Origin of the sequence: Ancrocorticia populi, from assembly GCF_003123745.1 — a bacterium.
Lineage (GTDB): Bacteria > Actinomycetota > Actinomycetes > Actinomycetales > Actinomycetaceae > Ancrocorticia > Ancrocorticia populi.
On record NZ_QETB01000001.1, the window covers coordinates 1,034,326 to 1,080,388 of the forward strand.

At 59.9% G+C, this 46,063-nt stretch carries 41 protein-coding genes and 1 tRNA gene; 29 read left to right on the plus strand and 13 right to left on the minus strand.

The window, feature by feature from the left end:
- The 4 genes from DD236_RS04810 to thiL all read left to right on the plus strand — a co-directional run bounded on the left by DD236_RS04810 (position 1) and on the right by thiL (position 3,815).
- Entirely contained in the window at positions 1–882 is an 882-nt protein-coding gene (locus tag DD236_RS04810) for a lysophospholipid acyltransferase family protein (protein ID WP_109093191.1), read from the plus strand.
- Positions 879–1,976: a D-alanine--D-alanine ligase family protein gene (locus DD236_RS04815; RefSeq protein ID WP_109093192.1), complete on the plus strand. Its 1,098-nt coding sequence runs from the start codon at positions 879–881 to the stop codon at positions 1,974–1,976. Before DD236_RS04810 ends, DD236_RS04815 begins: the two co-directional genes overlap by 4 nt.
- Positions 1,977–2,195: 219 nt before the next feature.
- A complete protein-coding gene (locus DD236_RS04820; RefSeq protein WP_109093193.1) occupies positions 2,196–2,735 on the plus strand; it encodes an NADPH-dependent FMN reductase in 540 nt (179 codons plus the stop codon).
- Positions 2,736–2,792: 57 nt separating this feature from the next.
- Positions 2,793–3,815: a thiamine-phosphate kinase gene (gene thiL / locus DD236_RS04825; RefSeq protein WP_109093194.1), complete on the plus strand. Its 1,023-nt coding sequence runs from the start codon at positions 2,793–2,795 to the stop codon at positions 3,813–3,815.
- Between the two features lie 194 nt (positions 3,816–4,009).
- On the opposite strand, the gene rpmB is transcribed toward thiL, so the two are convergent.
- Positions 4,010–4,201 (minus strand): 50S ribosomal protein L28, encoded by a 192-nt coding sequence (gene rpmB, locus DD236_RS04830; RefSeq protein ID WP_109093195.1) that lies wholly within the window; start codon positions 4,199–4,201, stop codon positions 4,010–4,012.
- Positions 4,202–4,361: 160 nt separating this feature from the next.
- Between rpmB and DD236_RS04835 the strand changes: the two genes are divergently transcribed.
- From DD236_RS04835 to DD236_RS04865, 7 genes are all read left to right on the plus strand, one after another.
- Complete coding sequence (locus DD236_RS04835) at positions 4,362–6,449, plus strand: ATP-dependent DNA helicase RecG (RefSeq protein ID WP_243409910.1); 2,088 nt, start codon at positions 4,362–4,364, stop codon at positions 6,447–6,449.
- 4 nt (positions 6,450–6,453) lie between these two features.
- Positions 6,454–7,035: a 16S rRNA (guanine(966)-N(2))-methyltransferase RsmD gene (rsmD, locus tag DD236_RS04840; RefSeq protein WP_109093197.1), complete on the plus strand. Its 582-nt coding sequence runs from the start codon at positions 6,454–6,456 to the stop codon at positions 7,033–7,035.
- A 9-nt stretch (positions 7,036–7,044) separates the two neighbouring features.
- The gene (coaD, locus tag DD236_RS04845) at positions 7,045–7,521 is read left to right on the plus strand and encodes a pantetheine-phosphate adenylyltransferase (protein ID WP_109093198.1); all 477 of its coding nucleotides are present in this window, start codon (positions 7,045–7,047) and stop codon (positions 7,519–7,521) included.
- Positions 7,518–8,117, plus strand: coding sequence for an ATP synthase subunit B family protein (locus DD236_RS04850; RefSeq protein ID WP_109093199.1), 600 nt, complete (start codon positions 7,518–7,520; stop codon positions 8,115–8,117). Before coaD ends, DD236_RS04850 begins: the two co-directional genes overlap by 4 nt.
- The gene (locus DD236_RS04855) at positions 8,108–8,689 is read left to right on the plus strand and encodes a YceD family protein (protein ID WP_109093200.1); all 582 of its coding nucleotides are present in this window, start codon (positions 8,108–8,110) and stop codon (positions 8,687–8,689) included. Before DD236_RS04850 ends, DD236_RS04855 begins: the two co-directional genes overlap by 10 nt.
- Positions 8,686–9,441 (plus strand): ribonuclease III, encoded by a 756-nt coding sequence (gene rnc, locus DD236_RS04860; RefSeq protein ID WP_109093201.1) that lies wholly within the window; start codon positions 8,686–8,688, stop codon positions 9,439–9,441. The genes DD236_RS04855 and rnc overlap by 4 nt, the downstream gene beginning before the upstream one ends.
- 78 nt (positions 9,442–9,519) lie before the next feature.
- Positions 9,520–10,134: a response regulator gene (locus tag DD236_RS04865; RefSeq protein WP_109093297.1), complete on the plus strand. Its 615-nt coding sequence runs from the start codon at positions 9,520–9,522 to the stop codon at positions 10,132–10,134.
- Positions 10,135–10,170: 36 nt separating this feature from the next.
- On the opposite strand, the gene DD236_RS04870 is transcribed toward DD236_RS04865, so the two are convergent.
- Genes DD236_RS04870 through DD236_RS04890 form a run of 5 tightly spaced genes read right to left on the minus strand, consistent with a single transcriptional unit; the run spans position 10,171 to position 17,818 of the window.
- On the minus strand, positions 10,171–11,790 hold the full coding sequence (locus tag DD236_RS04870; RefSeq protein ID WP_109093202.1) for a GAF domain-containing sensor histidine kinase: 1,620 nt from the start codon (positions 11,788–11,790) through the stop codon (positions 10,171–10,173).
- Positions 11,783–13,528: a thiol reductant ABC exporter subunit CydC gene (gene cydC / locus DD236_RS04875; RefSeq protein WP_279322664.1), complete on the minus strand. Its 1,746-nt coding sequence runs from the start codon at positions 13,526–13,528 to the stop codon at positions 11,783–11,785. Before cydC ends, DD236_RS04870 begins: the two co-directional genes overlap by 8 nt.
- On the minus strand, positions 13,525–15,201 hold the full coding sequence (gene cydD / locus DD236_RS04880; RefSeq protein ID WP_109093203.1) for a thiol reductant ABC exporter subunit CydD: 1,677 nt from the start codon (positions 15,199–15,201) through the stop codon (positions 13,525–13,527). Before cydD ends, cydC begins: the two co-directional genes overlap by 4 nt.
- Positions 15,202–15,204: 3 nt before the next feature.
- Entirely contained in the window at positions 15,205–16,335 is a 1,131-nt protein-coding gene (gene cydB / locus DD236_RS04885; RefSeq protein ID WP_109093204.1) for a cytochrome d ubiquinol oxidase subunit II, read from the minus strand.
- Between the two features lie 13 nt (positions 16,336–16,348).
- Positions 16,349–17,818 (minus strand): cytochrome ubiquinol oxidase subunit I, encoded by a 1,470-nt coding sequence (locus DD236_RS04890; protein WP_243409911.1) that lies wholly within the window; start codon positions 17,816–17,818, stop codon positions 16,349–16,351.
- A gap of 458 nt (positions 17,819–18,276) precedes the next feature.
- Between DD236_RS04890 and DD236_RS04895 the strand changes: the two genes are divergently transcribed.
- From DD236_RS04895 to DD236_RS04920, 6 genes are all read left to right on the plus strand, one after another.
- The gene (locus tag DD236_RS04895) at positions 18,277–21,057 is read left to right on the plus strand and encodes an Rne/Rng family ribonuclease (RefSeq protein ID WP_109093206.1); all 2,781 of its coding nucleotides are present in this window, start codon (positions 18,277–18,279) and stop codon (positions 21,055–21,057) included.
- 163 nt (positions 21,058–21,220) lie between these two features.
- Positions 21,221–21,538, plus strand: coding sequence for a 50S ribosomal protein L21 (gene rplU, locus DD236_RS04900; RefSeq protein WP_109093207.1), 318 nt, complete (start codon positions 21,221–21,223; stop codon positions 21,536–21,538).
- A 43-nt stretch (positions 21,539–21,581) separates the two neighbouring features.
- Positions 21,582–21,839: a 50S ribosomal protein L27 gene (gene rpmA / locus DD236_RS04905; RefSeq protein ID WP_109093208.1), complete on the plus strand. Its 258-nt coding sequence runs from the start codon at positions 21,582–21,584 to the stop codon at positions 21,837–21,839.
- A gap of 288 nt (positions 21,840–22,127) precedes the next feature.
- On the plus strand, positions 22,128–23,657 hold the full coding sequence (gene obgE / locus DD236_RS04910) for a GTPase ObgE (RefSeq protein ID WP_109093209.1): 1,530 nt from the start codon (positions 22,128–22,130) through the stop codon (positions 23,655–23,657).
- 15 nt (positions 23,658–23,672) lie between these two features.
- Entirely contained in the window at positions 23,673–24,794 is a 1,122-nt protein-coding gene (proB, locus tag DD236_RS04915) for a glutamate 5-kinase (protein WP_243409912.1), read from the plus strand.
- 403 nt (positions 24,795–25,197) lie between these two features.
- Complete coding sequence (locus DD236_RS04920; protein WP_109093210.1) at positions 25,198–26,094, plus strand: LLM class oxidoreductase; 897 nt, start codon at positions 25,198–25,200, stop codon at positions 26,092–26,094.
- Positions 26,095–26,237: 143 nt separating this feature from the next.
- Here DD236_RS04920 and trxA read toward each other — a convergent pair whose 3' ends face one another.
- Positions 26,238–26,594, minus strand: a complete 357-nt coding sequence (gene trxA / locus DD236_RS04925) for a thioredoxin (RefSeq protein ID WP_109093211.1) — start codon at positions 26,592–26,594, stop codon at positions 26,238–26,240.
- 128 nt (positions 26,595–26,722) lie between these two features.
- Here trxA and DD236_RS04930 point away from each other — a divergent pair, with 128 nt between their 5' ends.
- The 9 genes from DD236_RS04930 to DD236_RS12355 all read left to right on the plus strand — a co-directional run bounded on the left by DD236_RS04930 (position 26,723) and on the right by DD236_RS12355 (position 32,822).
- A complete protein-coding gene (locus DD236_RS04930) occupies positions 26,723–27,988 on the plus strand; it encodes a glutamate-5-semialdehyde dehydrogenase (protein WP_109093212.1) in 1,266 nt (421 codons plus the stop codon).
- Complete coding sequence (nadD, locus tag DD236_RS04935; protein ID WP_109093213.1) at positions 27,975–28,646, plus strand: nicotinate-nucleotide adenylyltransferase; 672 nt, start codon at positions 27,975–27,977, stop codon at positions 28,644–28,646. The genes DD236_RS04930 and nadD overlap by 14 nt, the downstream gene beginning before the upstream one ends.
- Before the next feature lie 2 nt (positions 28,647–28,648).
- Positions 28,649–29,821 carry a hypothetical protein gene (locus DD236_RS04940; RefSeq protein WP_109093214.1) on the plus strand — a complete coding sequence of 391 codons (1,173 nt, stop codon included), beginning with the start codon at positions 28,649–28,651 and terminating at the stop codon, positions 29,819–29,821.
- A gap of 29 nt (positions 29,822–29,850) precedes the next feature.
- Complete coding sequence (rsfS, locus tag DD236_RS04945) at positions 29,851–30,324, plus strand: ribosome silencing factor (protein WP_109093215.1); 474 nt, start codon at positions 29,851–29,853, stop codon at positions 30,322–30,324.
- Positions 30,321–30,980: a histidine phosphatase family protein gene (locus DD236_RS04950; RefSeq protein WP_109093216.1), complete on the plus strand. Its 660-nt coding sequence runs from the start codon at positions 30,321–30,323 to the stop codon at positions 30,978–30,980. The genes rsfS and DD236_RS04950 overlap by 4 nt, the downstream gene beginning before the upstream one ends.
- Before the next feature lie 86 nt (positions 30,981–31,066).
- Positions 31,067–31,139, plus strand: a tRNA-Ala gene (locus DD236_RS04955).
- Positions 31,140–31,393: 254 nt separating this feature from the next.
- Entirely contained in the window at positions 31,394–32,098 is a 705-nt protein-coding gene (locus DD236_RS04960) for a CPBP family intramembrane glutamic endopeptidase (RefSeq protein ID WP_133246057.1), read from the plus strand.
- A gap of 174 nt (positions 32,099–32,272) precedes the next feature.
- The gene (locus DD236_RS12025) at positions 32,273–32,542 is read left to right on the plus strand and encodes a hypothetical protein (RefSeq protein ID WP_165819823.1); all 270 of its coding nucleotides are present in this window, start codon (positions 32,273–32,275) and stop codon (positions 32,540–32,542) included.
- A 151-nt stretch (positions 32,543–32,693) separates the two neighbouring features.
- Positions 32,694–32,822, plus strand: a complete 129-nt coding sequence (locus tag DD236_RS12355) for a hypothetical protein (RefSeq protein ID WP_279322669.1) — start codon at positions 32,694–32,696, stop codon at positions 32,820–32,822.
- Between the two features lie 89 nt (positions 32,823–32,911).
- On the opposite strand, the gene DD236_RS04975 is transcribed toward DD236_RS12355, so the two are convergent.
- The 4 genes from DD236_RS04975 to DD236_RS04990 form a co-directional block, all read right to left on the minus strand.
- Complete coding sequence (locus DD236_RS04975) at positions 32,912–33,208, minus strand: thioredoxin family protein (RefSeq protein WP_207785682.1); 297 nt, start codon at positions 33,206–33,208, stop codon at positions 32,912–32,914.
- A 173-nt stretch (positions 33,209–33,381) separates the two neighbouring features.
- Positions 33,382–36,162 (minus strand): hypothetical protein, encoded by a 2,781-nt coding sequence (locus tag DD236_RS04980; protein ID WP_109093219.1) that lies wholly within the window; start codon positions 36,160–36,162, stop codon positions 33,382–33,384.
- Positions 36,159–39,212 (minus strand): hypothetical protein, encoded by a 3,054-nt coding sequence (locus DD236_RS12155; protein WP_109093220.1) that lies wholly within the window; start codon positions 39,210–39,212, stop codon positions 36,159–36,161. The genes DD236_RS04980 and DD236_RS12155 overlap by 4 nt, the downstream gene beginning before the upstream one ends.
- Positions 39,213–39,274: 62 nt before the next feature.
- Positions 39,275–41,785 (minus strand): DUF6351 family protein, encoded by a 2,511-nt coding sequence (locus DD236_RS04990; RefSeq protein WP_109093221.1) that lies wholly within the window; start codon positions 41,783–41,785, stop codon positions 39,275–39,277.
- Between the two features lie 1,197 nt (positions 41,786–42,982).
- Between DD236_RS04990 and DD236_RS04995 the strand changes: the two genes are divergently transcribed.
- The 3 genes from DD236_RS04995 to tatC are packed head-to-tail and all read left to right on the plus strand — an operon-like array spanning position 42,983 to position 44,622.
- Complete coding sequence (locus tag DD236_RS04995) at positions 42,983–43,456, plus strand: twin-arginine translocase TatA/TatE family subunit (RefSeq protein ID WP_109093222.1); 474 nt, start codon at positions 42,983–42,985, stop codon at positions 43,454–43,456.
- Between the two features lie 13 nt (positions 43,457–43,469).
- Positions 43,470–43,766 carry a Sec-independent protein translocase subunit TatA gene (gene tatA / locus DD236_RS05000; protein ID WP_109093223.1) on the plus strand — a complete coding sequence of 99 codons (297 nt, stop codon included), beginning with the start codon at positions 43,470–43,472 and terminating at the stop codon, positions 43,764–43,766.
- A 7-nt stretch (positions 43,767–43,773) separates the two neighbouring features.
- A complete protein-coding gene (gene tatC / locus DD236_RS05005) occupies positions 43,774–44,622 on the plus strand; it encodes a twin-arginine translocase subunit TatC (RefSeq protein ID WP_243409913.1) in 849 nt (282 codons plus the stop codon).
- A 44-nt stretch (positions 44,623–44,666) separates the two neighbouring features.
- On the opposite strand, the gene DD236_RS05010 is transcribed toward tatC, so the two are convergent.
- Both DD236_RS05010 and DD236_RS05015 read right to left on the minus strand, forming a co-directional pair.
- Positions 44,667–45,164: an alpha/beta hydrolase gene (locus DD236_RS05010; RefSeq protein WP_133246058.1), complete on the minus strand. Its 498-nt coding sequence runs from the start codon at positions 45,162–45,164 to the stop codon at positions 44,667–44,669.
- A 285-nt stretch (positions 45,165–45,449) separates the two neighbouring features.
- Positions 45,450–46,063, minus strand: a 614-nt coding sequence (locus DD236_RS05015; RefSeq protein WP_133246059.1) for an IS3 family transposase, incomplete at its 5' end; no start/stop codon positions are given.

Here is a 46,063-nt window from a genome sequence, read left to right on the forward strand (position 1 = left end):
ATGGTGGCGGAGGGGGCTAAACAGCCGCCGCTCATGCGGGTACTGGCGCCACCGGTGCGGTGGGCCATGCACGCGATTCAGGATATGCAAGTGGAGGGCGCCGAGAATCTTCCGGCTGGGCGCCCCATCATTGCTGTGGGAAACCATACGTCGCACTTGGACGGGCCCGTGGCCGCTGTTGCCCTGTACGAGGCTGGGGTTATCCCACATACTGCGGCCAAAGCGGATCTTTTCACCATTCCGGTGCTTGGATGGGCTCTTAGGCAACTCGGGCAGGTGCCGGTGTATCGCCCGGGCGTTCTTAGCACTCCCGCTGATGGTAGTTCGCTCTCCACTCTGGGCGAGCTCTCGGATGTGATTGGCAGTGGCGGTAGCGTCCTCATGTTTCCCGAGGCAACCTTCACCCGGGACCCGGAGCAGTGGCCGATGCGCGCCAAGACGGGCGCTGTGCGCCTCGCTCTTGAGCACCCGGAGGCCGTAGTGGTTCCCTTTGCCCACTGGGGCAATGAGGAGCTCATCAATAAGTGGAGTGGCAAGATTGATTGGCGGGCGATTGGGTGCGGCCGCACGAGCGTGCGTGTGCGGTTCGGGCAGCCCGTGGATCTGAGTGGCTTCCGGGGGAGAGTGGTCACTCGCGACCTGCTGTCCGAGGCCACCGAATGCCTGATGGCTGCCATTACCAGCGAACTTACGGAGTTGCGGCCGGGGGTGCCGCGCGAACCGCGATGGGACCGGGAGAAGAACGGGGATCCCTACAACAAGATTGATGCCCGCAATCAGGCACGAGCCAAGAATCGCGGCACGCGCCTGCGCTCCTTTGGCGCAGCGGGACTTGGCTGCGTAGCATTAGCAGGGTATTACATGGGAAGGCGCAGAAAATGACAACACGGGTTAGAGTCGCACTCATCTACGGCGGCACTTCCGGGGAACACTCCGTTTCCTGCCTAACAGCGGCATCCGTGATGCGGGCGATGGACCCGAACAAGTACGAGGTTCTGCCAATCGGCATTCGCAAGGATGGTACGTGGGTTCCCGGGACAGTTAATCCGGAGGAACTAGAACAGGCCGGTCCGCACGGTGAAGTACCCGAGTCTACCGACCGTATGGTGATTGGAAGCGGCGAAGATGGCTGCGTGGTATACCGCGTGGGGACCGAGCGGGTTGATGCATACGCAGTGGACGTGGCATTTCCCCTTCTACATGGCCCTTTCGGGGAGGACGGTACCATTCAGGGGCTGCTCGAGATGGCTGGCCTTTCCTATGTGGGAGACGGCGTCTTTGCTTCAGCCGCTGGCATGGACAAGCACTATATGAAGGTTGTGCTTGAGGCTGCGAACCTTCCCGTTGTTCCCTATGTGTTGGCAACGTCCAAGCGTTGGCGTCACGAGCGTGATCTCATCCTGAGGGAAGCTCAGGATCTTCTCACGTGGCCAGTCTTTGTGAAGCCCGCTCGCGCGGGTTCCTCGCTTGGTATCAGCCGGGTGGAGCGCATCGAGGACCTTCCAGCCGCGGTTGAATCTGCCCAAAAAGTAGATCCCAAGGTTCTCATTGAGCAGGGTGTAGCCGGACGTGAAATCGAGTGTGCCGTGTTGGGTGGTCACGGGGATGATCCTGCTCGCGCTTCAGTGCTTGGCGAGATCGCGCTTGATACTCAGTGGTATGACTACGAGACGAAGTATGTGGAAACAGAGGGCTTCCACATGGAGATCCCCGCTAACGTTCCAGAAGGGGTAGCCGACGCCATGCGAGCAATGGCGATCGCGGTATTCGATGCCTTCGAATGTGAGGGTATGACCCGCGTTGACTTCTTCCTGACGGAGGACGGGCAGATCTTCGTGAATGAACACAACACGATCCCTGGCTTTACAGCTTTCTCGATGTACCCCGTGCTCTGGGAGAAGACCGGGCTGGCATATACCGCGCTGATCGATGAACTCATTGATCTCGCTCTCGAGCGGCCCGTCGGCCTACGCTAAGAAGCTCTTGGCGCGATCGGCTCCCTATTCCCTCCTTCGATGATTGTTTGTATCCCCACTTTTTCGGAATTCGTTTTGGCGTGGAACTATTGAACCTTAAACTAATGTATGTAACGGGGCCGGGAATTACTCTGGCCCCTTTGACTTTGAATAAGGTCGCCCGATGCCCGCGAGGGCATCGTGACCCTGTATCTCGTAAGAACAATCGAAAGGTTTGATATGAAGATCGGTTACATCATTGGAAGCCTGTCCGAACAGTCCCTGAACCGCGGACTATCCAAGGTTCTGGTTGAGGAGGCGCCAGAGGACGTGGAGTTTTTCGAGATCCCGATCAAGGATCTGCCACTCTACAATCGCGATTTCGATGCTAACTACCCGCAGATTGCCCTTGATCTGAAGGCTGAAATTGAGGGAGCCGATGGCATCATCTTCGTGACGCCCGAACACAACCGTACCTTCTCCGCTTCTCTACACAACGCCCTCGAGTGGGCCTCGCGGCCTTACGGCCAGCTCTCCCTTGCAGGTAAGCCCGTAGCGACGATCGGTGTTTCGCCTTCCGGTATCGGCACGGCCGTTGCCCAGCGCCAGCTTCGTTCCTCCCTGTTGTTCACTGGTGCGCTGGTGATGGGCCAGCCCGAGGCATACATCAGCGGCATACAGGCAGAGATCACCCCAGACGGTGGCATCAACGATGGCGGGCGCGAAGTCGTTTCCCAGTGGGTCAACGCCGCAGTCAAGTTCATTGAGGCTCACAAGTAGAGCCACGCGACACTTGATCGAATCGTCCTCGGGCAGGCCAGATGGCATGATGGAACCATGTACGTCAGGGATCTGACCGAGGACGATTTGCTGTCCGTCATCACCCCACACCTTCCGCACGCGGAAGGTGTGATTGTGCCGTCCGGGGATGATTGCGCTGTGATTCCCGCCCCCGATGGGCGCTATGCTGTCTCAACGGACATGCTCGTGGAGGGACACCACTTTCGTCGTGATTGGTCCAGCGGGACCGATGTTGGCTGGCGTGCAGCCATGCAAAACCTCGCAGATGCGGCGGCTATGGGTGCTATGCCGCGCACTGTCGTTGTTTCTATGGGACTACCTGGCAATCTTCCCGTTTCTTGGCTTGAGGGCTTCGCACGAGGGCTGGCCGAGGCCTGTGCCAGCACCGGGTGTGGCGTGGACGGTGGGGATCTCGTGGCTAGCGAGACGCTGACTGTGTCCGTCACCGTTATGGGGGATCTAGAGCGGCGCGAGCCTCGGCTGCGCTCCGCCGCCCGCCCTGGTCAGGCCCTCATCCACTGCGGAGTTCTTGGGCGAGGCTGTGCGGGCTTGAAGCTGCTCGAGCGTGGTTATACGCGAGAAACGGGCGTCCTCCCGCCTACCCAGACTGGCCTCATCGACGATTTCCTTCGCCCCAAGCCTCCGTTGGCGCAAGCACTCGATGCCTGCCGCGAGAACCGAATCGGCGCCATGATGGACGTGTCCGATGGCCTCATCCGGGATGCTCGGCGCATGGCAAAAGCCTCGAATGTCTGGATCGATATCCGGTCCAGCTACCTTGAACAGCACGTTGAGGTGCTGATCCCGGTTGCGCGCCGGCTGGGACTCTCCGATCCATGGGAGTGGGCGATGAAAGCGGTTTTGACCGGGGGCGAGGACCACGGATTCCTCGCCACCCTTGAGCGGCCAGCTGAGCGCGCCTGGGGGCCCCATACTCTGGCGCTGCCCGAGGGCTTCAGCCGCATTGGCGAGGTACGCGAGGCTCATGCCGGAGGGTTCATCACTGTGGATGGTCGCACCGTGGAGTACGGCGGCGGGTGGGACCATTTCCAGGGCTAGCCATCTACCGAGGGATCTGACGCGAACTCTATTTTTCGTTGGGCTCGGCTGCGAGGGAAGTCCCGTCGTGGTAATTAATACCGACGGCAACGTCAGCAACTCATCACCACTCAGGGATCTAACGCAATCGTGAGATGGCGCCAGACAACAAAAAGGCCGCACCCTCTCAGGTACGGCCTTTTCTCAATACTCGCTCAGATTGCCCGCTGAACCTTGCCTGCCTTGAGGCATGAGGTGCAGACATTCAAACGCTTGGGAGCGCCCTTGACGATGGCGCGAACGCGCTGAATGTTCGGGTTCCAACGGCGGCTGGTACGCACGTGGGAGTGCGAGACGCTCTTGCCGAAGCTGGGATGCTTGCCACAGACGTCGCATACAGAGGCCACGGTTTTCTCCTTCAATCGCTGACGGGACGCCAGCGGCGTCTCCTAAACGCCATTCTCACGAATGGCAACTGAACTAGTATATGCGCGCGGGCGGAGAAGTTCCAAGCTGAGTTCCCAGTGGTATAGCGCACCTGTAAGATTGGCGCGGAAGGGAGCCGCGGTGGCAGGTGCAGTAGCAAGTGACGATTGGACGGGTATGTCCCGGCCTCTCGAACGGGTACTTGGCAAGCGAAGCGCGAATGCGCTGGCGAAGATCGGGCTCAAGACCGTTCGTGATCTCGTTTATCACTTTCCTTTCCGGCTGGCCAAGCGCGGTGAACTGATGCCGATTTCGCAGGTAACTGAGGGCGAATCGGTCACAGTGATTGCGCGCGTGCTTTCCGTGAACCTCCGCCCGATGAACTCGCGGCGCGGTTTCATCCTCACCATCGAGGTTACGGACGGCGAAAACGATCTGTCTCTGACATTCTTCGCGAAGAGTCCTCGGCCCCTTCAATATCACGAGCGGCGGCTGGCACCGGGCACCGTTGCAACGTTCTCGGGCACCGTGGGCTCGTACCGCGGCCAACTCCAGCTCTCGCATCCCGAATACGATGAGCCAGATTCGGAGAAGATGGGCCGGCCAATCCCGATCTATCATGCCGCGGAAAAGCTGCCGTCTTGGAAGATCGAGAAAGCGGTAGAGACCGTTCTGCCCACGTTGAGCGAAGCAGATTTTCCGGATCCTCTGCCCGCCGCCTACCGCGAAGCAAACGGACTGCCCGGGCTCTTCGAGGCGATCCAGATCCTCCATCACCCTCAGGATGTGGATCCATGGGAGCGCGCCAGGCTCCGGATGAAACACCAAGAAGCACTGGTGCTTCAGACGGCCCTCGCCGAACGGGGTAGGCGGGCCCGGGAACATGCGGTCAAGCCCTACGCGGATCAAGGCGGCAAGCTCTTGGAAGCCTTCGATGCCCAGCTTCCCTACACACTCACGGACGGCCAGCGTGCGGTTGGCCGGGAGATCGCGGCGGACTTAGCGCGCCAGATACCAATGCAGCGCCTGCTTCAAGGTGATGTGGGCGCAGGAAAAACCGTAGTGGCGCTACGTGCGATGCTCCAAGTGATTGACTCTGGCGGTCAGGCGGCGCTGCTTGCGCCAACCGAAGTTCTCGCATGGCAGCATCTGCGCACCATCGAAGCGTTGTTGGGCCCACAGCACGTCATGGACGTGGGTCTGGAGATCTTGACGGGATCGCTCACGGCCGCGACCCGGCGCCGTACCTTGGCGCGGATCGCCTCGGGGCAGGCGGGGCTCATTGTGGGCACGCACGCGCTCTTGTCCGAAGACGTTCAGATCCCGTTCCTTGGGCTTGCCGTCATTGACGAGCAACACCGCTTTGGCGTGGATCAGCGTGATCGTTTGGCGTCCGGCGTTCATACCCTTGTCATGACGGCAACTCCGATCCCGCGCACCATCGCGATGAGTGTGTTTGGAGACCTGGACGTTTCGACGTTACGCGAGCTTCCTGCCGGGCGTGCTGGGATAACCACAACGATCGTCCCCGCGGCTAACCCCGTCTGGATGAATCGAGTTTGGCAGCGTGCCAGAGAAGAAGTGGACGGCGGCGGGCGTGCCTACGTGGTGTGCCCGCGCATTGACCCGGAGGAAGGCCAGGCCTCCGTCACGGAGACCGCCACGAACCTGCGCGCTGATTCTGCGCTAGCCGGCATTGGGATCGGCGTGATTCACGGTCAAATGGGCCAAGACGAGAAGGCCCAGGCGATGGAGGAGTTTGCGACTGGCCGAGTTCCCGTTCTAGTGTCCACCACCGTGATCGAGGTGGGCGTTGATGTTCGTCAGGCGACTCTCATGATCATCATGGATGCCGATCGGTTCGGGCTATCCCAGCTTCACCAGCTCCGCGGGCGAATTGGCCGGGGCAGTGCTCCCGGGCTCTGCCTAGCTGTCACGGGCGTGCCTGATGGCACACTTGCCAGAGCCCGCCTTGATGCATTCGCCTCCACCACGGATGGCTTCGCTCTGGCCGAAGAAGATCTCCGCCTTCGCAGCGAGGGTGATGTGTTGGGGGCTAGCCAATCCGGCGGCGTCTCCCATCTCCAATTCCTCTCGGTCCTCAAAGATATGGACATCATCGAAGTGGCACGAACTGCCGCGCGCCACCTTGTTCTGGAGCCGCTTCCACCAGCACTGGCCGATGAAGTGGCGCTCCTCGAGCGTGCGGACTACTTAGAGAAGGGATAGGACGATGACTCGAGTGGTAGCGGGCCGTGCGAAAGGACGGATCCTCAAGGTGCCAGCGTCAGGAACTCGTCCAACCTCTGAGAGGGTACGCGAGGCCATGTTCTCTAGTCTGGAACATCGCGGGTTTATTGATGGCTGCGAAGTGCTGGACCTCTACGCGGGCTCCGGCGCGCTCGGCATCGAGGCCGCCTCGCGCGGGGCCATCTACGTTGAATGCGTGGAATCAGCGCCCAAGGCGGCCGCGCTGATCCGCCAGAATGCGGTTGACCTACCCGTTGTTGTCACAAATCAAAAGGCGGAAACGTGGGTGAAGCTCCCAGCCAACCGAGCCTACGACCTCGCGTTCCTCGATCCGCCTTACGATCTACCGGAAAACAAGCTCACGGAGGTGCTCGAGGGTCTCCTCCCACATCTGGCTCACGATGCGGCGATCGTGGTGGAGCGTTCCTCGCGATCCCCGGAGCCCACTTGGCCTGCCGGCATGGAACTCACCTCTGAGAAAAAGTGGGGCGATACCCGCGCCTGGACGGGGCAGGTGACGCAACACCCATCAGTAAACAACAGGGTTACCGATACCTCCCAGTAGGCTGGAGACATGAGTATCGCCGTATGTCCCGGATCTTACGATCCTTTGACGTTGGGTCATCTGGACGTAATCGATCGTGCAGCGGCCATGTTTGATGAGGTCATCGTTGTGGTGGCAGTTAATCACGTGAAGTCGTGTCTGTTCAGCGAAAATGAACGCGTGGAGCTTGCCGTGCGCGCCCTCGCGGATCGGCCGAACGTCTCGGTGCAGGCCCACTCCGGCCTGATTGCAGAGTTCTGCCGGCAGGTGGGCGCCTCGGCGATCGTCAAGGGCTTGCGGGGCGCGGCAGATTTTGATGGTGAGCAGGCCATGGCCCTGATGAACAGGCATCTGACGGGTATTGAGACCGTGTTTGTCATGGGAAATCCTGCAATGGGACACATCGCCTCCTCGATGGTTAAGGACGTGGCCCATCACGGCGGTAAAATTGATGATCTAGTGCCTTCCCACGTGGCGGAGGCGCTCCACAAGAAGGAGAACCGATGAATAAGGAATCTGAGGGCGCCTCGCTCGTCGCGATCCTCGATGAGCTGACGGAACTGGTGGAGAACGCCCGGGCGGTCCCGATGTCCGCTTCGGCCATGGTGAATCGTTCCGAAATCCTTGATCTTCTGGCAACGGCCCGAGATCAGGTGCCGGATCAGATCCGCGTGGCGGATGGTCTCCTAGCCGACGCGGAGGGCATGCGCTCCCAGGCGCAGGGCCGCGCAGACGATATTTTGGAGCAGGCGCAGAAGGACGCAGAAGAGGCCATTGCGCAGGCGCGGGAGCAGGCCGCACGCCTTGTTTCCCAGGATGCCATCACGATCGCCGCGAAGGCACGCGCACAGCGAATTGTTGACGATGCAAAGTCTCACGCGGATAAGCTTGCTGCCGGCGCCGATACCTATTCGGATAATTCCCTCTTAGCACTCCAAGAGCAGGTCTCCTCGATCGGCAATGAGCTCGATTCCCTCAACCAAACTGTTCAGGGGCGCATCGATTCGCTCGTCGGCCAGATCATGGCTGGGCGCAACGTGCTTTCGGACCGCGGTAGGGAAGAAGACGAAGAACTTACAGAGAAGGAAGAAGAATGGCAGTAACTGTTTCGGTTGCGAGCCTTCCACGCCAGGAGGGTTCGTCTCAGCCGTGGGTCAATGACATCCCCGCACCTCCAGAGTTTGGCCTAGAGCTGCTCAAGGTTCCCGAAGGTTCCCCGATGCACATCGATCTGCTGCTGCAATCGGTATCTGAGGGCGTGCTGGTGCAGGGAACCGCGGATGTGCACTTGGTGGGCCAATGTGCCCGGTGCCTGCGCGATATTGAGGATGCCTACCGCGAGCAGATCACTGAACTGGTCTACTATCCTGAGCGCAAGGCCGCTTTCTTGGAGGAAGGCGATGAGGAAGTGGAGGAGTCCCAAGAGATCGTTGACGATTCGTTCGATCTGGAAGCCATGCTCCGTGATTCCATCGTCCCGAACCTCCCGTTCCGCCCGTTGTGCCGTCCGGACTGCCCGGGGCTCTGCCCCGAATGTGGGGAGCGCTGGGATGATCTGCCCGAAGATCACCACCACGATCACTTCGATTCACGCTTTGATGGCCTCGCGGCCCTTCAGGCACAGATGGAAGCCGATCAGATGGGAGCCGATGAGAGCGAACAGGATCAGGCGTGAGCTATCGGGACCTGATTGCCCGGTGGGGTATCGATATCAACCGCCCGCTCCTGCGCCGCGCCCTCACGCACCGCAGCTTTGCCTTTGAACACGATGAACCACACAACGAGCGCCTAGAGTTTCTGGGCGATTCGGTGCTCAACCTCATCGTTGCCGAACGCGCCTACCGCGATTTCCCGGACCTGCCCGAGGGCCACCTGACCCAGATCAAGTGGTACGCGGCCTCGGAGAAGGGGCTCGCGGACATTGCGCGAGAGTTGGAGTTAGGGCAGTTCATACGCCTGGGCAAGGGTGAGGACAAGAGCGGTGGCCGGGACAAGGATTCGATTCTTTCGGACACGATGGAAGCGCTGATCGCGGCAACGTACCTCCAGCATGGCATGGAGCCCACGCGGAAGGTCGTGGAGCGCCTGGTTGATCAGAAGATCAAGGATGCCAGCATGCTAGGGCCCAACCTCGATTGGCAAACCAGCTTCGAGGAGGTTGCCCATGCGCGTGGCATGGAGGGCACGATGTTGTTCGACATGACGAGCGAAGGCCCAGATCATGCGCTTGTCTTCACAGCAGTGGCCCAGATGGGCGGGCGCACGTGGGGGACCGGCACAGGTTCGAACCAGAAGAATGCGCGGCATGCCGCTGCGGAGGCTTCCTATCGGCTCTTGGTTCAGGACATTCCCGAGCAGTACCCGGAGCAGGGCGCGCCAGTTCGCGCCGATCAAGTTGGGCCTTCAGGCCCAGAAATACCGGCTTAGATCGTCCGAGTGTGGCACAATTCAGTGTGGTAGTTATTCTGAAAGAGGTAGAACGTGGCAACTGACGATATCCGCGTCATGATTATTGACGATCACGAAGTTGTGCGGCGGGGAATCGCCGAGGTTGTTGATAGGGCGGAGGGGCTTTCCGTTGTGGCAGAGGCCGGCAGCGTGTCCGAAGCTGTACGCCGTGGAGAGCTGGTTCACCCCGAGGTGGCACTCGTTGATTTGAGGCTCCCGGACGGTACCGGAATCGATATTATTCAGCAACTGGCCGATATTTCGCCAACCACCCGTTGTATTGTTTTGACTTCTTTTGACGACGACGACGCCCTAGCTGAGGCGCTCACCGCCGGAGCGAAAGCATACCTGCTCAAATCGGTGCGGGGAGCTGAAATCACGGAAAATATCCGGGCGGTCGCGGCGGGGCGCACCCTGCTTGATGAGCGCACGGTGTCACGCCGCAGGGCTGATCACGACGATCCCACAGCAGACCTCACCCCGTCCGAGCGCAAGGTGCTCGATCTCATCGGTGACGGACTCTCCAACCGCGAGATCGGCGAGAAGCTGGGCGTGGCCGAGAAGACGGTTAAGAACCACATCACCTCTCTGTTGTCCAAGATGGGCTTGCAGCGCCGCACGCAGGTGGCGGCGTGGGTTGCGGGCCAGCGGGCCGCAGGCTGGCGCAACTAACCCCTTCACCCCGGGGTTGCGTCGAATCTCGGGGAGTTAAGCGACTGTGGCCGTCCACTCCACCCTTGTGCCCGGACCCTCCTGATTCGGGCGTATGGAGAAAGTACCGTGGTGGCGCCTAGCGCGTGCGGCCAGGTTTGAGATACCAGAGCGCCGTGAGAGTTCCGCTTTCACACCCTGCCCGTTATCGGTAATGCGGATTTCGATCCGGTGATTCTCGATGCGGATATCTACGTCCGCCGCCGTGGCATGAGCGTGCCGCGCCACGTTGGATAGGCACTCGCGAATTACGGCGACCACATCATCGGCCAGGTCCGAACCCAGCTCGTCATCAACCTCCGTATGGAGGCCGGATGTGATGGTCTCGCCTAGGTTGATGAGGGTTAGCGTGGGGTGATAGCCGAGGGACCCGGCGGCATTGGTGATCTCGCGGTGGATGCGCTCCACCACGGGGATTGTCGCCTGAGGGTCACGGAGAGAATAGATAATCTGCCGAATCTGATGCACGGACTCGTCGATCGAATTGATCGACTTATCGAGGCCGTCAAGCACCGAGGTAGGCACGCCCTGATCCGCCAGATCGTTGCGCACTGCGGACAGCTCCATCCCTGAGGCAAAGAGCTGTTGAATGGCAAAATCATGCAGATCGCGGGAGATCTGGGCGCGATCCTCTAGTTGATCGGCCTTGGCCTGCGTGAGGCGTGCCCCCGCCAGTTCTAGGGCCAGCGCAGCCTGACGCGCTACGTTCTCTGCCATTGACAGATCCGCAAGATCGAACTCCGGCTTGCCGATCTCGCGAAGAAGGACTATCACACCTTCGGGAGTGCCCTTGGACATCATGGGGGCATACAGCGCGGCGCCGAAATGCGCAATCTCGGGAACCAGCAGGTTCTTCTGACGGGTCATGGCGTCCACGATGAGGCCGGTACCTTCGCGGATGACGGTTTGGGCACGCCCCGCTGGGGGAAACTCCACGCCGATCAAGTTCTTAGCGTACTCGCCGTCGCAAATCTCGCATGCCCACGTATCGCCTACTGACGGCAGGATGATAAGGGCGGCATCGGCCTTGGATACCCTGCGCATCTGCTTGGCGATGAGCTGGAGAGCTTCTTCCTCGTCAGTTCCTTCTAGCAGCGCGGTGGTGATGGCACGGGATGCGGCGATCCACTGCGCGCGCGTGTTGGATTCGGCGTACAACCGGGAGTTCTCCACGGCAATTGCAGCCGCTTGGGCGAGGAGGAGCATGTTGTTGCCGTCGTCGTCCGTAAACCCACCGTCTTTATCGGACAAATAGAGCCTGCCAAACACGCGATCCTGAATCCGGATGGGAACACCGAGGAAGTTGTGAAGGTGGGGATGGTTCGGAGGGTAATCGCCGCCTTTAAGATCGTTGACGATGAGGTATCGATCATCCGGGATATCGCCCAATAGCCCGTGCCCTTTGGGAGGCGTGCCGATCTTGTCCGCGAGCCAGGGCTCGATACCGGAGAAGACGAATTGGAGGGTTTCGCCGCGCGAATCGAGTACGGCCAATGCGCCGAACTTGCAGCTGGTGACCTCGATGGCTGAATCTACGAAGGTCTGGAGAGCGGATTGCTGATCTAGACGCGTGGTGAGTTCGAGGGCTCGGGTAATCACTCGGGCGAGGTCAGCCATAGACGTTTCCTTCCTGACGAATTGACCACCGATACTCGGGAACCAACTCTGCCAGCTCCTCGTGCGTTCCCGCAGTAGCAGATTCCTTGGAGAGCATGATGATTCGGTCGGCTGCATCTAGAGGCGCCAGACGGTGTGTCACAAGGACCACCGTACGCGCCTTCGCCGGGTCTTGGTGATGTCCGGAGCGTAGCAGATCTCGGATGAGCGAATCGGCGGTTTCGGGATCGAGGTGTTCGCCGGGCTCGTCGATCAGTAGGTATTCGCCGGGCGCGGCCAGCGCTCGTGCGAGGAGGAGCCGCCGGCGCTCACCGCCGGAGACTGTGGCTGCCTGCGATCCGAGGGAGGTGTGGACTCCATGGGGGAGTTGGGCGATCCATTCCCCGAGGCCCACGCGCGTCAGCAATTCTTGGGCTTCGGCCTCACTTACCGACGCGCGGGCCATCCGGATGTTCTCAAGCACGGAGCTCTCGAAAAGGTGGGCGTCCTCCGTGGTGAGGGTGAGCGACCGGGATACCTCTTGCCGGGGCAGGTATGCGATCTCGCGCCCGTCTAGACGGACGTGGCCAGAGTGTGGGTACAACATGCCTGCGAGTGTGTAGAGCAGCGTGGTTTTGCCGATACCTGATGGTCCGACAATTGCGAGGGACTGCCCGTGCTGAATCTCAAGATCGATCGGGCCGGCAACCTCCGCGCCGCCCGGCCAACCGATAACGAGGTCGTGAGCGGCCAGGCCCCTATCCTCGGTATCCGCGGGACGTGGTGGGACATCCTGCGGGGCATCCGCCTTGTCGAGGAGCGAAAAGATTCGATCCGCCGCGCTGGAGGAAACCACCAGCTGTACGCCGGCCTTGGCCAGAGCCTGAGTGGCCTCGAATGCGGAGAGCGGGGTTAGGACTACCACCGCCAGCTCGATGGGTGTGAGCGTTCCGGCAGCCACCTGCTGCGTGCCGATGATAATGGCAAGAGCGGTCGTGATGCCCATGCCGAGCAGGTCTAGCACCGGTGCCAGCGCGGCTGGCTTCGCGGCGCGATCCCGATTGGCGAAGATCCGGGTTTCGGTGGAGGCAGCGGCAGCTTCCATGGAAGCGAGGCGACCCGAGACCCGTAATTCCTCGGCGGACTCGAGCATGGCCAGCGACTGGGCCGCGAGATCTGCCTGATCGTTGATTTGTGCTTTCTCGGCGAGGCGCGCGCCCCGCATGGCGAAATAGGGGCCAACTAGCCCGGAGATGAGAAGGCCGCCGGCAACAACCACGCCGATCGCAGGGGAGAGCCAACCGACGATTCCCACGGAAAAGATCGAAACCACAAGGGCAACCGCGGCGGGTTGGAGCGCTCGCACCACAATATCCCCCACAGAATCCACGTCTCGGCCGGTGCGCGCGAGCAGATCGCCGCGACGAATGGAAGTGACAACATCGGTGGGTGAATCGGCGAGCGAATCGTAGACGTTCGAGCGGAGGTTGGCCATGCCGTACAGCGCCACGCGATGGGCAGCGATCTGATTGAGGTAGCGGAACACAGCCTTACCTACTCCGAGTGCACGCACGGAGGTGGCCGCGACGGCTAGATCAAGCACCGGGGGCATTTGGGATGCCCGAGCGATCAGCCAAGCGGAGATCGCAGCCAGCCCCACCGAACACATGAGGCCCGCGGATCCTGCCAGCACGGACAGGAAGAAGCCCATCTTGGAGATGCCGAGGAGCCGGGTAGCCCGGCGGATCGTCGTAATCACTGGGACCTCACTGTGTTTGCTTGCACCTCTATGACGTTGTCCGCCAGTTCGAGGATGGCGTTTCGGTGTGCGATCACCAGTACTGTGGTTCCTTCAGCGGCGAGTGCACGCACAGCGGCGGATACGAACGTCTCACTCATCGCATCGAGGTGAGCCGAAGGTTCGTCCAGAATCACGAAGGGGCGCGGCGTGACGAGCGCTCGGGTGAGGGCGAGCCGCTGGCGTTGGCCCACAGAAAGGCCGACGCCGCCTTGGCCGATCAGGGTGTTCCAACCATCGGGCAGTGAAGCCACTACATCGTCAAAGCCGGTGAGCTTGGAGGCATTGAGCAGAGCGGGAGAATCCTCCGAGTGTTCCCGACTAAGTTCGAGGTTTTCAAGAATGGTGCCGGGTACGATCACTGGCTGCTGCGGAACCCACGTGACCTGTTCCCACAGTGACTCCTTGTTGATTTCAGCAAGGTCTATCCCGCCTATTGTCACGCTGCCGCCGGAAGGCTGTACCAGCTTGAGGATGACGGAGGTGGTAGTGGACTTTCCTGAGCCAGACGGCCCCTTGAGGGCTGTTATCGTTCCCGGCTCGATGCGGGCGCTGAGAGAATCGGGAGCAATCGTGGCACGGCCGGGCGCTTCGACGCTCAACTCGGTGATGTCGATGGCGGAGCGCCGCAGATCCGGGGCCAGCTTCGGAGAGGTGCTCGAATCACCCGCGAGCAACGGCGGCTCATCCAGAATCTCAAAGGCGGATTGACAGGCGGCTACACCGTCCGCCGAAGCGTGGAACTGCGAACCCACCTCCCGCAGAGGTTTAAACACCTCTGGCGTGAGCATGATAATGGCGAGCCCGGCGAAAAGGCCTATGTTGCCGTACACCAGCCGTAGGCCAACCTCCACTGCTACGAGGGCGGTGGAGAGAGTTGCGAGGAACTCCAAGACCGCGCCCGAAAGGAAAGCGACGTACAGGGTGCGCATGGTTTTATCAGCGTAGTCCTCGCCCAGATCCTTGACTCGGCGGCGTGGGGACTGCTCGCGGCCGAGCGCCTTGAGCGTGGCGAGCCCGGCGAGTAGATCGAGGAGCTGCTGGCTAAGGCGCTCCATTGAGGATAGGCGGGCCTGAGAGTTGGACTGAGTCATCCGTCCCACCAAGATCATGAAGATCGGGATGAGGGGAAGGCAGATCAGGATGGCTATCGCGCTGATCCAATCGAGCCAGAGGATCACACCGAGGGTGAGGGGCGTGACCGTAGCGGTCAAGATCATTTGCGGAAGGAACTTGACGAAGTACGGTTCCAGATCGTCTAGAGCCTCGGTTGCTAACGTGACGGTGGAAGCGGTTCGGCCCTGAGAGAGCCAGCGCGAACCTTGATCGCCCGCGCGCCGAATCACTTGCGTCCTCAGGTCCGCAATCACGCGGAGCGCTGCGCGGTGCCCGTAGGCTTCCTGTAGGTAGGTGACGAGCAGGCGAAGGGCGAACACGAGGGCAAGAATGCCCACCAATCCCGCCACATCTGCAAATGTCTTGGATCCGTCAATAACGGGGGAGATACTTCCAGAGATCAGGAGACACTGAGCGATAACAAGGCAGGCGGAAACGAGGCCTGTGACGGCGAGGAGCCCGATATAAGATCGGGCTCCTCGTGCGTAGGCAAGTAAGCGCTTATCTAGTGGCTTCACAAGCTACACGTTATCGAATGTGCGAATCTGCTTGTAGTCGATACCCGATGCTTCCTCGGGAATGTCGTCAACATTGATCCTCCGAGCGAACACCTTGTACGCCCAGATCGTGTACCCGAGGATGATCGGCACGAAGACCACGGCCGCGATGGTCATGATCGTTTGCGTGGGTGCAGTGGCGGAGGCTTGAGCAAGCGTGAGCGAGTACGCCGGATCGATAGAGGACTTCATGGCGTCCGGGAAGATCGTGAACCAGATGAACACGACGGCCAGAGCCAGCCCCACGAAGTGTGCAACGAAGGCCTTGACCTCGCTGCCGTTCTGAATGAATATCCAAGCGGCCACGAAGGCAACCGCAGTTAGGCCGAGCGGGAGCCACGAGATTGCATTGTTCGTGTAGCTGAGCTGTGCCCACAGGGCCCAGACAACAACCAGAATGATGGCAACCCCCATGGACTTCTTGGCGAGCGCCTGCGCACGGTTGTGGAAATCTCCGGTGGCGGTCTTAATCGAGATGAAAAGCGCTCCATGAGAGATGAAGAGCGCGAGCATCATGACGCCACCCAGAATGGTGAACGGTGTCAGCAGTGAGAAGAAGCCGCCCGTGAGGAAGTGCTTGTCCACCGCATCAAGTGATGTATTGACCTGATCGGCCGGGACGGCCTGGAAGACGCCGTCTTCGTAGTGGCCAACCTCGATCTTCATGCCCTGCACAAAGTTGGAGAATGCCACGCCCCACAGAATGGAGACAACAAAGCACACGGTCGCGTTGATCCAGTCCCAAGTATTGCGCCAGCGCGGGGAGTTGATCATCTTGCGCCATTCGAGGGCACAGATACGGAAGATCAGGCACACAAGTATCACCACGAGCGCGAGATACATGCCCGAGAACATCGTTGCGTACCATTCGGGGAAGGCCGCGAAGGTGGCGCCACCAGCGGTGATCAGCCATACCTCGTTGCCGTCCCAGTGCGGGCCGATGGCGTTCAGAGAAGCGCGCCGCTCCTTTTCATTGCGCGCCAATCCCTTGAGCAGGATGCCTACTCCAAAGCCGAAGCCCTCGAGCGCTATATATCCCATCCAAAGAACGCCGATGAGAATGAACCAGAGAAGTTGAATGAATGAAAGATCCATGAGGCTGCCCCGATCAGTAAACGAAGTTCGGTTGTGCTTCAGTTGTGGAATCGTATTCCACAACCTTGCTCTTGGTATTGATGCCTTCTAGCGCATAGCGCCGCAACAGGGCGATCCAGACCACGCCCAGTCCCGTGTAAAGCAGTGTGAACACGAGCATGGAGGTGAGAACCGAAGCTGCGCTCACCGAGCTGGAGACTCCAAAATCAGTCAGAAGGAAGACGTTGTTTTCACCTGGTACAACAACCCACGGTTGGCGTCCCATCTCCTGGAGAATCCAGCCGAAGGAAGAAGCGATGAACGGCATGGGGATCATCCACAGCCAGAACTTACCCCAGCCCTCGGACCTGCTGATCTTATCCCCTCTAATGAGCCAGAACCCGAGCAGGGAAACTCCCAGCATGAGGAAGCCCAGCCCCATCATGATCCTGAACGAGTAGAAGGCCACTGTCAGGTTCGGGCGATAATCTTGATCTGGGCCGTAGACGTCCGCGTACTTTTCCTGAAGCTCTGCATTCACATCATCGAGACTCGGCAGGAATGATTCCTCACCGGCAAAGTGGTTGGTGGCCATGAAGGATTCGAGCCCGGGGATCGGAACGTCCAGCTGAAAGCCGTCCGTGTCCCTAGTATCCATGATCAGTGTGAGGTTGTGGGATTCGCCCGATTCCATAGTTCCCATCATCGCTGCAGCCTTAGCTGGCTGGATATCACCGATGTGCTGGCCCATGAAGTGGCCCGAGCCGATCACGACGATAGAGGAGATAAGCATGGACGTCAGGCCGATCTTGGCGACAGGCTTCCAGTATCCACGTGCCTCTTTCTCATCACCCGTGATCCGGATGGAGCGAGCCATCCACCAGATAGAGATAGCCGCAACAACGGTTCCGGCAACAAGGAATGCTGCGGACATCGTGTGGACAAACTGGAAGAGCGAAGTCTCATTAAAGAGCACCTTCAAGAATCCGCCCATTCCGTCCAGCTCTGCACGGCCGGTATCGGGGTTAACTGACGCACCCTTGGGATACTGCATAAAGGCGTTTGCGGCAAGAATGAAGAACGCAGAAATAGCGGTGCCAGCAGCGAAGAGCCAGATGGTGAGGTTATGTACCTTCGGGGATAGCCGGCCCTTGCCAAATATCCACAGTCCCAAGAAGGTGGATTCGAGGAAGAACGCGAGGAGCGCTTCGAAGGCCAGCGGGGCACCAAAGATGTCACCCACGAATCGGGAGTATTCAGACCAGTTCATACCGAACTGGAACTCTTGGACGATGCCCGTAGCAACTCCGAGAGCGAAGTTGATGATGAGGATCTTGCCAAAGAAGTCAGTGACCCGCTGCCACTTTGGGTCACCAGTCTTACGAGTCTTCGTTTGCATGATGGCCACGAGGGTGGCGAGTCCGATTGTCAACGGGACCTGCAAGAAGTGGTAAACCGTTGTGATTCCGAACTGCCACCTGGCGAGGTCGAGGGCGTCTAACACGTGAGCACCTTTCGGACGGCCGGTAAAGTTAGGGACTATTGTCCGCATTACTCTAACAGAATAACGTGGTGGCAAGCCGCTATTTCCTTCGGAAACTCGGGACTTGTCTCGCTGGATAACAATCCTAAACTTGGATCTTCCCAGCTACCATACCGAGAAGCTTGCTAGGTGGCTTCCCGGGCGTCTAGGACTCTGGCCCCAGATAATGTGACGAGCGAAACGGGCAACGAGGTGTTAGGCCATATCGATGGCGGTGTGAGAGAATGGGGCCAGTGTCAGGCGTACCCGCATCGTCTGGCAACCCGACCGCTGGTCCTACTGAGCGCCGCATAAGCGTTGCTGCCGGTGGTGGATATCGGTTCGGGAGACAGAGCTTTCCGCGGTAGAACGCGATTATTGGCCCGTACAGGCCTCGTAGATGTGGGAACGGACCTGCGGGCAGGAAAGTGCGCGCACGTATGGCTGACAAGGCCACGACGTCGGAACACCCAGAGGGTGCCGGCACAGGCAAAAAGAATAACCAGGCACAAGAGGCCATTGCTGAATCACTCGCGGAGCTCAAGCGTGATGCTCCAGAGCGGACGGCAAGGCGCAAGACGGCGTCAAAGGCCTCAACCGATGACCTTTTCAAGGCGATCCCTTCTCGCGAGACGAGTGAAGACCAGCCCAAAACCCCCAAAGCTAAGGCCAAGACTTCCACAAAGAAGACCTCTAACGAGAAGGCTGACTCCGCCGATATCTTTAGCGGGAACGATACCCAGGCCGATGAGCGTCCATCGAAGAGTTCGGTGGCGCCGCCGATGACCGCATTGCTCTTCCAGGAGCCGGATGTGGCACGAGCGCAAACTCGTCGTCGTTCTTCTTCTCAGGAATCAGAACCTAGCGAAGCCACCAATAAAAGTGAGGCGTCAACCGAGGACTCCAGGGAGGAGAACAAGGGGAAGCGCCGCGGCTCACGCGGCCGGAAGAAGTCCCAGCCCGAGCCTGACAACGCCGCCGAACACGCTGAGGACGCTACCACTGCCAAAGAGCAAAACGAGAAGCCTGCCGAGCAGAGCAAGGAACAAAAGGGTAAGGCACCTCAGGACAAAGACCAGGGTAATAAGGACAAGGACGCGGATCAGAACGTCACCACGAGGCGCCGGCGCCGGCGGCGCTCATCCGAACCTACGGATGAAGTCGCGGCGCCCAAGGGTTCAACACGGCTAGAGGCCAAGCGTCAGCGCCGGAAGGAAGGCCGCGAGGCCGGACGTCGCCGCCATACGATTACCGAGTCTGAGTACTTGGCACGCCGTGAATCCGTCAAGCGCGACATGGTGGTGCGTGAGCAGGACGGCCTCAACCAGATTGCCGTTCTTGAGGATGACGTGCTGGTGGAGCATTACGTAGCCCGCCACACCCAAGTTTCCATGGTGGGAAACGTTTATCTGGGCCGGGTACAGAACGTGCTGCCTTCGATGGAGGCAGCTTTCGTTGACATCGGCAAGGGCCGCAACGCCGTGCTCTACGCCGGTGAGGTTAACTGGGAAGCCGCCGGGATGGAGGGCAAGCCTCGCAAGATCGAGCAGGCGCTGAAGTCCGGCGACACCGTTCTTGTGCAGGTCACCAAGGATCCGATCGGCCACAAGGGCGCTCGCCTGACCGCGCAGATCACCTTGGCTGGCCGCCACCTCGTGCTGGTGCCCTCGGGCGCCATGACCGGTATTTCCCGCAAGCTTCCCGAGAAGGAGAGGCAGCGGCTGAAGAAGCTTCTCAAGCAGATCGTTCCTTCCGAACACGGAGTGATTGTTCGTACCGCCGCAGAAGGCGCCACGGAAGAGCAACTGCGTTCCGATGTGGAGCGGCTCACGGAAACGTGGGCGGACATCCAGAATAAGTCCAAGGCATACAAGTCCGCGCCCACCCTCCTCAAGGGAGAACCTGAGCTTGCAGTCCGCGTTGTACGTGACATCTTTAATGAGGACTTCTCCTCCTTGAAGATTCAGGGTGACGGCGCGTGGAAGACTCTCTCCGAGTACGTAGGTAAGCTTTCGCCCGAGCTTTCGGAGCGCTTGGAGCACTGGACGTCCTCGGAAGATATCTTCGCCGCGAACCGGGTGGACGAACAGCTTGCCAAGGCGTTTGACCGCAAAGTGTGGCTACCCTCTGGTGGCACGCTGATCGTTGACCGTACCGAGGCTATGACCGTCATTGATGTCAACACCGGTAAGTTCACCGGGGCAGGCGGGACGCTCGAAGAGACGGTCACCAAAAATAACCTTGAGGCCGCCGAGGAAATCGTCCGCCAGCTTCGCCTGCGGGATATCGGTGGAATCATCGTTGTGGACTTCATCGATATGGTGCTCGAGGCCAACCGCGAGTTGGTGCTCCGGCGGCTCATCGAGTGCCTAGGCAGGGACCGGACACGCCATCAGGTGGCTGAAGTGACCTCGCTCGGGCTGATCCAGATGACGCGTAAGCGCGTGGGACAGGGCCTTGTCGAGGCGTTCTCCACCACGTGCGAGGCGTGCGACGGCGCCGGGTACATCACTCACTCCCATCCTGTTGAACGGACGGACGGCCCTGATACAGGCGTGCGGCGCGGTAAGAAGCAGCAGCAGGCTCCTGCTCAAGATCACTCCGGGAACGATCCCAAGCGTGATGGCGTGAAGAACGCTCTCAACTCCATCGCCGCGGCCGGCACGAAGGGGCACGAGGATCAGTCCGATGAGGCTGGGAGCGCTGGCGGTGCCGGGACCGGGGCCGCTGGTGAGTCCCGCGATTCGGGCGATCATGGTCAGGAATCCGGCGGGTCCAAAAAGTCTAAGAAGGCGAAGAAGGGTAAGAGCTCCAGCGGCGATTCCGGCAAGGATTCCGGCAAGAAGTCTGGCCGATCTGGCGGCAGCAAGAAGTCTGGGCAAAGCGCGAAGTCTGGCCAAAGCGCGAAGTCCGGTAAGGACTCCGCTTCGACTGCGCAGAAGAGCGAGACTCCCTCCGAGACGAAGAACGAGGCTCCCTCCCAGAGCGTCGTGAAGAAATCGGCTGCTGCGTTGGAAAAGCCGATTGAGCGGCCGGCTGCGTTGCAGCGGGCAGCAAACGCACCCGTGGGTAAGGTAGGGGCGCCAAGTACGCCCGGAGCCGAGCCAGCCGACAAGGCGAAGGAGACGAAGCCTCGTAAGGTTCGGCGCGTGTCCTCTTCGGGAACAATTACGCCAGGGGCAGGTACCTCAGGCGCGATCATGAGCTTCCCCGCGAAGTGACGCGATTGGCGCGTGGTGTATCCCATAGCCGAAACCTCCCGCTAGGGGGCGTTCGGACTTGATTGGATTGCTTCAAAGTGAGTAACCTTGAGAGTCGGCGCGTGAAACCGCGCCCATTAGTCAGTAATGCTCCGCATCAGCGAGAGCAGCCGGATCAACAGAGATGAGCAAGAACGTGGTTTACGCGATCGTCAAGGCCGGCGGCCGTCAGGAGAAGGTGTCCGTTGGGTCCGTCGTCGTAGTGGACAAGATGGATGGACAGGCAGGCGACACCGTCGAGCTCGAACCCATCATGCTCGTTGACGGTGACAAGGTCACCACGGCTGCCGATGGCATTTCAGCAAAGGTAACGGCCGAAGTTGTGCGGGACGATAAGGGTCCGAAGATCAACATCGTCAAGTACAAGAACAAGACGGGTTACCGCAAGCGCATGGGTCATCGCGCCAAGTTGACCCGCCTGAAGGTCACCGGCATTCAGTGAGTATTCACTCCGTCAACGCATTACTAGAGAGCAGGTTCTAGAGATGGCACATAAGAAGGGCGCCAGCTCCTCGCGCAACGGGCGCGATTCTAACGCGCAACGCCTCGGCGTTAAGCGCTTCGGCGGCGAGACCGTCAAGGCTGGGGAGATCATTGTCCGCCAGCGTGGCACGCACTTCCACCCGGGCAACAACGTTGGCCGCGGCAAGGATGACACTCTGTTTGCACTGGCCGCTGGCAATGTCCAGTTCGGCAAGCGCAAGGATCGCAAGGTCATCGATATCGTAGCTGCACAGGCTTAAGTACAGGTCTGATTCGTTAGAGGGTGGAAGGCGTTTTGCCTTCCGCCCTCTTTCGTCGTCGTCGGTAACTAACACCGGGTTTGCGTCAAGTCTCTGGAAGCTAAACCGGGTTTGCGTCAAGTCTCGCGTTTCTGGGGCGGGATTGCGTCAAATCTCGGGGACGCGGGGTGCCCCTTTTAATAACGACGACGGACCTATGAGCCGCGTCCTACACGGACAGCTCGTTCTCCCGTAGGCTGGCAAGCCACCGGGACTTCCAACTCACATCATCTAAAGAGCAGAGGAAACATGGCCACCTTCGTGGATCGAGTGACTATATACGCCCAAGCCGGAAATGGCGGCAATGGGTGCGCCTCAGTCAAGCGTGAGAAGTTCAAGCCGCTCGGCGGTCCGGATGGCGCAAACGGCGGGCATGGCGGAAACGTTGTGGCCGAAGTTGATCCGCAGGAAACGACGCTGCTCGCCTTTCACCATGCTCCCCACCAGAAAGCCGAATCGGGAACTCAGGGCGCTGGTGATATGCGGGCTGGGCGTAACGGTGCGGATCTCGTATTGAAGGTGCCCTCGGGAACTGTGATTCGGGCGGCCGGAGGTGACGTGCTCGCAGACTTGGTTGGTCCGGGGGAGCAATACGTGATTGCTCGCGGCGGGGCAGGCGGCCTAGGAAACGCGGCTCTTGCATCGCCAAAGCGTAAGGCGCCTGGCTTTGCTCTACTTGGCGACGAAGGCGAGGAAGCAGAGGTTGTCCTTGAGCTGAAGTCGGTTGCCGACGTTGCTCTGGTGGGTTTCCCGAGCTCTGGCAAGTCCTCGATCATCGCGGCAATGTCTGCTGCGCGCCCCAAGATCGCCGATTACCCCTTCACCACGTTGATTCCTAATCTCGGAGTGGTTCAGGCCGGCGATGAACGTTACACGATCGCCGACGTTCCGGGCCTCATCCCCGGTGCCTCGGAAGGAAAGGGCCTCGGGCTAGAATTCCTCCGCCATATCGAACGATGCTCGATCATTGTTCATGTGGTTGATTGCGCGACTCTTGAACCCGGCCGCGACCCCCTTACTGACCTTGACATGATCGAACGCGAGCTTGCGGCCTACGCCGAGGAGCTTCCTGCCGTCGAAGGCCGAACGCCTCTCATGGAGCGCCAGCGTTTCGTGCTGCTCAACAAGATTGATGTGCCAGAAGCCCGCGAGCTCGCTGAATTCGTCCGTGAGGATCTCGAGTCGCGTGGCCTGCCGGTGTTTGAGATTTCCGCCGCCTCCCACGAGGGCCTGCGGACGCTCTCTTTCGCCCTCGCGCAGGCGGTCAAGGAGTCCCGCGCCGCCCAGCCCGAGGTTGAGGAAAGCCCTCGTGTTGTCCTGCGCCCCCGCGGTGGCAAGAGTGCAAGTGCAGACGCCTTCACTGTTACCAAGCGCTCCAAGGGAGGAGAAGACTTCTTCCTTGTGCGCGGGCCTAAACCCGAGCGATGGGTGCGCCAGACGGACTTCGATAACGATGAGGCCGTCGGCTTCCTTGCGGATAAGCTCTACAACATTGGCATTGAGAAAGAGCTGATGCGCAGCGGCGCACGCGCTGGAGACATGGTGGTTATCGGATCCGAAGAAGACGGGTTCATCTTCGATTGGGAGCCGACCATGCAAACGGGCGCCGAACTGCTGGGCCCGCGCGGGACGGACCTGCGTTTCGAGGAGCCCACTCGCGCTTCCCGCAAGGAGCGCAAGGAAGCGTACTTGGACCGCATGGATGCCAAGACGGAAGCCCGCGACGAACTTTGGCAGGAACGCGAAGCTGGACACTGGACCGATCCTTCTGACATTTGATGGCAAGATAGCGGTGTGAACAAGGTGCTTAATCGTCTCGAGATTGGTCAAGCCACGCGCATTGTGGTCAAGGTAGGCTCTTCATCTCTTACTCGACCAGATGGCAACCTAGATTTCGAGCAGCTTGCACACATCACGAAGGTGCTGACCTCAGCCCACCAAAACGGCCAGCAAGTAGTTCTGGTTTCCTCAGGCTCTACGGCCGCCGGCATCGGTCCGCTTGGGCTGTCCGGTAAGCCGCGAGAGATGCACCTGCATCAAGCGGCGGCCATGGTTGGCCAATCGCGCCTTTTGGCGGCGTGGGAGGCGGAGTTTGCCAAGGCGAACATCACGATTGGCCAGGTGCTCTTCACTGCGGAAGACGTGGTGAACCGCCGCCACTACGCCAACGCGCAGAGTGCGCTCTCCACGCTGCTTTCCCTAGGCGTGATCCCGATCGTGAATGAGAACGATGCGGTGGTTACCGATGAGCTCCGCTTTGGAGATAACGATCGCCTAGCAGCACTCACTTCTCACCTTGTGGCGAGCGAAGTCTTGATCCTACTGACCGATGTGGACGGCCTGTACACGATGCCTCCCAAATTCGAGGGCGCCCGTTTGATCGAGGAGGTCAGGTCTATGGCAGACCTCGATTCCCTCGAAATTACGAGCCGTGGCTCAACGGTGGGTACCGGCGGTATGCGCACGAAGGTGGCTGCGGCGGACTTGGCGTGCTCGGGCGGGATTGCCGTTCTTATCACCTCTCCGGAGAACCTTGGGCGTGCGCTTACTGGGGAGCCGGTTGGCACGTGGTTCCACCCCACGGGTAAACGCACCTCCGCCCGTAAGCTCTGGTTGGAGCATGCCGCTCAGGTCAAGGGAACGATCATTGTTGATGATGGTGCTGCCTCCGCACTGCGCCGCCGTGGTACTTCGTTGCTGCCAGTGGGCGTGTTCGCAGTTGCCGGTAAGTTCTCCTCGGGCGATCTTGTGGAGATTCGGCAGATGGATGGGAGCACTATCGGGCGAGGCGTTTGTGGATTCTCCTCGGAAGAACTCACGCACATCGCGGGGGACAAGGACTTCGCCCATGGCCTGCGCCCCGTGGTGCACGTCAATGATTTCGTCCGCGCACGTCAGGGACACGTGGTTCACTGATGGCCTGACGGCCACGTTCGGGACTGCTTCACGGGCCACCCAAGACAGGACCCACGTCCCGCAGTTGAGGCGGAGATTACACTCCCAAAGTGACATCGTCCACTCTATGGAGGGCTCGTCTTGCTATTCGGACGCAGGACTGTTTAATCTGTAGGCGTATCAGAGATACGGTCCGCCACGAGCGGATGGCCATGCCGGAAGGGATGAGTAGCGATGTTAGTGCAAACGATTCACACCCCGAATGTCGCGCTTCTTTCGTTTTCCTTCCATAACGCGTGCCGTCAACGTCGAATGTGCAGTTAAATCATGCATCGGCCTTGCAGCCACTCTTTCCTCCAAGCACTCGATGCTTCAAGCAATGCTTCCAGCGATACTCATCGACATTGTGAACGGATGAACGACCATGACAGTCCAACTACCCACCAATGAAACCTATTCGACCGAACGGGCAACCGACGCCGTTATCGGCGTGGATCTGACGCTCCTCGGAGCTGTGTGTAGCGAGGCGTTTACCTCCCTCGGTATTGATTTGCCAGTTGAGCGCGCCAGCCTTCCCAAGCTTGCCTCGTGCATTGGCGCAGCCTGCACAGGTGGCCTTGACTTCGTGTCTCTTTCCAAGGATTTTCAGGCGCGCTCGGATCGAACAACGTGCATGGACGCGGTACGAACCGTTTCACGAATTATGGATGTTGGCGCGGTAGGTTTCTCGGCTGAGATCCCGCCCGAGGCCGAGCATGTGGACGAGGCCGTGAGTCTGCTTGCCGAGCAAAAAGATGGCTGGGGATGTGTTGAGATCGATATCGCATCTAGTTCTGACCTTGAACAGATCGCCAAGTATGCCAAGAGTGCCCATGACGCCGGTGTTCAGGTGACGGCCCGCGTGGCCTGTGATCTCCTGTCCGAGCTGGATATTGATCTGCTCGCGAGCTGGGCGGATATGGTCCGCCTGCTCACCGATGATCCTCACGAGGCTCGCGGCGCACGGTTCGCGCTGCGTTCGGCGGCGCACCAGCAGGGACGCGAGCTCAGGGTTCTGGTGGAAGTTGGGATTGTTATCTCGGGTAATCAGCAGGCTGCGAACGAGCGCGCCATCCTCATCGAGGCGATGAACGGGTCTCCAGCATTTGCCGGCAAGGCTAGTGTGGTGGGTACCGTCTACGATGTTGCCGATCTGGTTGAGTCTTGGATCGGCCTCGGCGCCGCTGATGGCGTGGTATTCCTCCCCGCCTCTGTGCCAACAGACCTCGCCTCCGTTATCCGTGGAGTACTGCCGCTATTGCGAGCTCGCTCCGAGGCGTAGTTTTTACCGACGACGAAGAAGCACTCACCTCCGCATGATCTTGTGGAGGTGAGTGCTTGTCTTATGTATCGTCGTCGTCCCCAAACCGAATTCTTGACGCAAAACTCAAGTATCCGCTAGAGACGTGACGCAGAATCTGCGTGCTAGTTGGCCTCGGCAACCTTGGCACGCACCGAATCCATATCCAGAGCCTCAATCTGCGAAATCAGATCTTCAAGGTTGGGACCGGACAGTGCTCCGGCCTGCTCGAATACGCGGATTCCGTCGCGGAAAGCCATGAGCGTAGGAATGGCGGAGATGCCGAAGTGAGCGGCAAGTTCCTGATTTTCCTCAGTATCTACCTTGCCGAATGTAATACCTTCATGCTCCTCAGATGACTTCTCAAAGATGGGAGCGAACTGGCGGCAAGGACCGCACCACGATGCCCAGAAGTCGAGAAGAACGATGCCGTCCTTGACGGTCTCATTGAAGTTGTCGGAAGTAATTGCAATGGTTGCCATGATCGCCTTTCTTGTGGAATCTCTTGCTGTGGGTGGTAACGACGAACCGGCGCAACCTATTCCATTGATTTCCGCCACTCTCAAGCGCATAGGGGCATAACGCGTCAAAAACCTCTAGGCTTAAGGCTATGTCTGGATTATCTCCCATCCAGGGTGTTGAGGCCGCGGCCCGCAACGCCCAAGATGCCGCACGCTCGTTGCGAGGCGCAACCAGCGGCGCCAAGAATGCCCTGCTGGTGGCGATTGCGGACGCCCTCGAGGATCAACGCGGTGCGATCCTCGAAGCGAACGCGCGCGATGTGGAGGACGGAAGGGCCTCGGGCATGAAGGAGGGGCTCATAGATCGCCTCCTACTGACCGAAGAACGAATCAGCTCAATCGCCGCTGCCACACGTCAAGTGGCAAGCCTACCCGATCCGGTCGGTGAAGTTGTTCGGGGGCAGAGCCTTCCAAACGGCCTCCTCTTGCGCCAAGTGCGCGTTCCGATGGGCGTGATCGGAATGATTTACGAGGCGCGCCCCAACGTGACTGTGGATGCCGCGGCTCTGGCGTTGAAGGCTGGCTCAGCCGTGCTACTTCGGGGTGGACGTGCCGCTTTGCACTCCAATGCGGCGTTGGTTGATGTGATGAGGACTGCCGTAACCGCCAATAACTTACCCGCGGACCTCGTAGCTACCATCGATGAATACGGGCGCGAAGGTGGCGTGGCGCTCATGCGTGCGCGCGGGCTCGTGGATCTGGTAATCCCGCGTGGCGGGGCAGGATTGATCCAAACCGTGGTGCGCGAATCGCTGGTTCCGGTGATCGAAACGGGCGTGGGCAATTGCCATGTGTATGTGGACCGGGCGGCGGATCTGGATAAGGCGCTCGCGATTGCGGTGAACTCGAAGACTCATCGGCCGAGCGTGTGCAACGCTGCCGAAACCCTACTCGTACATCGTGACGTGGCCAGTCAATTCGTCCCGCGCGTGGTCCAGGCCCTGCAGGGGGCCGGTGTGACCGTGCACGGGTGTGACAAGGTGCAGGCACTCGCGTCCAACGTAGTCCCAGCATCCGAAGAAGACTGGGAAACTGAGTACCTCGCGCTAGACATCGCCGTGGGCGTGGTGGACTCGATCGATGGTGCGCTGAGCCACATTCGACGCTACTCGACGGGGCACACGGAGGCCATCGTGAGCCAAGACGTGGCCGCCGTGCGTGAATTCACATCGTCTGTTGATTCAGCGGCGGTGATGGTCAATGCCTCTACGCGCTTCACCGATGGTGGGGAGCTTGGACTGGGTGCCGAGATCGGGATTTCCACCCAGAAGCTGCACGCCCGCGGGCCTATGGGGCTGGCTGAACTGACCACCACCACGTGGATCGTGGAAGGGGACGGGCATGTACGAATCTAACGTGCATGTACCGTTCGACGAATCGAAGGGACGCCGCCGCCGAATCGGCATCATGGGTGGCACTTTCGATCCCATCCACCATGGCCATCTCGTTGCGGCGTCTGAGGTTCAGAGCCATTTCGGGCTGGACGAAGTGGTGTTCGTTCCCACCGGAAACCAGCCTTATAAACGCGATAGGACAGTGACACTGGCCGAACATCGTTACCTCATGACGGTGATCGCCACGGCCTCCAATAAGAGGTTTTCCGTCTCGCGTGTGGACATCGAACGTGAGGGCACCACCTACACGATCGACACTCTGAAAGACCTGCATAGCATCTACCCAGATGCGGATCTCTACTTCATCACAGGTGCCGATGTTCTCCCCGATATTTTGGGTTGGAAAGACTCGGAAGAGCTGTGGGGCATGGCGCACTTCGTTGGCGTGACACGCCCGGGGCATAAACTGGATGTTAGCAAGTTGCCGCCAGGGGTCATGACCCTCATGGAAGTCCCGGCCATGGCAATCTCCTCCACCGATTGCCGTGTACGTGTGGGCCGGGCGGCACCGATCTGGTACCTAGTGCCAGATGGCGTTGTTCAGTACATCGCCAAGTATCATTTATACGAGGATCTAGACGAGCAGGGGCCGGGCGGCCCGGGCAAGAAGGAGCACTGAGGATGAGCGAGGAGAAACCACGGTTGTCTCGGCGCGAAATGCGGGAACGCGGGCTACTCAGGCCCGTTACTGATGGTCCTTCACCCGTCGAAGAGCTCTCGCGCACCCAAGAGATCTCCTTGAACCGGATGTCGCGCAAGGAGATGCGCGAGCGTGAACGGGCGAGCCAAGCGACCGTAGATTCCGAAGTTGAGGCCGCCAAACAAGAGGCTGCGCGGCGGGCCACCGAGCAGCGCGCGGCCGAAGAAGCAGCCCGCAAGGCCGCCGCCGAACGAGCCACCGCAGAGGCCGCTGCCCGCGCCGCCGCGAATCGTGAACGTATTGCCAAGGCGCAGCGAGCCGAGCGCGAAGAACAGGCGGCTGCTACACGCGAGCGTGAGCAGGCCGAGCAGGCCGCTGCTAAGGCATCTGCCGATCTTGAGGCCGCCGAGGCCAAAATCGCCGAGCAGGCCGCCGCCGATAAGGCTGCAGCCACTGACCGCCGCAGCGTCTTTGATCGCTTTACGGGTGATTCTGGAAGTTCCCCGGCACCTTCTCATTCCGCGCAATCCGCTAACACTGGGTTCTCCGCGGCCACAGGCTATTCTGCGCAGTCTGGTTATTCTGCCTCCTCGGCTCGTTCTGCCAGCGCAGCAAGTGCTCCGTGGGCTGAGTCTCCGGAATCTGACGATGCGAGCGCGAGCCTCGAGGAGCGCTTGCTCGATCGCATGCGCTCAGGTGGATTCTCACTCGCTGCTAGTTCCCCTGAGGAGCTGCGCGACGGTAAAACTGGGGCCGCAGCGGCATCCGAAACCTCAGCCATCTCTGAAGGTTCTGCTTCCGAGGCGGCTGCCAACGAGCCACACACGCTCGGGGAAGCAGTCGCAGGTACGGCCGGCGTGCGTGAGGAGCCAGAGGGGAGCGAATCCGATCTTGGCACCGGCGTTCCCCGTGCTTCGAAGAGCGCGCAGGAATGGACTGCAGCTGAGGATATCGAATCCGAGTACGATGCTGACGATCTCCAGGAAGATAAAGGCCACGGCGTACTCATGACGTTGATCGGCATTCTCATTGGAATTGTCTTGGGAATTATCGTTGGATTTGGCCTACGCTACCTTTACGTCAATGTCCTCTCGTTGGGAGCAGATCTGCCAGCGATCGTCGCGTCGGCACAATACATCACGCCCTTGTTCTAGCATTAAGCAACTCACCACCAAGGAGAAATGTGGCTGCATCTGAGGAAATCGTCGAACTTGCACGCGGCGCTGCGCTAAAAGCCGCAGAAATTAAGCCCACGAGTATTACCGCGATCGACGTCTCTGAAAGGCTGATCCTCACCGAGGTATTCCTCGTCATTTCCGCGGGTAGTCAGCCCCAGATGCGCGGGCTCGTTGACGCCGTGGACCGTGCGATGCACGAGGCGGGGGAGAAGCTCCGCCGGCGCGAGGGCTTCGAAGCTGAAATGCACTGGGTCTTGCTCGATTACGGCGATCTGATCGTCCACATCCAGTTGGATGAGGACCGTGAGTTCTATGCCCTAGAGAAGTTGTGGGGGGATTGCCCCCAGATTGATCTGGGTGTGGACTTGAGGGCGGATTCGGTTTCTGAGGGTAACGACGACGAAGTTCCCTCTACCCTCGACCGCCTGCTCGCGGGCTCTGACGCTGAGGAGGATTTCGAGGCGGGGAGCGATCAGTGAGTGCTCGCAGGGTCATTTTGTGGCGGCACGGCCAAACCGACCTCAACGTTGAACAGCGGATCCAGGGAGCTCAAGACTTCCCGCTGAATGACGTAGGACGCGAGCAGGCGGCGCGCATTGCTCCAGAGATCGCGGCCGTTGCGCCTGATCGCATTATTAGCTCGCCTCTGTCACGTGCTGTGGATACAACGCAGCGTGTGGTTGAAATAGTGGGCGTACCCATGGAGCTGGATGGACGGCTCCGCGAGCGGAACTATGGCGAGTGGGAGGGACTCACCCGTGATGAGATCAAAGAGCGCGATCCCGAGCAGTTTCAAGTGTGGATTGATGGTGGTTACCCCGAGGGCCTTGGCGTTGAGACGAACGTCGATGTAGGCGAGCGAGTGGCTGAAGCTGTCAATGAGGCTGCTGATGAGATGAGAACCGGGACGCTTTTGGTGGTTGCTCACGGCGCCGCTATTCGCGCGGGTGTCTGTGCCCTGCTGGGCCTGGGTAGTGAGAACTGGTCCGGGTTCCGCGGTATGGACAACTGTCACTTTGCAATCCTGAACCGTCAGGAGAACCGCAACCCCGGCTGGTGCGTGCATTCCTATAATCAGGTAATCGCTCCCGTGAATGAGCCGATTGAGAGCGTTCGGCACGCTAATGACAAGTAAACTCGGGTGTGGGATGAATCTCCCGGCATAAAGCCCTTTCTGATTTGGAGGGCAAGCGATTCGGCTGTAAAGTAATACGAGTCCGCGGGGCATTGGCGCAGTTGGTAGCGCGCTTCCATGGCATGGAAGAGGTCAGGGGTTCGAATCCCCTATGCTCCACAAATTGAATTTGTAATTGGCTCGGCTTTGGCCGGGCCAATTTTGGTTTATGGCTTGTGGGCTCGAACCCGTGAGGGTTCAGGCAGCGGGGAAGCGAGCCGAGCTTGGGAATTGCCTGAGGGCGGGCGGTTCAGCGAGTAGGCTGATGGTGGTGTACTCGCCGGTGGTTGAACATTAGCCGCACTCGCGAAGCGCGCTCGGCGAAGGGGAGGCCGCACGGCTGGGATTCCGTGAGAAAGGCAGGCGAGTCGGCTGTGGAGCACAGTACTATCGGTCCTAAGAAATCAGATACGCACACTCCTACTTCGACGAAGACGCGAAACTCGGTGATTCGTGCTGCAACGATGATCGTGCTGTATTTCGCCGTCAATTCCGTGCTAGGGCCCATCATGGTGGGCTTCGGCTGGCTAACACCTCATTGGGCGCAGTTGACCGTGTACGTGATCCTCTTCGCGGTGAGCATCTCCCTGTACGCGAAGCATTTGGCCCGCGAATGGCACCGGTTCCGAACGGACGTCGCGGGGAAGCGTCTACGCTTCTTCGGCGAGCTGATCCTGATGTCGGTTGTGGGTACAGTGTGCACCGGGCTTGCCTCAGTTCTGGCCGGATCCGAGACGACTAACCAAGAAAACATTGAAGACATGGTCGAAGTAATCCCGGTTGCGCTCGGCATGATCGTGATCGTACTGCTTGGCCCGTTGATCGAGGAGCTGACGTTTCGACAGTCGATTATTGGTGCTTTTCCTAGGCCACGGAAGTGGTTGCTAGGCGTCCTCTCCGTCGTGTCAGTGCTGATTTTCGATGCTGTCCATATTGCCAAACTCTCCGAGTTTTGGGTGTATCTTCCCATGGCGGTACTGCTTGTACTGTTTTATCTTCGTCATCGATGCAACGTGTGGGCGACTATTCTGTTCCATTCGTTCTACAACTGCGCTGGGTTTGTACTTATCGTGCTGTAATCGGCGTTCCACACACACTCTTGAGGCTGGGACGCTCAGGCTGACCTTGGATTACAGCAAGGTCTCCGAGATGTCTGCTGGATCATTGATCTCGACTCCGAAGCTGGACACGACGGTGGTCGAATCGTTTACCGACGCGCCCGGAGTTTGTGCAGACCGTTGTGCTTGGACTGCATGACAGCCGCGATTGAACGCCATGACATCACAGATGCGATCGACGCTGCCGATCCGATTGATAATACCGAGGCGAAGGAACCAATCGACCCCACCGAGCCGAACGATCCGACGCTTCCAATCGAGAGTACTGAGTTCCTCGATCCGATCGACAGCACGGAGCCGCTCGACCAAAGCGAGAGTTTCGATGGGAGACTATCCATTTGGTGCTCCTTAGATTTGTTGTTATCGGCGTTACGGGTTGCTCATTATGCTCCAACGGCTGTATGAGTGTCTATGGGTCGGGGAGCGTTGCCTTCGAGTTCTAAGCCGATCTCATACAGCGTAGTGTCAAGCAAGAGAGCCGATGGGAGGATGGAATGCACACTAGTAGTCCGAGGAGTTGCGTTACGTCGATCCGTTGAGTGGTTGGAAAGGAGCCATGAGCATGCCCATCGATTTGGCCTATCCGTTCGCGGGATGGTGGCGCGTCCAGAACAGCCCTGCGAACCGAGTTCCCAGCCACGGGACACGCCTATTTGCCACCGCCTACGCCATCGTTCAGGCCTAGGCCCGGACCGCTGAATAGATAAGGAACCGTAGAATCAAGCGATTCGAGATTCTCGTACTTGTGCGGGCCGCGCTTAGCAGGACGGCTGCTTAGGCATCAAGCGCTGCTACCGTGGCTGCCAATACTTGATTAATGTTGGGCACGCCTTCGCCTCGGAATGTTTGTTTTCCGTGGGAATCACGCACAATCACTGTGGGCGTTGATGTGATGTCAACGCGTTCGGCGGCATCTGGATCATCAGCCACGTTGATCTCCGTGACGTAAACAGACGGAACAAGCCTAGCCGCAGTATCGAGGATGCCGCGTGTGCGCCGGCACGCCCCACAGAAGGACGAGCTGAAAAGCTCAAGGTGCACAGCCTCTGATGAGTGTTCGTCAAATGCCACGTCTCTAGATTAGTACTTGAGCACGGCAGCGCTTCATTGCCTCAGTCACAAATGGGCATGATTGACGCCAGTGCGTCACGCTGGACGGACTGGCGTCAATCAACTCACCATGTTTCAGCATATGCCGAAAAGTCTAGCTCCTGCGAAGAGGGTCCTCCTTGTGGGGTCGAGTCTTATTGTTCGATGTCTGTCGCGTTGGATTGGCCTTCCGAATCGTCTCCGGCGTTTAGGGGAGTTTCGGGTGTGGATTCCGGCGAAGTCTTGTGCTTGTGGCTGGCGGCTTTTGCTGCGGCGCCTGCCAGTACTGCGGCTCCGCCGGCTGCGGCTAGGCCGACTCCGTTGAGACCGGTGAATGCTAGGCCATCATTGGCCCCGCCTGTGCCGCCATTGCTGGGACCGCTATTGCCGGTTCCCGAACCGCCGGTAGGTGTTGGGGTCGGATTGTCTGGACCGCCGGTGGGGACTGGCGTTGGCTTGGGGTCACCGGTAGGCTCAGTGCTGGGCTCATCCGTTGGCTCCGGCGTCGGCTCCGGCTCGGTAGGTTCAGGGCTGGGCTCCGGATCGTTTCGGTCCACGGTCAGCCCGTAGTACATGCGAGGTGCGCCGTCCAACGTAATGAGGACATTGCCGCCCTCGTTTGCCAACTTGGTGGCGCGTCCCAAGCAGTCGATTTCGGTGACGTTGCCTTCGGCAGGCAGACTGACCTCAGTCTTCGTCGGCCATACATCGACCCAAGGTTCGGGCATGTCGTAGAAGGGGTCATTGCGGTCCTCGAAGTCTGAATTTATGACATAGCCATCGGCACGCGACCATAGGACCTGCAATTCGCCTTGAGGGGTGTCGAAGACGAGGCCGTGTCCCTTGGCCTCGTCGGGTCCGACCTGATACTCCTTGACGAACTTCGCATCCCCGAGGTGTTCGGCGGCCGTCGCGTAGGCCAGCGCTGAAGACTTCAGCGATCCGTCAACCATGACCATTCCGTAGGAGAACTCCTTGTCGTTAGGCTGAATACCATCGACGTTCCACCAGACACCGTCACTCATCTGGTACCAGTAGAAGGAATCCACGTTGTCCTTATAGGCGTAGGCAATCGTCATCAAAGTGTTCTCGGCGGCGTTACGGAAGCTGTCGGTCCACCAATGGTTGGCGTAGGTCACGGCGTAGGTCTCGGTGATGAGTAGCTCGTGGTGGGTGCCGTACTTCTCGTCCAGTTGAGCGATAGTGTCCATGATGGCCACGACGCTCCCTTCGTTATTCCAGTACGAGCCGTCCGAGCCAGTGCCCCAGGTATCGGGAGTGGGCGCCCAGTCAGCGGTGAAGTTCCCGCGTCCTGTGTGCAGGGCGACGGCCTTTGTTGCCTTCCACGCGGCGCCGTCTTCCTCTTCCGCCAGCTTTTCCAGCCAGACGTAGTCGGGGCCCGCTAGGCCCATGATGCACAGCTCGGTAGATGCCCCTGCGTCCATGAGGTATTGGTGCATGGGAAGCAGGACGTCGTGGACGTACTCGGGTGCTGTAGCTCCGCTCAGAACACCACCCTTCATGTTCCATTCGTTGGACAGCTCGAAGTACGGTGCGTTGCTCTCCAGACATGCCTGAGTGTACTCGGTAAACAGCTTGTCGCGTGCAGCCTCGTCGAGCTCTCCGTCGGGGTAACCCGAGCCGCCACGTAGCTGGCCCTGAGTGGGGCCGCGGTGGAACATTCCTTGTATACCGGCGGCCTCCCGCTCGGCGGATTCCATTTGCTGGTACTGACGCAGGTGGCGCACTCCCATCCTCTTGCAGAGGTCCACCCAGTCGGTGCGACCGACTCCGTAGCCGGCGCCCGCACCCATGAAAATGGCCGCGAGACCAAATTTCGACGTACTGGCGGGGACGGGGTTGTCCCACGGAGGCAGGACGCTGAGGTTGAGACGAGCGACGGCGACATCGCCAGCGGCCGATGTTGCGGTGGCCTCTAGGAAGTAGATACCGCGCGGGACCTCTCCCTGACTGGTCCCAGACAACGTGCCGATTCCCGATAGGCCACTCATGACCTGCTGGCCCTCTCCGACAACGGTGCCGTCGAAGTCGCGGAGGGTCCAGTCCACGGTGACATCGGCGTTTGCCGCAAGGTTCGTCACTGTGAGATCGAAGGCCAGAACAGCAGATTCAGCCGTCCACAGGTGGAATGGCTGCTCCGTGGTAGCACCCAGCGTGAGGTTCTCCGTGCTCAGTTGACCACCGGCGGCTGCGGAAGAGGTGGTCCCGATGACTCCCATGTAGGCCATCTCGTAATGGGTCTCGTCGATCTTCATGGCGGGCAGATGGAAGTTCCAATCGGACACCCAGTCAGCATTGTTCTTGGCGGCGAGCTCGTGGCACATCACGTCATCTCCCAGCGGGGTCGAGTAGACCTTGCCCAGCGGAATCTGGAAGGGAATGCCGCCGCGTTCGTCGGTGTCCCAAGATCCCACAGTGATGGCCGCGGTTTCCTTATTCGCCTCGAAAGGAACGTAGCTACGAGTGATCTGCGTGTATCCTGAAGCGTTGTCGAATCCGGACGGCGTGGTGAGATCGATGGCGAGGTGGAAGGATCCACCGTCTCCAACGGTGAAGGTGCCGTCACAGGCGTACTGGGAGACATCGATGGAGTCGTCCGTGGTGGTCACGGTGAAGGGGATCTTCAGAGACTGTTGTCCGTCCGTCTCCACCAGAGTCGGCTCGGTGGCCACGCCGCTGACCTTTCCGCTGATGTAGACCTTGTGAATCTTCAGTCGCTTGACGTCAGCGCCGTCGTGGATGTGGAGATTTCCGTCATCACCGAAAAAGACCCGAATGCCCTCGGCTTCTAGGACTGGTCCGACTGCTGCTTTGGGTGCCGCTAGGGCGTGAGGGGAGAACCCTCCCAAGGCGGAAGCAGTGGTGAGGAGGCCGGCTGCCGCGAGGAAGGTCCTCCTAGTGATGTCGATGGTCATTGGTTGGTGCCTTCCGTGTTGTCATTGGTGGGGTTGTCTGCCGCGTTGAGCGGCGTTCCTGTTTCGTGGGTGGATGTCGATGATTTCTTGTGTCTGTTGCTGGCGGCTTTTGCTGCGGCGCCGGCTGCGGCTGCGGCTCCGCCGGCTGCGGCTAGGCCGGCGGCGTTGAGGCCGGTGAAGGGTAGGCCGTCACTCGTTCCGCCTGTGCCGCCGTTGCCGGAACTGCTATTGCCAGAACCACCGCTTCCTGTGCCGCCGTCGCCGGGACCACCTGTGGGGGTCGGGGTCGGCTTGCCAGGGCCGTCGGTTGGGTCCGGCGTCGGTTCAGGCGTCGGTCCGGGCTCAGTGGGGTCCGGGGTCGGCTCCGGGTCCGGACTGGCAACCGAGCGGTAGTATTCGGCGCGGTGGACTTGCCCCCCGGCAAAGACCTCGGTGAAGATCCGGAACTGATCTGCTTCAGTCACGTCTGGCACCGTCACCGTGAACTCGCCCGGCTCGACGTCGAATGTCGTGACGTGTGTGGGGACGTCCTCGATGCGGACGACCATCGTCTTCTCGGAGCCGTTTATTCCAGAGACAACGAGGTCGGCGTCGTCCATGGCGACCGAGACGTCGGTAAGAGCAATACTTGCCTTGCCCTCCACGTCGTCTGGTCCCAGTGAGTCGGGATCTAGGGCACCTTGGACAACAATTGGCTCTGCCGTTACAGTCACGCCGGCGCTGGCAGCGACCGACAGGGCACGGCCGATGGTGTCCGAGACCTGAATCTCGCCCTCAGTTGGGATCTGTACGGTGAGTGTCCCTTCCGTGTGCTTCTCCCAGGCCTCCTTCTGGGGATAGAACCCATCGGAACCATGGTCGGACATGACGAGATAGCCGTCCTGACGGCTCCACAGGATCCAGAAGGGACCTTCGGCGTTACGGAATCGCAGGCCACGAAGGTCGGGATGGGGGGATTCGATCCATCCGAGGAACTCCGCGCCGTCGAGGATCTGGGCGCCCCACTCGAAGGACAGCAGTTCGGGCTTCGGGCTGCGATCGACGTGGGTGAGCCCGTAGTGGTACTCCCCATCTGTGTGGTTGACCCCGTATTTCTCTGACCAGTTTCCGTCATAGGGCTGGAACCAATGAATTCCTGTTGCCCCCACGGCCATCGTCAAGGCCAGTGTGAGCAGAGTGGCGTCGGCGGAGGTACGTTCGTCGTCGCCCCACCAGGCGTTCGGCTTCGTGGGAGCGTAGACCTCGGTGAGCCACAGCTCCTTTTCCGATCCATATTCATCAAGATAGGCCTTGGCTTTCCGTACAGCACCGAAGAAGTTCCACGCTTGGCCGTAGGTGTCGGGTCCGGTACCGATGGGGTCGAGATCGGGGACCAGATTGCCGCGTCCTGGGTGGATGGCGACGCCATCGAGGACGTCCCACCCGCCGTTGTCGCGCACGATGTCCATGAACGTTGGATCCCAGCTGCCTAGGCCGACGGAGTTGAGTTTCGCGGTGCTGCCACGGCGGTCCATCTCCTCGCGGAACGGAATCAACCACCCGCGCGTGTACTCTTCGGCGAACGTGCCCTTGCCTAGGCCGTCTCCGCGCAGATTCCACTCGTTGAGTAGTTCGAAGTGAGAGATTCCAGCGTGGTCCCCCAGCGTGAATGCGCGGTCGTACCAATCCTGAAGACCTTCAGGATCATCGGCATACTGGCCGGGTGAGGCAGCCGGCTGAAACGCGGTGGCTATTCCCAGACTCTGCGTCTCGGCAGCAGTCAGCCAGTTGTTACGCAGGTGTTTGACGCCTAGTCGCTGCCAAAGAGTGACCTCTTCCTCATGGCTTTCAAAGCCGGGTGCTTGCGTGGCCCCCTCAGCCGGGGAGCTGGGGAAACCGCCCATCCCAACGATTGACTGGTCGGGTGGGCCGAACTCATGAGGAGGAATGACGGCCGCAGTGGTGCGCGCCAGAACCTCGCTGTCACCGCCTGAGGCGACGACTTCCAAAAAGCTGAGCGAGCGCGGGCCAGGCAATTCGACGCTCACCGGAATCGTTGCGGCCGATGGAGAATCGAATTGCTGATCATGCGTTGACTGGTGGGTTACAGTCCCATCGAAGTCCCGGACCGTAAGCTCCACGCTCACGGTCTGAGCGGCATTGGAATACACCCCGATGTTGAAGGTTTGTTGGCCCGCTTCGTCGAATAGGTTGAAGGTTTGCGAGCTGGTGACGTCAACCGCCAGATCCGGAGCGGCTAGGAGAGCGCCACCGATGAGCGGCTCGGCGGCCAGGTAGTGGTCCAACGATTCGCCCACCACGGCCTCCGTGCGGAAAGCGAAGGAGCAGGCCCACCCTCCCGATTCATTCGACGTGAGTGGCGTCGGCACGTACTCCTGGGGGAACCGATCGGTCGATTCGAACGGGTACGACACGTGGTGCGGTTGGTCTGGCCGGGCCTCCCGTGGTGGCGTGACGAATGCCGCGCTGAGTTGGCCGGAGTTCCAAGTTAGGAAGTATGCGTCTCCGGTGCGCTCCAGGTACGGAACACCGCCCCGCGGGTCGCGTGACCACTGTGCGAAGGGGTAGGGGATCTCCGCTGGGAACAACATGTAGTCCGGCATGTCGGGGTCGAGTAGTTCGCGATGGACCTTGGCACCGGTGGTGGCTGCTCCTTCCGGAGCACTGAGCTCGAACTCGATCGAAACGGCCGGTCCGGACACAGTGTAGGTGGCCGCAGACGAGTAGGCCGGATCCTCCATCTCGTAGGCGATGCGGATCCTGTGCTCCCCGTCGGAGGTTTCGTCCTGCTCCACGGAGGCTGAGGTGGAGGCCACCTGTGGCAGAGCGAACCCGTCGATACGGACCAAGGCGGTGCCTTCAGCCGTGAGGATGGTCAAGACGCCGTCGTCGTCGGCCTCAATCGCCAAGGGGGTATCGGTTGCCTTGGCACTCGGAGGCAGGGTCGAACGTAGCTGTGCTGCGTGGGCCGTGCGTGATGACAAGGCGACGGCGGTGGCGAAGAACGCACCGGATGCCAAGAATCCTCGGCGGCTGATTTCATTTCCCACGGGTTTCCCTTTCGCGTCGTGGCGGGGACGTGCAGTTCTAGTGGTGGATGTTTTCTTGTTTGTCACTCGATAGGTTTCCAGGGGCCGTATGTATCTCCAGGTGCTTGGTTTCTGGTCCACCACTTGGCTTCGAAACGTTGACCTTGATATTCGGCGACGTCGCCCTCGGTGAAGATCCGTGTTGGGGTCCACACGGCGGTGCCGTCAGCGGTTTCCACGATTTCCTGCCATGCGCCTTCGGTGATGGAGCCGGGCGTTTCTCCTTGAGACCACCATGAGGCCAGCCAGACGGAGCCGTTGTAGGTGACCCGGTCTCCGGCATGGTAGGAATCGGTGGGGGACCAATCTGCGGGAGCGCCATCGTTCAAGGATGTCCATCCCTGACCGTCGAACTGGGCCCACGTTGCTGCCAGCCCTTGCTGTTCAACTCCTGGCACCGTGTAGTCGCAGACGCCGTCGTCAAAGATGTCATTGAGACGGCGCCACTGCTCGTCGCTGAACTCGACGCCGTAATCGCCGCGCTGGGGCGAGGCCAAGTCGCACTTGGCGACGTCTGCCGCGACGGATTCTCCCGCAACTTCACGGGGGAACGATCCGGAGGGATACAGCTGCTCGCACTTGCTGTCAGGATCGCGGTCGAGGGGTTCGGTGATGAACGTGTTAGAGCCATCGCGTGAGTAGCAGCCTTCCTGGAGGTCGGCGGGTTTGTTTGCGATGACCTTCTCTCGGGCGGTGGCTTCCGAACCGTCGGCGTCGATGTTCGACAGCCACTGACCCATTGCCGTGATGATCTGCTGGCTGAACTGCGGATTACTCTGGTCCCGCATGACATTGACCAAGTTTTCTGATGAGCCGTTGGCGTTAATGAGGCGCTGGCGCAGCGAAAGCGAGTGATAGCGGGCGTGGATATTGCCGCCGTCGTTCTCGTCTAAGAAGGTGCGGTGGTCGATGATCGGGATCTCAGCCAGTCCGCCGCCGCCGTTGAGCATCCGTCCAGTCTGGTAGGCGTTGCGCAGCGCCTGCCCGTCTGCGACGGTGCGTTCAGGAATCAGGTTGGAGTCGTTGTCTAGGCCTCCAACCTGTTCGTTGAGGTCCAAGAACTGGTCCACAGTGATGTCTTCGTTGTTCAGCGCTTCGAGTCCGTATTGGATACCGACGTTGTCCATGGGGCGCCCGGGAAGCCCGGTGTCGGGGTTATTTCCGAAGAGATTGCGCATGTTGGAGAACAGATCACAGCGTGCCCCGGTGGGGTTGGTCTCCGGGTCGTATCGGAGATCTTCTGGGACTTGATCGCAGTTGGCAACCGGGTTCGTTCGCTGGTCCCCGGCGACTTGGGCGATGGTGTCATAGTTGATGAAGCCGGTGACGGCCTGCTTCTGGGCGTCCGTCCACGCGACGTCGGTGGATTTGAAGTACTCGTGTAGAAGCTTGGCGTCGGTGATGAAGTTGACCGTTGCGAAGCTGACGTCAGGGAACACATCGGAAATGAGGATCGCGTCGAGGACTCCTGGGTAGTTGTCAGCGATCTGAAGGGACTGGTCCGCGCCTCCGCTGCTTCCCCACCCGATGACGTTGTCGATGGCGCCGTAGCGTTCGCTGAAGGTCTCCTTGACCATCATCGCCGACTCTGCGGCCAACACGTCGTTGCAGCTATTGCCGAAGACGTTGAGAGAGGAAGTCATCAGGGCGTAACCCTCACCCAACATGAACGGGGCTTTTATGTCCCCAGTGTTCGATCCTTGACGGTACCAGCCACCCGGGCAACCTCCGCCAAACATGTAGATGGCCGAGCCGTTCCAGTTCTTTGGCCCGGCGGTGGGAGTGGGCTCCTCTTCGGTCAGGGGATCGTGGAGGACGGTGGTGCGGAAGATTGCGCGATTGACCGTGCCAGTCTCCAGACGAACGATCATCGGCACCACTTCACCAGAGGTCCGGGTGGTGTATTTCAGGTCTTCCGGGTATTCCGTGGTGTCCTCGGGCCACTCCACGAAGGATCCCATCTTGTTCTGGTAGATGTAATCGACCCTGTCTTCGATCGAGCAATCCTCATCGAGAGGCGGGCCCAGAGAATCCCCGCTGCCGGGTTGGACGGCGTCCTCGGTCTGACACAGGAACGGATCCTGGTGGGGACCCGAGATAACCGGGCCTTCCTGCGGGTAGTTGGTGACGGTCAACGACGCTGCAGGATTATCTGGGTCATCGTCGGAGAAGACTTGGATCTCGCTGTCACCTAGGGGCAGGTCCGTGACGACGCCGACCAGCGTGTGGTCGTCTCCGTCTGCCGTGAACACCTCCGACTGATCGGTGCCACCCGCGATGATTGCGCCATCCTCTAGTGAGGTACCTTCGGGAATCGTGACCTCTACCAAGGCGTCGCCACCGGTGACTGTGTCGGGCCGTCCGGATAGGACGGAGATGGTGACTTCAGGTTTCTGTGCTCTGCCGGAACCGTGATCATCGACTGTATCGGCAGACGCGATTGGCATCACCGTGCCAACCGTGATCATTGCTGCTGCGACTAGACATGCGGCGGTGCGCCGCTGACGTGTGAGGGGGAGGGGACTGCCGGACATCGTGTGAACTCCTCATCGAGACTTGTTGAGATGCAACTGCTGCGTAAGTGTTGATGTGTTTTCAGTGTTGATGTGTCTTCGAAACGAGGCATGCGCATCGCTGTACATGTCCCCGAATCCTTGGCGGATTGGCGCGTGTTTCACGGAGGTGGCTGATGGGCGGCTCATTCCAACCACTGGCCGTTCGACGCGAGGCAAACGTTGCTTTGTCGTCAATCTCCGCGAGTCAACTGGACTGCCTTGCCTACCGGGTTTCGGGCGGTTACAGAACAGTTGTTGGCGAATGCGAATAATCTACTGCAGTAGAGACAGGCTGACAAGGACTTTCGTCCTAGGAGTGTCTTTGGGTGGCGCCGAGAACGGCGGACTTTGAGCGCCGCGCACGGAGGTTTTCTTGGGAGACTCGGGCGAGCGAGAGGGGAAGCTGATGGTCCTCGTCGCGATGAGGTCCAGTGCTGGCGGACCGTGGTGAGGGTCTTGCGGGCGCGGGCTGATTGCTTGATGCTGTCGAGGATGCTGAAGGCTACGGCATCCGGGGGAGCGGACCTACCGCGCCTTTCGTATTGCCGCGGCTGACATTGAGTGTCAGAGTGAGTGCCGCGATGCCGGCAGTTGAGTCGAGGGCTCCAACGAGTTGGGTTAGTGCCGTATGGTGATTTCGCTGGTCACCACACTCACCAGTTCCGTGGTTCCGTCCTTGAGCACACGCACTGGGATTGGGCCGGTATTTGAGCTTCCGAATGGCACGCTATGGCACGCTCGCTCGCGCCGTATCGCTATGCTCGGCGGCCTGTCATGCATGTGGTAGGCGCTGTGTGCTGTTGAGGCGTCGGCTAGTCTTCCGGCGCTGGCGTGTGGGGTTGTGCGCTCGGGAGCCCTGTAACGGCAACGCGGCGTAGATACTCGAGTAGTTACAGTGAAAAGAATTGATAATTCAGGAATAAGTCGGGCGTTGACAGGCTGAATCTACTGCAGTAAACTCCCGTTGTGCACCAACCGAAGGTGGCGTGGGGCACATTGCCGGCAATGGAGAGGCATGAACAGCATGAGTGGAGCAATGGTTTCTGTTTCGGCGACCGTGGATGTTCTCCAATCACGCGCTGAAGCTCTCTCCTGACCAATCTCTCAGTCGGGAGGTCTAGGCGGAGCCGCACGAACGCCAGTGGCGTGCGAGGAGTGAAAGGACGGAGGTGAATCTTGTTCGGGATCGAAGCAACGGAGTTGCTTGTCATTCTGGTTGTTACATTGGTGCTGATCGGACCCGAAAGCGTGATTCACGCGCTCAAGTGGTTCAAGTCCGCCATCGAGGTGCTCAAACGGTGGAGTGGTCGACTGCGCGAGGAAACCAAGGTGGAGATGTCAGATTTGGACTTCTCGCCCCTGAACCTTGGCGGCACTGATCTGTCCTCGTTCGATCTGCGTGACTACAATCCGCGTGAAATGGTCCGTCAAGCCGTTCGCGAGGAGATGGACGCGTGGATGACGCAGGTGAGCGGTCACGAGCAGCCGGGCGCGAAACCAGCGATGGCGCATAGGCCGACTAGATCAAAAACTCCAGCCAGTCCTGCCAAGCAGGATCCGCCTACGGCACAGGCGTCGGACCCGGTGGTACCGGGCGGGCAAGCCGGGCCGGACATGGCCCAATCATCAACCGAAGTTCATACCCAGTGAAGGGATAGTCCCCATGAGACCCAGTCATATGATCGTCCTCGTTTTGATCTTGGTGCTGTTGTTCGGCGCCTCGAAACTCCCCGACCTTGCACGGTCGCTGGGCCAGTCCGTCAAGATCCTGCGAAAGGACCTGAGGGACCTTCAAGATGAAGATGATCCGAAGCCTGCGCAGGTGTGCGCGCCCCAAGACAGTGCCCAGCAGGCTGCGCCGCAGGCAGCTGCCATGAATCCGCCTGTCGCGGCTCCCAGTCCGACCCAGCCCCAGCAGTCCGCGATGCCCACCAATTCGGCGGGCGGAGAGCTGAAGTGACGGTGGCGTGAAAGTCTCCGCTCAACGTGACCCTCAACGGCGGATGGGGGTCCTAGATCACCTGCGGGAACTGAGGAAGCGCCTCTTATGGAGCCTTGCGGGCGTGCTGGTGGGCGTCATCATCGGTTGGTTTATCTTCGATCCGATTCTGGGCTACCTTCAGGGCGTTCTGCTTGATGCCGCGGGCCGAGCCGGGCAGCTGAACTTCCAGACGCTCGGCGGAGCATTGGACCTGAAGTTCACAGTTGCCTTATGGGCGGGACTCATCCTGTCCAGTCCCTGGTGGATCGTGCAGATAGCCACGTTCATCGGGCCCGGATTGCGCAAGAAGGAACGGCTTTTCGTCGCCATCTTCGGCACAACGGGCATTATCCTATTCGCGGCAGGTGCCCTAGCGGGGGTGATGGTGATTCCTCAGGCGGTGCATGCACTTATTGCATTCGTTCCCGAGGGTGCCACCACACTTCTGCGCGCAGACGCCTTTGTCAGTTTCTGTATGAAGCTAATTCTGGCCTTCGGGGTATCGTTCTTGATCCCGGAGATTCTAGTGGCGCTCAATCTAGTCGGGGCACTCAGTGTCCGCTCCATGCTGCGGGGGTGGAAGGCGGCCGTCGTCGTCTGCTTTACGTTCGCTGCCATGGTCAATCCAGTGCCCAGTCCGATCCCGATGATCCTGCAGGCCCTAGCGTTGCTGGCGCTGTATTTCGTGGCAGTTGGCGTCTCGGCCGTCCATGAGTCGCGCTTGCGTAGGCGTAACGGGATTACTAGGCCAGCACGATCGTTTCGATTGACTATGAACCTCCGACGGCGCCCGAAGCAATTGAAGGATTCGCCAGCGCGTGCATCGTCTAGCTAGGCCTCGTCTAGCTGGACAGTCGGGTAGGTAACGGTGAAACGTCGCTAACCTCGAGATTCCACATGCACCTTGGGCCACGGCGGCTCGTCTAGGCTTGATGGGCACCTCTCGCCACGCAGAGTCCGTTTGAAGAAGTCGACGCTGAGGCGTCGCAGGATCTCGTGGACCTCGCTCCCGGCATTCTTGCTCGTCATGCCAATTCGTGACAGATCTGTGGCTCCGTAAGGCGCGTCAGTGAGGTCGGCGTGGAACAGTCCATCCACCATGACATACCAACCCGGTGCGGTGGCGGACTCGTAGGCGGCTCGCTGCGTACCGTCGAAGTGTCGCACCTCGGTGGGTGACCAGCCCTCGGCTGCCATGTCAGATGCCGGGCGCGTCAGCCACAGGGTGGGAACGGAGAGCTCCCGCGCCAAGACGTCAGCCGACATGGGCGCATCCATGATAAGGCAGGCCCGAACGCGCGGATCCGTCGCGCACCACTGGACCGACGTGTACCCACCCAGTGACATGCCCATGGCGCCCACAGAATCGAGATCCATGCTAGCCCGCAACGGGTTTGAGGCCGAGCTGAGCCAATCTAAGACGGCCCGGGGGTCAGCGGCAAGGTAAGGTGCCAGACCCGTGGGATAGGCAGTTCCATCTAGGGTGGGTGGCTCCCGTTGGGGCTCGATTGACTGATCAATCAGCGGTTTGAGTACCGAGAAGCCACGGTAGGCAATGCGAGTGCCGTCGGAAAGGAGCGCCGATCCGACGGTGCCGGGTTGGTCAAGGCTGACAACGATGAACCCGTGGGTGAAGCGGCCTGGGGTTGGTGGAGGTTGTTGTTAGGCGGCCACGAGGGTGTGGCCTTTGTGTGTTTGATGGTACAAGGTTTCGTATTCGATGGGTGGAATGTCACCACATCCGGAGTGAAGCCGGCCGGTGTTGTACCAATGCACCCACTCGGCAGTGGCCCTCTCGACGTGGCTCCAGTCTTCCCATCTTGCACCCTCGAAGTCGATGAGCTCGGTCTTATAGAGACCGATGGTTGATTCCATTAACGCGTTATCGTAGGCATCTCCAACCGTTCCGATCGACCCAATGATCCCGGCCTCGTGAAGATGCTTGGAGAAAGCCAGAGACGTGTATTGGGATCCCGCATCGGAATGGTGAATCAATCCCTTGGAGGTGAATGCGCTATCGTGGCGGGCTCTGATGAACAAGGCTTGTTGCAGCGCTGAGGCCACGAGTGTGGTGGTTTTCGTGTTCATGACACGCCACCCGAGAATCCGGCGCGAGTACACGTCGGTAATGAAGGAAACGTAGCAAAAACCCGCCAGTGTCCACACGTAGGTGAAGTCGGCGACCCACCACTGATCCGGACGATCAGGCGCATCCCACCGGCGTTCCACGTGGTCAGGGAACCGGGCAGCTTTCTCATCCCTGACGGTGGTGACCA

Excerpts from the sequence above, each read along its gene's own strand:
- DD236_RS04810 (WP_109093191.1), top strand. The coding sequence starts at position 1 with ATGGTGGCGGAGGGGGCTAAACAGCCGCCGCTCATGCGGGTACTGGCG.
- DD236_RS04815 (WP_109093192.1), top strand. The coding sequence starts at position 879 with ATGACAACACGGGTTAGAGTCGCACTCATCTACGGCGGCACTTCCGGG.
- DD236_RS04820 (WP_109093193.1), top strand. The coding sequence starts at position 2,196 with ATGAAGATCGGTTACATCATTGGAAGCCTGTCCGAACAGTCCCTGAAC.
- thiL (WP_109093194.1), top strand. The coding sequence starts at position 2,793 with ATGTACGTCAGGGATCTGACCGAGGACGATTTGCTGTCCGTCATCACC.
- rsmD (WP_109093197.1), top strand. The coding sequence starts at position 6,454 with ATGACTCGAGTGGTAGCGGGCCGTGCGAAAGGACGGATCCTCAAGGTG.
- coaD (WP_109093198.1), top strand. The coding sequence starts at position 7,045 with ATGAGTATCGCCGTATGTCCCGGATCTTACGATCCTTTGACGTTGGGT.
- DD236_RS04850 (WP_109093199.1), top strand. The coding sequence starts at position 7,518 with ATGAATAAGGAATCTGAGGGCGCCTCGCTCGTCGCGATCCTCGATGAG.
- DD236_RS04855 (WP_109093200.1), top strand. The coding sequence starts at position 8,108 with ATGGCAGTAACTGTTTCGGTTGCGAGCCTTCCACGCCAGGAGGGTTCG.
- DD236_RS04865 (WP_109093297.1), top strand. The coding sequence starts at position 9,520 with ATGATTATTGACGATCACGAAGTTGTGCGGCGGGGAATCGCCGAGGTT.
- DD236_RS04870 (WP_109093202.1), bottom strand. The coding sequence starts at position 11,790 with ATGGCTGACCTCGCCCGAGTGATTACCCGAGCCCTCGAACTCACCACG.
- cydB (WP_109093204.1), bottom strand. The coding sequence starts at position 16,335 with ATGGATCTTTCATTCATTCAACTTCTCTGGTTCATTCTCATCGGCGTT.
- DD236_RS04895 (WP_109093206.1), top strand. The coding sequence starts at position 18,277 with ATGGCTGACAAGGCCACGACGTCGGAACACCCAGAGGGTGCCGGCACA.
- rplU (WP_109093207.1), top strand. The coding sequence starts at position 21,221 with ATGAGCAAGAACGTGGTTTACGCGATCGTCAAGGCCGGCGGCCGTCAG.
- rpmA (WP_109093208.1), top strand. The coding sequence starts at position 21,582 with ATGGCACATAAGAAGGGCGCCAGCTCCTCGCGCAACGGGCGCGATTCT.
- obgE (WP_109093209.1), top strand. The coding sequence starts at position 22,128 with ATGGCCACCTTCGTGGATCGAGTGACTATATACGCCCAAGCCGGAAAT.
- DD236_RS04920 (WP_109093210.1), top strand. The coding sequence starts at position 25,198 with ATGACAGTCCAACTACCCACCAATGAAACCTATTCGACCGAACGGGCA.
- trxA (WP_109093211.1), bottom strand. The coding sequence starts at position 26,594 with ATGGCAACCATTGCAATTACTTCCGACAACTTCAATGAGACCGTCAAG.
- DD236_RS04930 (WP_109093212.1), top strand. The coding sequence starts at position 26,723 with ATGTCTGGATTATCTCCCATCCAGGGTGTTGAGGCCGCGGCCCGCAAC.
- nadD (WP_109093213.1), top strand. The coding sequence starts at position 27,975 with ATGTACGAATCTAACGTGCATGTACCGTTCGACGAATCGAAGGGACGC.
- DD236_RS04940 (WP_109093214.1), top strand. The coding sequence starts at position 28,649 with ATGAGCGAGGAGAAACCACGGTTGTCTCGGCGCGAAATGCGGGAACGC.
- DD236_RS12025 (WP_165819823.1), top strand. The coding sequence starts at position 32,273 with ATGACAGCCGCGATTGAACGCCATGACATCACAGATGCGATCGACGCT.
- DD236_RS12355 (WP_279322669.1), top strand. The coding sequence starts at position 32,694 with ATGAGCATGCCCATCGATTTGGCCTATCCGTTCGCGGGATGGTGGCGC.
- DD236_RS04980 (WP_109093219.1), bottom strand. The coding sequence starts at position 36,162 with ATGACCATCGACATCACTAGGAGGACCTTCCTCGCGGCAGCCGGCCTC.
- DD236_RS04990 (WP_109093221.1), bottom strand. The coding sequence starts at position 41,785 with ATGTCCGGCAGTCCCCTCCCCCTCACACGTCAGCGGCGCACCGCCGCA.
- tatA (WP_109093223.1), top strand. The coding sequence starts at position 43,470 with ATGAGACCCAGTCATATGATCGTCCTCGTTTTGATCTTGGTGCTGTTG.
- DD236_RS05010 (WP_133246058.1), bottom strand. The coding sequence starts at position 45,164 with ATGGATCTCGATTCTGTGGGCGCCATGGGCATGTCACTGGGTGGGTAC.